Source organism: Silvanigrella paludirubra, assembly GCF_009208775.1.
GTDB lineage: Bacteria > Bdellovibrionota_B > Oligoflexia > Silvanigrellales > Silvanigrellaceae > Silvanigrella > Silvanigrella paludirubra.
The window spans coordinates 631,012-680,521 of sequence record NZ_WFLM01000003.1 but is presented as its reverse complement, the minus strand read 5'-3'; the positions used below and the strand labels follow the sequence as shown (position 1 = coordinate 680,521).

The window sequence follows — 49,510 nt, the reverse complement described above, 5'->3', positions numbered from 1 at the left end:
AAAGATTACAAAAACAGAGTGCGATTCCATTGACCTAGAATAGAGCTTCTTTACAGAAGACTCAAAATTCCTAGAAAGGAGGTGATCCAGCCGCAGGTTCCCCTACGGCTACCTTGTTACGACTTAACCCCAATCATCGCACAAGCCTTGGCAGGCTGCCCCCTTGCGGTTAGCCCACCTGCTTCTGGCTTATGCAACTTTCGTGGTTTGACGGGCGGTGTGTACAAGGCCCGGGAACGTATTCACCGCAGCCTGATGATCTGCGATTACTAGAGATTCCAACTTCATGTGGTCGAGTTGCAGACCACAATCCGAACTGAGACCATGTTTTTGCGTTTGGCTCCACCTCTCGGCTTAGCTTCGCTTTGTCTTGGCCATTGTAGTACGTGTGTAGCCCTGGATGTAAGGGCCATGAGGACTTGACGTCATCCCCACCTTCCTCCGGTTTATCACCGGCAGTACCCCTATAGTTGCCAACTTAATGATGCCAAATAAGGGAAAGGGTTGCGCTCGTTGCGGGACTTAACCCAACATCTCACGACACGAGCTGACGACAGCCATGCAGCACCTGTATCCGTGTGTATTGCTACTATTACGCATCTCTGCGCTTTTCACGGTATGTCAAACCCAGGTAAGGTTCTTCGCGTTGCTTCGAATTAAACCACATACTCCACCTCTTGTGCGGGCCCCCGTCAATTCCTTTGAGTTTTAGTCTTGCGACCGTACTCCCCAGGCGGATAACTTAGCGCGTGGGCTACGGTACTGGAGGGGTCAACTCCCCCAACACCTAGTTATCATCGTTTACGGCGTGGACTACCAGGGTATCTAATCCTGTTTGCTCCCCACGCTTTCGTTCCTCAGCGTCAGTATTCGGCCAGGTGGTCGCCTTCGCCTCCGGTGTTCCTGCTGATCTCTACGGATGTCACTCCTACACCAGCAATTCCACCACCCTCTCCGAAACTCAAGAAACACAGTCTCAAATGCACGTCCCAGGTTAAGCCTGGGGATTTCACACTTGACTTGCATTCCCGCCTACGAACCCTTTACGCCCAGTAATTCCGAACAACGCTCGCACCCTTCGTATTACCGCGGCTGCTGGCACGAAGTTTGCCGGTGCTTCTTCTTTTGGTACCATCAAATTACTGCTTTATTAAAACAATAACCCTTCTTCCCAACCGAAAGAGCTTTACAACCCGAAGGCCTTCTTCACTCACGCGGCGTTGCTGCGTCAGGGTTTCCCCCATTGCGCAATATTCCCCACTGCTGCCTCCCGTAGGAGTCTGGGCCGTGTCTCAGTCCCAGTGTGGCTGATCGTCCTCTCAGACCAGCTATCCATCTTCGCCTTGGTGGGCCGTTACCCCGCCAACTAGCTAATGGAACATGGGCTCATCTTTCGGCTGCCGGCCTTGCGGTCCCGGCATTTCCAGCATCGCTGCTGCTTACGCGGTCTTAGCTACAGTTTCCCGTAGTTATCCCCCTCCAAAAGGCAGATTCCCATGCATTACTCACCCGTGCGCCACTAAGGTATTGCTACCTCCGTTCGACTTGCATGTGTTAGGCACGCCGCCAGCGTTCGTTCTGAGCCAGGATCAAACTCTTAGCTCTAATTTACTTACAGATAAGTATTTCTACCCATCCGCTTTTTTTACTATCTTGACGGTTCTTTTTACGGAACCTGATTTCTTTCCATTCTCTCTCGCGAGAAAATCTACTTAAAACCATGGAACCGCACTCTGTTTTTGCTTTCTTCTCTTGTCAAATAACTTCTCTTTGCTGGTTTTTTCTCATTTCTGAGACTTTTCGCTAGCAGCGAGAAAGTTAACTTGCATTACATTTTTAATGTTGTCAAATATTTTTATAAATTTTTTAAATAAAATTTTAATATTATATTTAGCTTTTTTTTATAGCAATTTTATCAATATTTGCTATAATTAAAGGTAAAACTTGTTTCCTATTTTTATTTTAAGAAGAACACTTACCCAAAATTAAGCAGTTTCTAATTTGTTAGCCCTTGAATGACTTCTTTAGATGTTAAAATAGAATTACAGCCATCAACACTTTTTCCAGCTTGCCAGTAATCTTTATAGCCGGCGCCTTCCATAGAAGCTCTTTTCAATTTCCAAACTGCTTGAAGTGTATAGTATGTGCGCATCCAGTGTTTAAATTTTTTATGCTGAAGCAGGTATCGAGACATAAAGTTAGCTTTTGTTCCAATTCTTTCAATGTATTCTGTTTTTATAACAGAAACGGGTACTCCTGATATTTTTTCAGTTAGTACAATATCTTTAGAAGTCGCTTTGATAATAGCATTTTTATAGTCTTGATGGGCGTTACATTCTGATGTTGCAATAAATCGGGTTCCCATTTGAACGCCCGCATATCCTAGATTTAAAGCATTTTGAAATGTATTTTTGTCTCCAACTCCTCCGGCACAGATTATTGGAACCTTAAATTCTTCTAAATCTTTGATGATTTTTTCAACATCCAATTCTCCTGCATGCCCACCAGCTCTATTATTCACACAAATAAGTCCATGGACACCAGAAGAAATTGCTTTATCGGCCCATTTTTTATTTGTGACATCGTGATAAACTACGCCTCCTAGAGGCGATACTTTATCTACGATCCACTTTGGATTTCCTAAAGAAGTAACAAAAAAACGAACGCCTTCTTCAAGTGCAATATCGAGCCATTTTCTCATTCTATTTTCATAAATTGATGATGATTTTTCAGTTATGATATTCATGCCAATTGGTTTTTTAGTTATATTCTTAATCAATCTTAAACCATCTCGAAATTCATGTTTATGAACAAAGACTAATGATAAAGGCTGAATTATCCCAATCCCACCAGCTTCAGATACCGCTGCCACGAGTTCTGGATTACTGCATGGATACATAGCACCACAAATAATGGGATATTGAATTCCTATTTGTTTTGTAAAAACAGTTTCATAATTCATATTTATATTCTCTATTTTATTTAACTAATTTAATCTTATACGCCAAGTGGCATGAACTTTAGTAACAATTTCATTTTTTTCATCTAAAACATTTGCAGTTATTCTTAAATCTTCATTATTTTTTGTAGTCGAAGCGTATTGAAATAAAGATTCAGAAATTAAATTTCCTCTTGCTTTTTTTAGATATTCAACCTCAATTTTTACAAGAATTGCCATTGCTGTTTTTGGTAATTGAGAAATTAGACATAATCCTGTTGAAAACTCACCAACATTAGCTAACGCAATCGCATGAATACAATTTAAATGGTTTCTAACGGCTCTTTTGTCTTTTAACATAACTCTTGCCTGACCATTTTCAATACTTAGAACCAAGGGGGAGACTGAACCTGTATAAGGAATATATTTAGAGACAATTGTAGAGAAAATTTTATTACCGCCAGGTATTTTTTTTAGCTTTTCCCAACCAACTTGAATCATTTCACTTGGCGATGAAAAATCAGGAAGAAATTTTTTCATAATATCGATCCTTCAATTGGATTTAAGAGAACGAATTGATATTACATTCATTTAAAAAAATTTAACAATCGAATTTAAAAATGTTTATTCGGATTCTTCATGATCATAAAGACTTTGACGAGAGATCCCTAAAGCCGAAGCAATTTTAGATTTATTACCACCATGCTTTTTTGATGCTACATTAATCATAATTTTGCGTAGAACATCTTTTGCCTCATCAAAACTTTCGCCTGACGAAATATATTTTAATAGAGCTTCTCCAAATCTTCCTTCCAATACATCTCCATAATTTTTAGATGATGAAGAGTTTGTTGCTGATGTTTCACCTTGAGCAACTCTCATGCTTCCAATTATTTCTATGTCTGTAGGATAAATTTGGCTTCTGTGATCGGCCAATGCCTTTGAAAGAGCATTTTCTATAATTTGATGAAGGGTTCTAAAATTTGCTGGAAAAGCATGATTTGCAGCAAGATCTAATATTTTTCCGATCACTTCATGATTTGCAGAAACTTTTAAATCCTCGCTTGATTGAGATAATTGCTCAAATATATATTGAATTACCTTAGAAAGTTCTTGATTTAAATCAGAAATAGAAGGTAAATCAATTTCTCTATGTGCATAAGCCTCAAGAAAACCTGGTACGATCTTTTTTTGATAATCTGTGCAATAGGTTCCAACAAATTTTATAAGACTAATAGAAAGACTTCCTTCACCCAATACAGAAGGAACAAACTCGGAATCAAAAATACTTTTTAATTTATTTTGATTTTCATGTGATAGAGCATGAAGATTATCAAGAACTAAAACACCTCCAACTGCTCTTTCAAATAAGCTCAGCTGCAAAGTATTTCCTATCGTTTTAGAATCACCAAATAATAAGATTGAATTTGCTTCATCAGATTTTGAAGCGCAGTCGTGGTAAACAATATTTCTTGAAATACTTCCGTAGTTTTGTTTTAAAAATTGATGGGCGAATAACTGCGAGCCTATTGTTTTTCCAGTTCCAGGTGCACCACAAATAAGCAATCGTTCTTCTTTTCTTCTCATAGAATGCTCAAATGCATCTGATGTTTGTTTTTGAAGGTATATTTCTTTTGAAAAACGAGAATCAAACTCCATAATTTTTAATTTGCGTATAATTGTAGCTTGTAAAGCCCCGGCACCTAATGTTTTTGTTAATGAAAAAGAATCTTTTAATTTAGGACAAAACATATCAGCACCTGCTCGAATAACTTTGGCAGGCAAATCAAGATCATCTGAATTTGAAATCATTATCACAGGAAGACCAGGTAAGGTCGATCGAAGATCAGGAAGGAGATCTATACCCCACTTGTTAGAGCCTTTATAAAAACAATCGACAACACAAACGTCATAAATATTTTTTCGTAAAAGCTTTTCAGCAGCCTTAATGCTATCGGCAGTATCTGCTTTCCCCCCTAATCCCTCAATGGCAAGCACAATGTCATCAGCGTCTTCGGGAGTATCATCCACAACTAACCAACGTGATATTGGAAATACTTTAGATACCATTACTTAGAATCTCCGATCCAATTTAAAGCTAATCCTTCAATTCTTTCTTTTTTTGTAACTAAGCGCAAAATAAATGACTCTGGAATATTTATCTCTTCATCTGATACAATTTCAACCTTTTCTGAGTCATTTACGCTTGATATCAATAAATTTAATTCATCTTTATTTATTATAAAATCTTTTAATCCATTTTCAATGGCAGAGTGAATAAGATCATTATTTTTAAAATATACGACTCTTTTTCTCTTGTGAATTGAAATTGGTACATCAATAATTTTAGGATCTACAATTTCAGCTGGGATATCAAAACCTGTTTCAACTATATTTCCTTCAATAGTAAAAAGCATACGTCCTTTTAATTTAAAAAGTCCTCTTTTTATAATAGAAAGACCTCTTCCTGACCTACCAAAAAATTTAAAAAACACGGGTGAGTCAATATTTTTTAAATCAATACGATTTGTTAACTTAGCTAAATGAATAATTAACGCCGAAAAAAAAGAAATTTTCGAATAAACGCGGAAAGATAAAAAATTATTAGAATAAAATAATTTTAATTTTGATGGAGTTATTGAATGTTTAATAGAGTTTGATGACAAATTTACGATTATTCTTTCAAAAATTGAAATATCTAATATTGGAATTTTTAAATTTTTTGGAATATTGTTTATAATTTCACAGTTTAAAAAATGTGTTTGAATATATTCTAATATTTCATCGGAATCTAAGTCTTTATGAGTATTTATTTCTTGATAGACTTCATTAGAGGATCTTATTTCAATAGCCAAGCGCTGCAATATTCCTCTTACTGAAGAGACGTTATAATTAAGATCTTTCTCTTGGTATTTAGAACTAATGGCATCTAAAATTTTAGCAATATCGTGCTGTGCATCTAAAATGAGTGTTTGATAAAACTGTAAGTTTTTTCCTCTTACTTGAACCGCTTTTTGAGCTAATATTCTTACATTTAGCCAATTTATTTTATCTGTTTTTTCAAGAAGCTCATCTACATCTTCAGTTTGTTCTAATAATTTTCCAGCATATTGAATTGACTGAAGCATTGCTAGAATACAAATTCCCCAAAATAATATTACAGCTAATGAAACTATAATTGGCAATGAAATACTACTATACTCAAATAATCCTAATGAACTTTTGCTACATGTATTAATCGTTAACTCAACTAAATAGGGAAAAGGTGAACGATGAGGTTGAAAATATTCCGTTCTTTTTTCTAAACAGTCAGAAGGAGGGTCATCAGAAGATACCCATTCCCCAATTAGATGGCGCTCAGGATTTAGGAAATATACAGAAACCTTAGCTACCCTTTCCTGGCTTTGGTTCTTTTTAGAGTCAAATGTAAAATTCAGATACTCTTGCATCAAGGATTGGGATTGATCCTGAAGCCCTTGAGAATCTAACTCAGCAGTACCAAGTATGCTTCCAGAAATACCCCCCATTATCAGAGAGACGTCATGTCTAAGGTTGGCTATTCTTTGTGCTCTAGCAGTTAGAGTCCAAATAATTACATAGAGTATGACAAATCCGACAGCTGAAATGATAAAATATGCCAATAAAGATCCTGAGTTAAATCGAAACTTTAGGTTTATACGCATGTTATCGTTCATTCCATAATTACTCAAGAATCTAAAAAACTAGAAACATAGGTTCAATACTATCAATAACACAATAATTTCAAAAAGCCCAAGCTCTTAAAATTGAGTGGGTTCTAAAAAACCCTTTTTTAATCTATAAAAGAAGCTACCTTTTTAAAAAAGCAAATTTCCCTTGCAAATTACAATACCGAATGATATTGCCATCGTTCGAGCGATTTTTTTATTTGAAAAAATTGCTAAAAGATTGCACTTAATTCGTATTTAATTTTTTTAACTATTTCAGGAGGTTGGTATGCACGGATCACGTCATCGTCGTAAGCATCCAAAGGGTCGTCGTAAAGTTGGTCGTAAGAAAAGAAAATTGCTTAGACGCCGTCGTGCTGCAAGGACTGGTGGTAAGTAATTAACCACTTTTAAGCCTTACAAAAAAGCCTTCTTAGGAAACTAAGAAGGCTTTTTTTTGCTTATAGTTATTTATTAAGTTCCATTAGATTCTAGTTGAGATACTATAAATTCTTTTAATTTTTTAAGCGAAATTCTATTTTTTTTATTGATTAATTTTTCAATTTCTTGATTTCTTAATTCCAAATTATTTTTTAGAAAAAAGTTTTCTGCAATACTTTGTAAAGCATTTAACCGATCTAAATCGAGCCACTCTGCTTTATTTGGTAATGAGTTTTCTTCTTTAAAATTAAGAGGGCAATGATCAACAGCAAGCTGGATTTGGTTTTTTTCATCTGAAATTTTATATTGAAGCGCAAGACCTTGTGTTCTGCAAATAGTCGGACGTGCATCATAGATTGTGCATTTTCCCTCTCTCAAGAAAGAACATGGTTTGTTTACTTTTCCAGCTGTATTTTTTTGCTCCGCCATTTCTGAACTTTTAAGATCTTTTAGAAGTGTAAGCTTATTTTCTAATGACAAAAAATTGACCCACTCTATAATATGATAGGCCTCTGCTTGGAATACTGTTAAGTCAACAAAACAGCATTTAGAACAACCCAAACTACATGACATATGATTTGAATTTTTTTCATAAAATCTATCAAAAAATTCAGAGCTATTTTTATGTAAACTCACGATAGGCTGTAGAGAAAGGGAAGGCTTATTCGACATGCTTAGTATTATCCTTGAAAAGAGTCATAATTCGGTAAGCTACTTGTTTTTAGTAGTGCTTACAAAATGATAAAGTAGTGATTAGCAATAAAGGAAGTCAAGATGTTTAAAAAATTTCTAAGAAAATTATTTATTTTTCTTATATATGGGTTCATATGGCTTTTTGTGTTTTCAATTCCCGTGGCAAACGGAAAAAGTCTTTATCAGTTAGGTTATTATTATATTGTAGATACAAAACCAGTGCATTGGCTTTTAAATAAAGCATATTATGGAGCTAAAACGACTGAAAATACAGCAAAAGATACTGCTCATGAAGTGATTGACAAAGTAAGCTCTGAAGTGAAAAAATAAAAACTCTTTCCTAAGATTTGCGGGAAAGAATTTACCCGCATTATACTTCAGGAACTGAGCGATTATGACCCTTCCACAGCTTTTAATGTCATCCCTTGAAAAAGAAATTTCAAATATTTCAATACAAAAACTACAAAAAGCCTATTCAGTACTCTCAAATAATTACAGATTAAATCGAAAAGATATGGACCAAAATTTTACTTTAGAAGAGCAAAGATTGTCTTATATAGTAGCCAGAATGCCTTCAACTTATGAAACAGTATGTAAAGTTTTGACTGAAATTAATTCTGAAAATAGCGAGGAAATAGAATCTATTTTAGATATTGGTGCTGGTCCAGGTACGGCATCTTGGGCTTGTTGCGAGACTTTTGATACAATAAAAAATATTACTTTAGTAGAATACAATGCAGATATGGCTTTATTAGGAAAAAAAATTGCCCAAAATCATCCTATTTTAAAAAATGCAAATTGGATTATGCAAGATATTTTAAATTCTAAATTAGAATTAACCAAAGCAGATCTTGTGATAGCATCTTATTCTTTTAATGAAATTGAAGATAAAAACAAAGAACATATCTTAAAATTTTTGTTAGACAAAACAAATAAGTATTTAGTAATCGTAGATCCTGGAACACCAGAATCTTTTAAATCCATTCATTTTGCCAGAAAATGGTTTTTAGAAAATAATACTAAAATTGTAGCTCCCTGTTCTCATTCCCAAAAATGCCCTGCATTTGAACAACAAGATTGGTGCCACTTTTATACTAGAGTACAAAGAACTCAACTTCATAAAATATTAAAAGAGGGTGAAAAAGGATATGAAGACGAGAAGTTTTCCTATATAATTGTATCTAAGGTTGCTACTAATAGCTATGAGTCTAGAATTATTAGACATCCAGATATTCATTCAGGCCATTTGAAACTCAATTTATGCACCTCAGAAGGTTTTGAAACCATTACATATTCTAAAAAAAATGGCGCCAAATACAAAAAAGCTAGAAAATCGGACTGGGGAGATCGCTGGGAAATCAATAATTTTGAAGAATAAGTTTCGTTTTTAGGGGTACTTAAAAATCGAAGCTATTGACGAATGCAAACCTCTGTTTATTTTCCTTTTGTACAGGATCTTTCAAAAAAGAACCTTTAACTAAATCATTTTATTTCAATAACTTATAAGGACAAACAACTATGACAGCTGAAGTTCACTCGTTTCAGGCCGAAGTTCAACAACTTATGAATCTTATGGTACATTCCCTATATTCAAATAAAGAAATTTTCTTAAGAGAACTTATTTCTAACGCAAGTGATGCTGTTGATAAACTTCGTTTTGAAGAAATTACAAATCATAATTTGTTAAAATCAGATAAAGAAAATTCTATTTCCATTCGTATGGATAAAGAAAACTCTATTTTATTTATTGAAGACAATGGTATTGGCATGAGTAAAGATGATCTCATGAACAATTTAGGAACAATTGCTAGCTCTGGCACTAAAAAATTCCTTGAGAAATTATCAGAACAAGACAAAAAAGATTCTAACTTAATTGGCCAATTTGGAGTTGGTTTTTATTCTGCTTTTATGGTTGCAAAAAAAATAATTGTAGAAAGCCGCTCTGCTCATGGAGCTCCTGCCTATAAATGGACTTCTTTAGGCGATGGTTCTTATACCCTTGAAGAGAGCGCTAAAGAAACAAGAGGAACCCTAATTGAAATTCATTTAAAAGAAGAAGAAAAAGAGTTTATTGAAGATTGGCGTATACGCGGTATTGTTAAAAAATACAGTGATTATGTTACCTATCCTATTTTCCTTATTGAAACTAAAGAAGACGGACAAATTGAAGAAACTAGATTAAATAAATCTACTCCTGTTTGGGCACGTAATAAACGCGAAAATAAACCGGAAGATTATCAAGAGCTCTATAAACAAATTTCAATGGACTGGAAAGAGCCAATGCTTTGGGAGCACATAAGCGTAGAAGGTTTAGTTCCTTTTAATGCAGTAATTTTCGTTCCTACAGAAGCTCCATTTGATCTTTACACAAGAGATAATCATGGTCTTCATCTATATGTTAAAAGAGTTTCTATTACTGAAAAATGCAAAGAATTATTACCAGAATATTTAAGATTTATTTCTGGTGTAGTTGAAACAGATGAATTACCTTTAAATGTTTCTCGCGAAATATTACAACAAAATAATAAATTGCCACAAATTAAAAAACAAATTATTAAAAAAGCTTTATCTTCCCTTCAACATTTGTCTACATCTGACAATGAAAAATATTTAAAATTCTACCAAACTTTTGGTGCCGTTTTAAAAGAAGGCTTTCACTTTGATTATGAACAACACGAAAGTTTAAGTGAGCTCATCCGCTTTAAATCTTCTAAAACTGGAAAAGAAGGTTGGGTATCTTTTAAAGAATATATTGAACGTAAAGCAGAAGGCCAAAAAGAAATATATTATTTAACAGGACCAAACTTTGAATCTGTTGAACGCAGTCCACACCTTGAAGACTTAACTTCACGTGGAATTGAAGTTTTATTCCTCATTGATCCTATCGATGAGTGGTTTATTATGAGCTATGCAAAACATGGTGAATTTAATCTTAAATCAATCAATAAAGGTGATTTAGATCTTACTGGCGTTGGTAAAGAAAACGAAGAAGAGAAAAAGAATGAAGAAAAACCAGTTGAAGAACTTGTTGGCCTACTTGATCTTTTCCGTACAAAATTATCTGATGAAATTAAAGAAGTGAAAATTTCAAAACGCCTTCGTGAAAGCGCTTGCTGTTTAGTTGCTGATGAAAATGGGATGACTGCCCATATGGAACGAATCATGAAAGCAACAGGACAAGGCATGGGCGGTGTTAATAAGAGAATTCTTGAAATTAACCCATCACACTCTTTAATTAAAAATCTTGCTGATCGTAAGAATAAAGGAACAGATGACACTACATTATCTGAATGGGTTGAAGTTCTATATGAAACAGCTCTTTTATCAGAAGGTAGCCCAGTGAAAAATCCTGGTACTTTTGCAAAGCGCTTAACAAAAATCATGGAAATGGCTTCTAATAAATAAGAAAAATATTCCGAAAGGAAAAGATTACCTTATTACTTTAGTTTAATCCCCTCAATTTTTTAATATATATTAAAAATAATATGAGGGGATTTTTTTATGGAAGTGTTTGACGCTGAAGGCAAATCTATATTTGATTCAGCACCCAAAAAAAAGAAAAGATATGTTTTATATTTATTTAAATTAACAAGAGACGATGAAACAAGAATTCGAACTGTAGAAAAAGCAATTCAAAACTCATTATCTGAACATATCATGGTACGATTTGAAGACCCTAACGAAGCCTTAAAAGCATTACTAGTAAAAAATATTGAATTGATTTTTATTGATTCATCTTTATTTGATGATGATAAAATTTCAATTGATTTTGGTGTAGAATGCAAAAAAAGAAAAAAATGTCCTTTATTTTTTATTGCAAAAAATGAAGATATTTTAATTTCAGAATATAGAAAAAAACTTGCTTTTTATGAAGAACTTGACGATTATTTTAAAGATCCAATTGATTTTATGGAAATCACCCGAAAATTAAAAAGAGCTTCAAACACAATTGGAAGAAGAGCAAAAAGATTTTCTTTAGGAATTCCAATTAAATTATATAGACTTAATGATGATAAATATTATGACGTTATTTTAAATGATGTTAGTTTAGTTGGCTTTAGTATTTCTATTGTTGGAAATGAAATGTTAAAAACCAATGAACAAATTAAAATAAAAGTGCCCTTAAACGAATTTAATTTATTTCATCCGACTTATGGAGAATTTTTACCTATTTCAGGAAAAGTAAGAAGAATTTCTATTAATGGTCATATTTTTGGTTGTTCAATTGAATTTTCAACACCCATGCAACTAGAAGTCCTTATGAATTTACTTGAAAAAGTAACAAGAAAAATGCGTATGGTTAAAATTGCAGAAAAACCTAAAAAAGAAGTTGATCCCGTACCAGTATAAAACTTTTAATTTTTTAATTGTTTTGCATAATCATAGAGATATTGAATTCCACTGATTAAACTTGCTGCTAATGCAAGCATAATAAAAAATTGTCCTATATAATGGAATGGTATAAACCATAAAGTACCACAAATTGTTAAACCTATAATACCTAAATCTTGAAATGTTGTTTTTGTTTTTCCTATAAAACTAGAAGGAATTTGAATACCATCTTCAATAGCGGCCAAACGAATGGCATTTATTCCAAGATCACGAACAATAATAATAACAGCAATAAGACCATCCATTCTATGTTTTTCAACAAGAATAACCATAGCAGAAACAACTAATAGTTTATCAGCAAGAGGATCGAGAAGCTTTCCTAAAACAGTTTCAACATTAAATTTTCTAGCAATCCATCCATCAAAAAAATCGGTGATGGCAGCTACAGCAAAGACAATTGCAGCTGCAATATCTGTCATACTTGGATTTTTAATTGGATTAATAATTCCAAAATGCCCAGATTCAGAAGCAACTTCACCTAATGACATAAGGTAAACAACAACCGGAATACACATTATTCTAAGAAAAGTTAGTCTATTTGGTAGTTTCTTTAACCAGTTTGGCAAATTTTTATTGCCTGTAGAACTTTCATCTAAAGATTGCTTATTGTTTTTAAAAAAAGATAGAATCAAGAGCAACCTCACAATATAAAAATATTATAGAATAGGATTTAGATTATCACATTCATACCCAGCTCACATTGTTTTGCAACGGACTAGCGCATTTTTCAAGACCAAACGTAAAATTTATATAACATTTTCTTTTTTAAATATCCTCTAATTTAAAATTTTTGAATTATCCAATCAAACAAGATAATTAAACAAATATATTAATGAAGATTTATTAAGCAAAAGTATATTCTAATCTTTCATTGCCATGAAACTGCACGAAAGAGATATAATCTTGACATCGAATCTTCAATGTATAGTCTATTTGATTGAGATACAAAAGTTCCCGTATGTTCTCTTATTTAATTTAAGCAAAAGGGGTTCCCATATGAGCGTATTAGTAGGACGTCAAGCGCCAAACTTTAAAGCAGATGCTGTAGTAAATAATGACTTTAAAGAAGTTTCCCTTTCTGATTTTAAAGGGAAAAAATATGTTGTTTTATTTTTCTACCCTCTCGATTTTACATTTGTTTGTCCAACTGAACTTCATGCTTTTCAAGAAAAACTTGAAGACTTTTCAAAAAGAGATGTTGAGCTTATTGGATGTAGCATTGACAGCAAATTTTCGCATTATGCATGGTTAAATACTCCAAAAAATAAAGGTGGTATTGAAGGAGTAAAATATACTCTTATTTCTGACATTCACCGTACCATTGCTCGTGATTATGATGTACTTAGCGATGGTGGCGTTGCTTATCGTGGTCTATTTTTAATTGATAAAAGTGGCGTAGTACGTCACCAAATTATTAATGATCTTCCACTAGGCCGTAACGTTGATGAAGCGATTCGCCTTGTAGATGCTCTACAACATTTTGAAAAGCATGGCGAAGTTTGTCCTGCTAACTGGAATAAAGGCAAAGACGCTATGAAAGCAACTCAAGATGGTGTCAGCAATTACTTATCTAAACATTAATTATAACTAAAACTGTTATATTATTTTAAGGCTCTTTAAGGCGCTACCCTTAAAGAGCCTTTTTCTTAAAAAAAGGGTTATTATGAAAAATAAATTATTTATATTAAAGAAATTAATTGTTTTTTTACCTTCAATTTCTTGTTTTTTTTTATCCTTAAATATTAATGCACAAGAGCAATCCTTTCCTAGTTTAAGTAAACTGGAAAAAAATGGATGTGTAGTAAGTGCTTTAGTCGTAAGACTAAATGATGGAAAAGTAATAGCAGATTTAAATCCAGACAAACGCCTTTCTCCAGCTTCTGTTACAAAGCTTATATTAGGCGCAAATATTTTAGAAACTTGGGGACCAAATAAAACGTTTTCAACACAATTTTATATGAGAGGAAAATTAAATAAAGATATTTTAGAGGGAGATCTTGTTTTTTATGGTGTTGGAGATCCTTCTTTAACAAATGAAAAGTTATGGTTTTTAAGCACCGATATTGCAAGATTTGGAATAAAAAAAATAACTGGAAAAATTATTATTAATAATTCTTATTATGGAAAAGTAACAGAAGATGAAAACAGAGCATCGGGAAAAACAAAAAGCCATAATGCATATGACGCTCCTTTATCTTCTTCTGCAATTAATTTTAGTGTATTAGCAATCGTTGTCAGCCCTGCACAAAAAGAAGGTTTACCTGCTAAAATAGCAATAGAACCTTACTCAATACCTAGTGCGAAAATAACAGGATCTGTTAAAACAACAAAAGAAGACTCTTCTCCACAAATTTTTGTATCAAGAATTTCAAAAAATGGAAAAGATATTTACTCAGTATCTGGAAATATTCCTCTAAAATCAACTGCAGAAAGAATATATCGCTCTGTTTCAAATGCTGATATTTATGCGGGAGAAACTTTAAACGCATATTTACAAAGTGCAGGCATAGAAACTTCTGGTTTAATTGAATTAGAGTCTAAAGCACTAAATAAAAATGATATCCCAATTGCATCTATAAATGGGTATCCAATTGAATGGCAACTTAAAGGTCTATTTGAAGTTAGCAATAACTATACAGCAGATATGTTAACTTTAAACCTTTTAAATGAAACAAATCCAAAAAATAAAGGAGATTTAAAGGAAGCAGGCACTCTTCTTGAAAAATATATGAAAAATATTCTAAAAAATTCAGTTTGGAATACTTCAAAAAATGCGAATTCTCCTATAATTTTAGAAAGTGGAAGCGGTCTAACACCAAATAATCGACTATCTGCTAGAGATATTATTTCTGTGTTGGATCATATCTATTTTAATGGTAGAGCATTTCCAGCGTATCTTAATGCGTTGCCAATTGTTGGAGATGAAGGAACGCTTAAAAAAAGATTTACTTCTTCTTCAGAAAAACATCTTCAAGGAAGATTAAGAGGCAAAACAGGAACGTTAACAGAACCTGTTCATGTATCTGCTCTAGGTGGCTATAGCCGCCTATCAAATGGTGATTTTGTTTCATTTGCAATTATTGTAAATGGTATTAAATCTAAAGCACAAATTGATCTAAAAAACATACGAGATGCGATAGACTCGGACCTTGCAAAGGTTTTGCCATCGGAGCTTTAAAAAATGGAAAGAAAAACTAAGGGAACCTACACATTACGTAGATTGTTTCCTTCGCTTTCAGAAGAAGATTTACTTCGTTTCCAGGAAAATTCATCCGTTATTAGGCTAAAAAAGGGCCAAAATCTTTTTATATCTGGTGATACGCCGCGCTCTATATACGGCGTTGCAAATGGATGTTTAAAAATAGTTAGAGAAAGCCAAGAAGGTGAAAGTGTTATTACAAGAATTGTAAGAGCAGGACAAATTGTTGGAATTCGTGAAGTTTTTGGAGAGTTTAAATACGGAAGAACTTCTGTAGCATTAAAAGACAGCGAAGTTTTTTCAATTGAAAAAACAATTGTTCTAGACTTAATACAACGCAGTCCAGCAGTTTCATTACAATTTATGAAAATATTTTGCAACGAACTCTCTCGACTTGAAAAAAGAATCGAATCCGATCTTTACCGCCCTGCAAAAAATAGAGTAGCATCAGTCATATTTGAACTTTTTAATTTATTTGCGGATGAAGGTGCACAAAACTTTGAGCCTCCTCTAAATAGAAGAGACATTGCCGAACTGGCCGATGTAACACCAGAAACCGTAAGTAGAGCGATTGCTGATTTTAAACAAGCAGGAATTATGGAAACCCATGGTTCTTCATTTACAATTTTAGATACTATTTCACTTCAAAATGAAGCTGAAGAAAGATAATGAATTAGAATGTCATGTTACCTTTCATGCGAAAATATTGAACTAAAGGTTGGTTTTCATACTCTCATTACAAACTTTTCTCTAATTCTAAAACCATCGCAATCCATTGCAATCACGGGTTCAAATGGAACAGGAAAAACAACATTATTAAGAGTTCTTGCAGGTATTTCTAAACCGCACAATGGAAAAGTAATTGCGATGGAAGAACAAATTTATCCAAATAATGAAACCAAACATGAACATCTTTCTGTTTTTTTATCGAATATTCCATCGCTTTTATTAGATCATTGCGCCATTTGGAATTTAGAGTTTTTTGCAAATTCATTTGGATTAAAATTTTCATTAGAAGACTATAAACATGCTTTAAAAAAAGTGGGTCTTGAAAATAGAGAAAATCAAATTGCAAGAACATTATCAACAGGACAAAAAAGACGTTTGAGTTTAGCTGGATTAATATTAATAAAACCAAATATAATTTTAGCTGATGAACCTACAAATGGACTCGATGAATTGGGTAGTAATCTTTGCATAAGTATTTTCGAAGATTTAAAACAAAATAATTCATCATCAATTATAGTAGCTACTCATGATAAAAATATAATTGACTGGTGCCAAGAAAAAATTTCTTTAGAAAATTTCATTCCAAGTGAGAAAAAATTAAAATCTAAAATTAAGGTTTTACTCTAAAATGCTGTCTGAAACAAAAAAGAACAAAATAACATTTTCAAATTGGATTTTTAGTTTTATTTTAATAAATAAAATAAGCATGAGATCAATTTGGGCTAGAAAAGCTTCTTGGTTTGGAACTCTTATTTTTGCATGTTGTTTATTAATTTTATTTCCATTTGGTTTAGGCACAGAAGCTTTAAATCGAGCCGATATTCAAATAGGATCCTTTTGGATAATTAACGAATTTATTGCCATACTTGCTATCAGTCGTATGTTTGCCCCAGAACAAGAATCCTATGCAATGGACTTTTTATTATCGTCAAAAACATCGAAGTCTGCTCTGCTAGCAGGAAAAATATCATTTACAGCACTACAAATTTTATCATTGCAAATTCCAGTTACATTTTTATGGATAATATTATATAATATACCTAGTAATATCCTAGTGGATCTTTTAAATATTATGATACCTGTAAGCTTGATTTTTAACATTGGTACTGCAAGTTTAGGGGCGTTGGTATCATGCTTAACAGCAAGAAGCTTAGCAAAAGAAATATTGTTGCCTATGCTTTTTTTCCCTCTTCAAAGCGGAATTTTACTGGCTGCAGTTTCATTAACAATTCAGGTAGGAAACAACTCGTTACTTGGAGCTTTTAGCTCAGATGCTTGGTGGACCATTTTAATTGCTTATCCACTTTTATTTACAGCTCTTGGCTTTCTTCTAAGTGACATCCTTCTTCAGGAATAAGACATATATGAAAATAGATGAATCGATTCATTATGAAATACCAAATACAATAAATAAACCAATAAAGAGATGGAATACTTTTTTATTCCTTTTTTCTTTAATACAAATAATTGGATGGTATTTAGCCCTTTTTTATGTTGGAACAGATATAGATCAAGGTAATGTTTATCGAATCATTTTTGTACATGTTCCTGTTGCTTGGTGTGCTTTCTTTTGGGTATTTTTAAGTGCTATTTTTGCAATTCTTACTTTAATTAATACAAAAAAATCTGAAATATTTGACCGAAGTAGTCATGCTGCGATTGAACTTGGTACTATATTTTCATTATTAACTTTAATTACAGGAAGTGTTTGGGGAAGACCAACTTGGGGTGTTTGGTGGGACTGGGACCCAAGATTAACTTCAAGCTTAGTTATGTTTTTAGTTTGTTGTGGTTATTTGGTATTACGCCATTTTACGCCCGATCTAAAAACAAGAAGAAATGTGTCGGCTGTTATTTCTATTATTGGATCTGTGAATGTTCCAATTGTATATTATAGCGTAAATTTATGGAGATCCGTTCATCAACCTCAAACATTTGCTGAAAAAACTCAAAATTCATCTTTAGATATTACATTGGTTTTACTATTTAATTATTTAGCAATGTTTTTATTAAGCATCGCAATTTATAAAATAAGAAGACAATCTATTTCTGCTAAAGAAACATTAGAATCTGCTAGAGGTGAACAATGAATTCAGAATATGGAAATACAGGTTGGCAAATTTTTGTATATTCAACTTATATATTTGTTGCAATCAGTCTTTTTTTATATATTTTTATGTCAATTTATTCACGAAAAAAAAGTTTAAAAGCAATGCATGAAGAAGGCTTTTTTAATGACAAAAAGTCAGATTTAAATCCAAAAGAGGATATAAAGGAATGAAACTAAATGGTGGACAAATTGCAGGATTATTAATTGTTGTAGGCTCATTAAGTTTAATCATATATCAAGCAACAAGGAGTGAATCTTCTGTTACTTTTTATACACCTGCAGAAGTTTATGCTAATCCAATTAAATTTGATGGAAAGTTATTTAGAGTTTCTGGTTTAGTTTTAACTGGTTCAAAACAGTGGGACCCCAAAGCAAGTGATCTTAAATTTAAAATAACAGATTTAGAGGGCCACGATTTTCAAATTCATTATAAAGGAATTCCTCCTGATCTTTTTAAAGAAGGACAAGGGGTCGTTGTTGAAGGTCGACTTATTGGTAATCCTGACGCAACTCAAAAAGAAAAATTAATATCTGCAAATTTGCTTATGGTTAAACATAGTGAAGTATATGACACTAAAAAAGATCACAAACAAATGAAGGAAGCTAAACTACTAGATAGCATTTTAAAAGATCAAAATATTGAAAAAAACCAAATAAAGTCATCCAAAACAGAGAATACAAATGCAAAAAAAGAATTTTAATAAAAAAAATTTAATTATATCGGGTTCTATTTTAATATTTTTTATGTCTTTAATGATTTATGCTTTAAAACAAGACCCTAATTTTACACCAAGCCAATTAGTTGGTGAAAAAGCACCAATTATATCGGCTCCTATTTCACAAGGCGGATCTTTTAATTCTGAAAACTCTTTCAATAAAGGAAGATGGGTCGTATTAAATTTTTGGTCTTCTTATTGCGTTGTTTGCAGAAGTGAAGCACCAGAAATTGAAAATTTTTACCAAACAATATCTTTAAATAGTGCAACCAACCCAGAACTTGTCAGTATAAATATTCAAGATGATAAAGAAGCTATTTCACAATGGCAAAGTAACTACGGTCAAACATTCCCTGTAGTGCAAGATACAAAAGGACTAATTTCTATCCAATATGGAGTTACAGGAACACCTGAAACATTTTTTATAGATAAAAATTCTATTGTTAGATATCGTATTGCAGGAGCTGTAAACAAAAATATTATATTAAAGTTTATTGATTGGCTTGAAAAAAATCCAAATTCTAGCCAAGACGATGCCACAAAAGCTCTTATGAATATGAGAAACAATTCCTAATGTCTTTAGATGATCCAATTTTTACAAAAATAAATGAATCTTTTACATGTTTAAATTGCCATTTTTCCGTTCCGCAAGCTCAAAGTACCTGTCGGGATCACTGCCCTAAATGCTTATTCAGCATACATGTAGATAATAACCCAGGCGATAGAGCATCTGAATGCAAAGGTACTTTAAAACCTGTAGCTTGGTCTATGCACAAAAAGAAAGGCTATATGATTCATTATATCTGCATGAAATGCTCAGAAGAAAAACGAAATAAATTTTTAGAAAATGACTCATTTATTGCAGATGATTTTAATATTCTTTTAAAACTAAGTGGGGTAACAAAGATAAAATCGTGAGAACAATTAATATAAAAGAAATAAAAAATTTTGTTATTATTTCTGATGTTCATTTAAGAGAACCTGAAAATCATATTACTAAATTATTCATTGAAACCCTTGATAAATTTATTTTAGAGAAAAAAAATAAAACATCTGAAATAGAAGCTATTTTTTTACTTGGAGATATTTTTGATTTTATAACAGTATCTAAGAGCTTCTTTATAAAACTATGGAAAAATGTTTTTAATAAATTTCATGAAATAAAATCTCTTGGAATTTCAATTTATTTTATTGAAGGAAACCACGATTTTGGTTTTGAACATTTTCATTCTAAAAAACTAGATAAATATTTTACAGATTATGGTGACTGCATTATTGAATTTCAGCATCAAAATTTTGGTAATGTCATTTTACGCCATGGCGATAACGTTGTTTGTTCTCCAACTTATCATAAACCACGTGCCTTTTTTAAGTCTTATCTTTTTCAAAAAATAGCTAATTTATTCTTTAGTGGCTGGTTAATGCACTTTATATGCACAAAATATGCAAAAAGAAGTAGAAATAAAGGAGAGTATAATGCTCTTCAATCCTCGTTTTTAAGATTTTGTATTACAGGTTACTTAAATGAATACTTGGAAATTAATAAAAAACAAATTGATACTCTATTTATTGGACACATACATGTCTTCATAGACTCAAATGTCAACGGAACAAAGTTTATTGTAGGTCCAGACTGGTTTTCTGCCCCCAATTATTTACACTGTAAAGCCGATGGAACATATAATAGATATTTCATTACAAATAAGACCCCCAACCACTTTGATTTCTAACAAACTAATATAAAAGACAAATACAAATCAAAATATAAAAATCCAACATATTTTATTTATTTCTAATAGATAATTGTCTGTTTTAGTTTAATCATTTTTTAATCATTTCTTAAGCAAAATAATTCTAATTTTAAAAAGTACAAAACATTTAAGAATCAGAAGGGGGAAATTAAAAGGATATTTAATTTTTATAATTTAAACTTTTAAAGGAGAATATATGTATTTTAGTAAAAGAATATTGTTATTATTTTGCCTTGTAAATTTATTATCGTCAAACTCTTTTGCAAACAATGAACCTCTTTATATTAAAGAGTTTTTTAATATTGATGGCTCTACTGAAACAACAATTAATGTAAATAAAAATCTATTTAAAAAATCAGCTTATATAAATAATCTTTATGAATCTTTAGACACATTTGATCAAAAAAAAGTAAAACTTATGAAAATCACGCATACGCCTAAAATGATTACAAAAATGAAACTTGGCGTAAAACAGATGATCGCAAATGGAGGAGAAAAAGATTATAGCAATGGAATTATAAGTTTTAAAGACTCAATTGGATCTTATGATTTAGGCATGGCAAATGTCCCCGTTCTAGATCAAAACCCGTTCGGAACATGTGTTACCTTTGCAACAACAGGTGCTCTAAATGCTAGGTTCAAACAAGGCGATTATATTGATCAACAATGTTCTTTAGCGTTAGATGCAACTCTTGGAGAAAATTATTGGAATGGGGCATGGGCTCCAAGCCAAATTATAGATCCTTTAAAGCAATATGGAATTGTAAAGAAAAATAATTGCTTTGGAGTGCGTTATCCGAATCCAAGCCAAACAGTTGATTTAAATGCTTATAAGGCAAATAGTGACAAAACTTTTTTAAACTTAATCAATACAAAATATATGCGTTCCGATTTAAATGAAGTTAAAAATGCGATTCGTTCAGGTCACAGAGTATTAATGGCATTTTCTTATGTTCCTGCTTTAAAAGTTAAAGTAATAAAAAATAATGGAATTCAAACAAAAGAATCTGAAAGTTTATGGACCTGTCCAAATAGCAATGATGCGACATGTGGTGGAAGATACGGCGGCCATGAAGTCATAATTACGGGATTTGATGATAATCAACAGTTGCTAAAGATAAGAAACTCTTGGGGATCTTACGCTGGCGATGAAGGCGATTATTATATGACTTATAACTATTTTAATATAAAAGCCGTAGATCAAACAATTGTATATGATGATCAAACACCAACGCCAACGCCAACGCCAACGCCAACGCCAACGCCAACGCCAACGCCAACGCCAACGCCAACGCCAACGCCAACGCCAACGCCAACGCCAACGCCAACGCCAACGCCAAGCAATGTTTCTGGAACTTGGCTATCTGATTGTTATAAAGCAAAAAGTGGTTATATTTATGGACAGAACTATCAGGTAAAAATAGTTATCACTCCGACCAAAATGCAAACATTTTCAATTGACTCTTGTATAACGAATGATAGTAGATATGAAATATTTGCATTTGACAGGGGAATTAGCAATATAGTATCAAATGACGCGAGCGATAATTCATTCAAATTTTCTTATACAGAATGTGAAGACCCATCAAAAAAATGTTCACAAATATTTCGTAAAATAGATAACAACACTTTATTATTTAAAATTGATAATAATAACTATTATGAAACTAACTTTGCTTCTAGGATATATAATAATATCTTATATAATTTCATAAACTCAAATTCTTATGGAATATTACTTCATAGACAATAATTATCATTCTTTTTTATAATAAATATGAACAACAGCTAATAAGTTTCTCTTATTAATTGTTGTTCTATTTTTTATTTAAATTTAGATATATAATTAAGAAATAATATTTGAAAGGTTATTTATTTTATGAAAAATATTTTTTCAGTTTTGAAAATGACTATAGTAATATTTATTATATTTAATTCTTTTTTAAAGAAAGTTCATGCTGAAGAAATATTTAATTTATATACGGAAGATTATCCTCCTTATAATATGCCATTAGATGAAAAAACAGGTGACAATGAAAATGAAATTACGGGAAGTGCAACAGAAACCTTAAAAGAAATATTTAAACGCGCAAAAATAAAATATAATATGGAATTACTTCCATGGGCAAGAGCATATAATTTCGCATTAAAAAGAAAAAATGCTGTTGTTTTTGCAGCATCAAGAACACCTGAAAGGGAAAATTTATTTAAATGGGTTGGTCCTATAGGTGAAAATAGTTGGGTATTTTTCTCATTAATAGATCCTAAAACAAAAAAACCTAAAATAAAAATAAACTCAATGGAAGATGCAAAAAAATATATTATTGGATGCTATAAAGATGATGCTACATCTATTTATTTACGTAGTTTAAATTTTAAAGTAGAAGATACAAATAACGACATTAATAATGAAAGAAAATTACAAGCAGGAAGAATTGATCTTTGGGCTTCTGGAAAACAGCTAGGCAGTTGGCAATTTAAAAAATTTAAAATTAATAATATAGCTCCTGTTTTTACAATTAAAAACTCGGTTTTATATGCTGCTTTTAATATTGAAACGAGCGACGAAATAATTAATAAATTAAACCAAATAAATAAAGACATTCATGATGATGGAACTTATTTAAAGATACAAAAAAATTATTAAATTTAGGATGCATTTTTGCTAGAGATCTTATTTACTATTTCAAGAATTCTTAAACCTTTATTTAAAACTGATATTTCAGAATCTTTTAAATTTTGAAATTGACATGATATTGTTTTTCCTAAATTTGTAGCTCTTTTTATTTCAGCTCTTAATTTTAATTTATCATCTTTATCAATTCCAAACATGCGGACAGGCATCTCAAAAGTAACAAAACATCCTACCTTATAGCCTCTTTTTATATTATCAACTTCTAAGTTTAGACTAACTCCGCCTGCAGAAATATTATTAATAGTACCCATAATAGGTGTAGAGTCATCATCAGAATGAATTTGGACTATAGCCTTGCTGATGAATCTTGGACTTCCTCTATTGTCTGCAGAAGAATCGGACATAAACGCTCCAAAATATGAACTTACACGTCTCACTTATGAATCGGTCGGAAAGGTATCATTTTAAAGTCAAATTTACTTTGCTTAAATCTATTAAAGTCATTTTCATTTTCAGCTCCTTTAGCTGCAAATTCTTCTTATAATGTCAATTTCCACGATTTAAATAATCTTTTTATCTATTTAAACTTATTAATAATATTGTTTATTTTTAGAAAGGCTGCAGAAAGAAAAAACGGAATTTAAAAATTATATCAATGAAAAAAGAGGTTTATAGATGGAACTTTCGAGTATTATAGGTCCAATACTTGGTATAATTGCCGTAGTAGGAACAGCCGCTTTAAAAGGTTTGCAAGTGGGAATGTTATGGGGCGGTTCTGCAGCCATGATCGTGGGAGTTGGGGCTATGGCTGCCGTTATGACAGCTTATCCTATGAAAGACGTTATTTTTTCGTTTAAATCGCTAGGACTGTTTTTAAATGGACCTAAAATGGACCCAGAAGGGGCAATTTCAACAATAGAAAGATTAGCACAATTAGCCAGAAAAGATGGTGTCCTTGCCTTAGAAAAAGAAATTGACAAATTAGATGATCATTTAATGAAAAAAGGCATTGAAATGGTGTCCATGAACACAGATGCCATTGTCATAGAAAATACCCTATTTTCAGAAATTGATATGATGTATGAAGAAGAAGAAATCGCTGCTAAATTTTGGGAAGATATGGGTGCCTTTGCTCCTACCATTGGAATTCTTGGGGCCGTTTTAGGACTCATGGTGGTAATGCTTAACCTAGATAACCCGCCAGAAATTGGACCAGGGATTAAAACAGCATTTATTGCAACGCTTTATGGAGTTGCTCTTGCCAACCTATTTGCACTGCCGGCAGGAAAAAAAATAAAAAGAATGTGCCATCACAAAAAAGTATTTAGAGAAATGATTGCAGTAGGAATTGTAGGAATTGCTCAAGGAACAGCTCCAAAAGTACTTGTTGAACGTCTCCATGGAATGACTCACTAATGCCAAAAAAGAAAAAGTGCCCCGAATTTGAAAACCATGAACGTTGGCTTGTCGCATTTGCGGACATGATGACATTATTGTTTGCTTTGTTTGTGGTACTTTATGCTATTGCCGTTGTTAATACTTCTAAAGTAAAACAAGTAACAGAATCTATGCAGGTTGCCTTTGGTATAAAAGAAGAAGTCCCCAAGGAAGATGGGACTATTCCCAGAGGACCAAACTCAATGGAAAGTATTTTTAAATACGTAAAAGGAAATACAAGTAGAGAACAGCTTTTACAAAGAATTATTAGAGAAAGAGCTGCTATTATTGCAGCTCAAGCAAAAGCAATTGAACAAAAATTATCAGAAAGACTTTATGGGGCAAAACAATTTCCAGATAGTGCTCAAAAACCAGCAGATAGAGTTATTTATGTGGCAAGAGATCCAGATGGAATAAGAATAACATTATTATCACGAGTTCTTTTTAATCCTGGCTCCTATGAACTTAAACCAGAAACAAAAACACTTTTAAAAGGGGTGGCAGATGTCCTAAAAGGGATTGGCAGATTAATTCGTGTTGAAGGACATACAGACAATATTGCATTTGAAAGAAATGGATTAACAAACTGGGAACTTAGTTGCTTAAGAGCTACAGCTGTAACCAAATTTTTTATTGAAACAGGAAATTTTAAAAAGGGAGCCATTTATCCAGCTGGTTTTGGTGATACTAGACCAATTGCAGAGAATGACACTCCAGAAGATAGAGCCTTAAATAGAAGGGTTGATCTTAAAATTTTATATGACAATCCTGATGATTATATTCCTCCCGATGAACAACTCAGTAATGGTGAAAAAACGGACAAAGAATAGAGTTTGAACAAATACAAAAGTAAGATATATAATTATCATTCGAGGACGATGTATTTCACAAAATACAATTCATCAATTTTAACCCATTCCTTGTCTTAAACTAACAAGCTGACCTAAGCCTTTTTGGAGAATCCAATGAAAGACTATCTAGTAAATCTTAATAGAACAAATTTAATAAATAATAACAGCAATTTAATAAAAGGTTCCCGCTTTAAGATGGTAGTCGTTTTAGCCACTTCAAGTTTTTTATTTCAAAGTTGTTTAACATCTTCTAGACAAGATCAATTGCAAACATCAATTACGCAGTTGCAAGGTCAAGTTTTTCAAATGCAAGAACAACTGAACAAACGAGATCAACAAATATCCAATACCACTCAGACAGCCCTGTCTTCTAAAAGTGATGTTGAAAGTTTACAAACACAATTGCAATTAACACAAGGTGTTGTTGATGAGTTAAAAACAAAAATCAAACGAATAGAAGAAAATGCGGGAAGCGGCACAAGCTCTGATTCTAACGTTATTTCTCTTAATAGTTCTTCTGATAGCTTAACACATATTCAAAGACAAATTGCCCGAATTGAACTTTCTGCAAACTCGAGAGTAGGAATAAACCGTAAAGGAAAACTTCCTGCTAAAATGCAAACTCAAGCAGAAATTAATAAAAGTTTAAAAGCTTCTTTTGAACAAGGTAACATGAAACAAACTATTGATCAAAGCTCATTAATTATTAATGCCGCAGAAGCAACAGATTCTATGATTCAAACTGCACTTGAATATAGAGCTGAGGCAAAATTCAAAACTCAAGATTATAAAGGCGCTGCAATTGATTTTTCTAATTATGTAGACTTTTTTTCTAGTGGTACAAAATATGCTAGAGCTCTTCTGCTTGCAGGAGATAGTTATGTTTATCTAAAAAACAATGCGATTGCAAAATCTTACTATCAAGAATGTGCGAAATCTTTTCCTAATATTCCAGAAGGAAAAGCCGCAGCTGGAAGACTCGCTAATCTTTCGAATTTAAATCAATCTTCCCAAGGCCAATAACATTATTATGCAATTAACAATTTTATCAATTGAAAGCTCTTGTGATGAAACTGCTGTTTCTATCATAAAAGCTTTAAAAGATGATCAAGGTAACATCACAAAAATTAATATTCTTGCTCATGAAGTTGAATCACAAAATGAAAGTCACGCTCCTTTTGGAGGAGTTGTACCTGAAGTTGCTGCAAGAGACCACTTAGCAAAAATTTATGATATTACAAATACAGCTTTAACTAAAGCTAAAATAAAAAACTCTGAATTAAATGCAATAGCAGTGACTATGGGACCTGGCTTAATTGGGGCCTTAATGGTGGGCGTTCTTTTTGCTCGTGGACTTGCGCTTTCACTTCAAATACCACTTATTTCTGTAAATCATGTCGATGCTCATTTAGCACCCGCTTTACTTCTTAAAAAATTTACACCTAAAAATGATATTAATATATGGCATGAAACTCAAAAAATTTCATTTCCCGCATTAGCTCTTACAGTAAGTGGCGGTCATTGCCATTTAAGTCTGCTTAAATCTATTCAAGAGAAAACAATTTTAGGAAAGAGTTTAGACGATGCTTGTGGAGAAGCATTTGATAAAGTAGCAAAACTTCTTGGATTAAATTATCCTGGAGGTCCTTTTATTGAAGTTTTAGCAAAAGAAGCTGAATTAAAAGGAAATACAAACGAATTTTCTTTCCCAAGTAAACCATCTAATAAAGAAAATAGATATAATTTTTCTTATAGTGGTATAAAAACTGCTGTTATGGAAGTCATTCGTAAAGAAACAGGAATTAAAAAAGGAAAAATTACAGGAAAAGATCTTTCTATTGAAAAAAAACAATCCATTGCATATGCATTTCAACAAGCAGCTATTAATCAACTCTATGATAGAGTTGAAAATGCTTTAAAAGACAATCCAGAAATTCAAACAATATTGATAGCTGGAGGCGTAGCACAAAATTTAAAATTCAGAGAAATTTTTTCTAGTATTAATAAACAAGTTATTTTTGCTCCACCTTCACTTTGTTCAGACAATGCCACTATGATTGGATTACAAGCATTATTAAATTCAAACCAAAATGGATTTAATGATCATCCCTATGCTAAATATTTTTAAATTTTAGTTGTTTTTCATAATTTAATAACAATATAAAAATAAATTATGAATTAAAATATTTATTTTATTTTCCAAGTATGATATTTTTTTACAAACTTTAAAATAAGGTAAATTTAAATGTCATCAAAATTTATTATAATAATTTTATCCATATTTTCTTTTAATAATTTAGCATCTGCTATGGAAGATCTTACCATTGAAAAATTAAAAAAAACATACAAAAGACCAACTCAAAATGAAATACCTTATCCAAAAGATAATTTATACAATAAAAAGAGAGAAGATCTTGGGAAAATGCTATTTTTTGATCCACGATTATCATACTCAAACGTAACAAGCTGCGCAACATGTCATAATCCTTCATTTTCATGGCAAGATTCTTTACCAAAAGGAGTTGGCTTTAATCACCAACAACTAGGCCGTAAAACGCCTACTATTTTAAATTTAGCTTGGTCAGAAAATTTATTTTGGGATGGTAGAGCACCCTCACTAGAAGCACAGTCATTAGGACCAATTCAGTCTGCTAAAGAAATGAATTTATCATTAGATAAAATGGTTTCAAAAATAAATCGAATTGATGGTTATAAAGATGCTTTTCAAAAAGCTTTTCCAAATGAAAAATCACCCATTAATGAAACAAATGTCGCTAAATCTTTAGCAACATTTGAAAGAGGTATTGTTTCAGGAATAGCTCCGTTTGATAAATGGATATCAGGCGATGAATCCGCAATTTCAGAGTCAGCAAAAAAAGGGTTCATGGTTTTTAATTCAAAAGGAAACTGTGATTCTTGTCATTCCGGATGGAACTTTACAGACAATTCATTTCATGACATAGGCCATCCAGACTCTGATAAAGGTAGGATTAATGTAATTCCAATTGCTTCTATGGAACATGCTTTTAAAACTCCGACATTAAGAAACATTGATCGAAGAGCCCCTTATATGCATGATGGCTCATTGGAAAATTTAGAATCTGTAATTGATTTTTACAATAAAGGAGGAATTGCAAAAAGACCTTCAGTAGATAGAAATATAAAAGAACTTAAGTTAACTGAACAAGAAAAAAAGGATCTTATTTCTTTTATGAAGACTTTAACAAGCGATGATTCACATTTGTCGTTTGATATTCCGACGCTACCAACAAACTAGAAAAGAAGGATTGTCATTTATGTTGAAAAAAATATTAACATCTTCTTGCATTGTAACATTGGTTTTATTCACTTCTTCAATTTATAGCAAAGAATTTATTGTCAAAGAAAAAGATAAAAATTTTTCTACACAAAGTTTAAAAGTTAAATTAGGCGATAAAATAAAATTTATAAATGAAGATACAAATGTTGTTCATAATGTATTTTCAAAAAGTGAAGGGAATAATATCGATCTTAAGGTTCAGGAACCTGGAAAATTTTCAGAAATATATATTGATCCTAAAACTCATAAAAAAGGTGTAATGGAATTGCAATGTGCTTTTCATCCTAATATGAAATTAAAAGTTGAAATTGAATAATTATAAAAAAAAAGTCAAAAGAAGTGATTTTTTCTTTTGACATAAATATTAAATTATTTTTACAATAATTTAATTCGTTTATTTTCCACAAACGTAATATGGTAGGGAACGGCCTTCACGATAAACATCTGCTGTATAATTTGTTTTATCTAATACTACAATTAAGTCTGAACTCTCTACTTTAAATGTAGCTACTTTAGCTGTCTGACTATGAAGTTCCATTGTAGTATTTTGAGCAACAGCCCCAGGATATACTCCAATTTTACTAAAAATACCACCTCTAACATTATACTCTGGTGCTAAAGCTTGAGTAAATATTGTAATACTATAATCTACGCCAACCATATGATTTGTTGGAACACAACGAATTGAAGTTGCGGAAACGCCACCAGGAACACCTGGATTAGGTGTTAAAGTTTGAGCATTTGCAAAAGAAGATACAGCGAATAAAGACAAAGCAATTAAATTAAATTTCATTTAATTTTCCTTTCAATTTGATATATTTTTTAAAGCATTAATAGGATTCAAATATATTAAATCAAAAAAATTGTCAATTCATTTTACTTTAATTTTTAAAAAAATAATTTATAATTATTTCATAAATTTTGAAATCATAAACTTAAATTAATCTTTATTAAATCTTTTAAAATGCAATTAAAACAAAATTTTAACCAAAAATTGAGGCCACCAAGAATAATAAAATAAATTAATGTTAATCATTTTATTAAAAAAAAAAGAATAGTATGAATTTTTAAATAATCATAAAAAATAAAGTTAAAAATAAATTATATTTTTATTAGAATAATTTGTTACTAATAAAAAATAAATTCAACCACAATTTGTTGAATATATTTTTAAATTTTTAAGATTTATAAAACTTTGAATAAAGTAGTTTTTAATTTATATAATTAATAAATTTATTAGAAAAAACCTAATGGATTTTGATCATAACTAACTAGAATATTTTTCGTTTGCTGATAATGCTCGAGCATCATTTTATGATTTTCTCGCCCTATCCCTGATTGTTTATAACCACCAAATGCGGCATGAGCAGGATACAAATGATAGCAATTTGTCCATATACGTCCTGCTTGAATTTCTTTGCCAAATTTAAATGCACTTCCTAGGTCTCTAGTCCAAATACCAGCTCCCAAACCATAATTTGTACTATTTGCAATTTCGATAGCCTCTTCATCATCTTTAAAAGTTGCAACGGATAGAACAGGTCCAAATATTTCTTCTTGAAATATTCTCATTTCATTAGTTCCTTTAAAAACGGTTGGCTCAACATAAAAGCCATCAGATAAAGAATCTTTAAATTCTTTTCTTCTACCACCAGTTAGCATTTGAGCGCCTTCATTTTTCCCAATTTCAATATATGAAATAATTTTTTCCATTTGTTCTAATGAAACTTGAGCTCCCATCATTGTAGAAGGATCTAATGGATTCCCCTGTTTAATTCGTTTAACTCTATCAAGTGCTTTTTCAATAAATATGTCATAAATAGATTCATGTATTAAAGCTCGAGAAGGGCATGTACATACTTCTCCTTGGTTAAAAGCAAACATTACAAAACCTTCAATTGCTTTATTTAGAAACTCATCATCTTTTAATAAAACATCTTTAAAGAAAATATTTGGTGATTTTCCTCCCAATTCTAAAGTTACAGGAATTAAATTTTGCGAAGCGTATTGCAAAATTAATCTTCCTGTTGAGGTTTCACCAGTAAAAGCCACTTTTGAAATTCGATTTGATGATGCTAATGGTTTTCCAGCTTCTAAACCAAATCCATTTACAACATTTAAAACACCTGGAGGCAGAAGATCTTGAATTATTTCTAACCATACTAAAATAGAAGCCGGGGTTTGCTCTGCAGGTTTTAATACAATGCAATTACCTGCAGCCAAAGCAGGGGCAATTTTCCATGCCGCCATGAGCAATGGAAAATTCCAAGGAATAATTTGCGCAACGACACCTAAAGGTTCATGAAAATGATAAGCAACTGTATCTTTATCAAGCTGCCCTATAGAACCTTCTTGAGCTCTTATACAACTCGCAAAATATCTGAAATGGTCTATAGCTAAAGGAACATCAGCTCCTCTTGTTTCTCGAATTGGTTTTCCATTATCTATTGTTTCTGCAAGAGCAAGTATGTTTTGATTAACTTCCATTCGATCAGCTATTTTTAATAATATATTAGCTCTTTCTGTATTTGAGGTTTTTGCCCATGAGGTTTTTGCTGAATGAGCGGCATCGATTGCCATTTCTATATCAGCATTGCATGATCTTGCTATTTCTGTAAATGTCTTACCAAAAATAGGACAAATATTAGGAAAATATTCACCACTAATTGGAGATACCCAATGTCCATTTATAAAATTGTTGTAACGACTTTTAAAAGGATTTTTAATATCAAATTTTTCTATTTCTTTGCTGATCATAAAAATTCTCCTATTATTTATAAAAAAAGTAGCCATTGTAAAACAGAAAAGATAATATGATGTTAAAAATTTTATTTGTAAATAAGAATTTTTTTTATTTTATAAGTTTTAAAATTAATGAATATTATTTTTTAAAATTTATTTTAAATCTAAATATATAAATATATTATTTACTTTATTGTTTAAATTATTTATTCTATATTATAATTCCATTGTAAAGGGATATATTTATGGGTATAAAAAAAATTATATCTAATACAAATTTACCAAATACTATAGAGTCTCTCAAAAAAGATCTTTTTCATTTAGGTGTAGAACCAGAAATGGTACTTCTTGTTCATACATCTCTTAGTAAAATAGGCTGGATAAACGGCGGCGCTGTAACTTTAATATTAGCGCTTCAAGAGGTTTTAACAAAAGAGGGGACTTTAATAATGCCATCCCACTCCGCAGATTTAAGCGACCCTAAAGATTGGACTCAACCAGCCGTACCCGAAGATTGGTGGGAAATAATTAAAGAAACAATGCCACCATTTGATCAAACTCATACTCCAACTTATGAAATTGGAGTAGTTCCTGAAGTATTTCGAAATTTTCGTTCTGTTGTTAGAAGTTATCATCCAACTTGTTCTTTTTCTGCTTGGGGTAAGAAAGCGGAAAAGATTATTGAAAAACATTCTTTGGATCATGGCTTTGGAGATAAATCACCATTGAACAAAATTTTTTCACTAAATGGACATATCTTACTCATTGGAGTTACACATGAAAGTAACACATCCCTCCATTTAGCAGAAGAAAAATGTAGGCACTACCCTCAAGAAAAAAAAGGCTCCCCTATATATAATGAAAAAGGGGAACGAGAATGGAAAAATTATAAACAAGCATGTTATTCAACAGAGTTTTTTAACACAATTGGCAATGAGTTTGAAAAAAAACATATATTTAAAAGAGGCAAAATAGGAAATGCAGACTCAAAATTAATAAACCAAAGAGAATTGGTACACTTTGCTCATCAATGGTATGACGAAAAAATAAATAATAGCTAATTATTTTCTAATTTTTAATTAATTCTATATTTTTTTTCTTATAACTTCTTTTTTGTTTTTCACGAAGCTTATCAAACATTACTTTTTTTTCATCTATATCAATAAAATCAGGATTTGATTTATTCTCAAGAAGAGCAAAAGTATAAAGATCTAAAAACTCATTACTGAGGTTAGGAATCATGCTTAAAATTTTTATTATTTTAGCAAACTTAAGACCGTTATTGTCTTTACAGTAACCCTCAATAAATAATCTTCGATCTTCTCTATCAACACTTGCAAAACTAGAAAGTAAAATTTGTTCATTTGTTGATAAATTACTAGCTCTCATTTGGGGAGGTTCATTTATTAAATAGCCTACAAAATCAGAAACTTTTTTTCCTCCATTCAAATCTGCAAATTTTTTAATATAGGATATAGCATTCGCTATTCTTTCCTCTTCGCCATCTTCTACTCTTTTATATTGCTGTTGAGAACACCCTAACTTGGATCCCATTTGTGCTTGTGTGAATCTGTTTGTAGCTCTAAAATTAATTAGAAAATGAGATAATTGTTTTCTTATTTCTTCACGTTCGTGCTCTTGTAACTCTTTATCTGAATCTTGATCATTTAATTCATCACAAATAGAATCATTAGAAGTGTTGGTATATTTTTTTTTTGCCAAGTTCTTACTCCTTCTAGGTATAAGTTAACAAAGTTAACTTTTAAGAAATAAACTAAAATCTTATAAAAGCAATCTTTTTTGCTGTAAATAAATTTATTTTTTAAAATAACATAGCTTAAATTGTTCAAATTTTTTGCAATAGATTACCAATATATTTCATTGAAATAAGGAAACATTAATGTTTTTGGACGATTTTTTTTTCTATTTCAAAAAAGAAATTTTCTAAAAATAATATTATTGACATTAAAAAAGAAAAATACTATAGACGTTATGTCTTTTTCATATTTTTAAAGGACTTCTATTTGAAAAAAATTAAGTTTGAGTAACATCCGGTTGTTTTTTAACCTAATGAATTCACATAACTCTAATTAAAAGAACTAATATATTATGCTAAGTATATTTTCAAAACAAAAAATATTAATTTATACTAACGTTTTTTTGCTTACTAATTCTGCAAATGGTCTAAATAATAGCCATAACCTAATTTCTAGCGATTTAAAATTAAGTGCTAAAGAAAATACATTTGAAAGTTCAAATAATCACTCAAATGAAAAATTACATGCTCAGTTATTCATCATAAAAAATGAAGTTATTATACCTTATTTAATAAATAATCATTTGATTTCTAAAAATCAATTGATTTATAAATTTAAATTAAAAAAAAATCTATTTCACGATAATGACAAATTAATTTCTAAAAATATAAAAAATAGCCTTGAGACTTTCATCAAAAATAACTTTGAAGATTTTCATAGTATCTCTGGAGCAGAAGAGTTTTTTGAGGGAAAAAGTAAAAATATCAAGGGAATCATTTTAGATACAAAAGATAATTTATCATTTACAATTGTACTAAACAAAAAAGATCCAAAGTTTCTTGAGAAGCTAACAGCTGTTCAAATTCCTATTCATAAACCTAACAAAGAGTTCTATGCCAATTTAGAAAAACCTAAAGATATTGTTCAATCTGAAATTTATCAAAGCCAATTTTAAAAATGAAATGAATTTATGAATCTTTTTTTAAAAAAAACAAATGCAGTTAACTTAAGTTTTATAATTATTTTTACTGGCGTATTAATTCTAATTCTAAGTTTATATAATTCAAAAAAAACAAATATTAATTTTGTAATAAAAAACATTCAAAATATTTCTACCCAAATAGAACAATCAATTAAAAACAATAACTATAATATAAATGAAATAATAGATACTAATCTTATTCCAGAAAGTGTATCTAAATTTGAAATTAACAATCAAGAAAATAATTTAATAAAAATTGATAAAAATATTTACATCGATAAATTATCTAAAGATAATTTTTTTTCAATTAAAAAAAGCTCTCCAATATTAATCAATGAAAAAGAAGTGGCTATAATAAATTATGAAATTCCAATTAATTTCATAAATGTAATTAATTTATCTATATTTACTTTATTACTTTTTTTATTTTTAATTATATTATACCTTAACAAAAATAAAGAATTAAAAAACAATAAAGAATACATCTTCTCAAAAGAATTTAATAATTATTTAAATAAATTTTTTTCACACGACCTTAGAAAACCATTTAATTTATTAAAATTATATATAAACAATATAGAGAAAAAACAGTCAAATGAAATAAACGACATAATTCTATCTGAAATAAATAAAAGCATTATAAATATTGAATCATTTTCAACATCCATACTGGAATATACAGAAAATAAAAATAATAATTTTAAAAAAATAAGTATATTTGATCTTATAGAAAAAATCAAAATAGATTTATGTCTAAATTCAAATTTTATAAACAATATAAATAATGATAATTATTTATATTGCAGTGAAATTAATTTGATAAAATCATTTCATTTAATAGATAAATATATCACAAAAAACATAAAATCAAAGAATAATTATTTCATATTAATGGAATATACAAAAATAAAAAAACAAAACTTTTTAAAAATTGTTTTCACATTCAATGGAATTTTAATTGATAAAAATGACGCTAATAAAATACTTGCTCCATTCTACTTAAATAAAAATAATGTAAATAATAATCTAGATATGGTAATTGTCAAAAAATTTATAGAATCACACGAAGGTTTTATAACCTGCAATTTAAAAGATAAAAATGTTGAGATATTAATACTAATTCCAACTGTTTCTAAATAAGGATTTTTTATATGATCAATATTGCAATTATAGATGATGAGGAATTTTACCAAAACATTTGGAAATCTAATCTTGATGAAAAATGTAATTTATTCTTTTTTAATGATCCAGATGAGTTTATAGATTCACATATTAATAATCTTAATTTTTTTGATTATATCATTGCTGATATAATTTATGGAAGTAGAAATATTTTAAATATTAATTTCTCAAAAATACTTAGAAAAAATAAATTTAATAAAGAAATAATATTATATTCAAATTATAAGCAAAATTTTTTAGACTTAGAAAATACGCACTACTATGATTTATCATTAGAAAAAGATAAGGGCTATTCTTTGGAAGAAATTAAAAATAAGTTATTAACAAACAGAATTCCTTGGAAAAAGCGTTTTAAAAACTTAGGTATTGATCCAGTTATTATATAAAATATAAAAATTATAGTAACATATTTTAACTCAGAACAACCAAGTACTTCATCGTAATAATGTGTTTAAAAATCTGCTCCATAAAGTGCTATGTTTTTTTCATTTGGCCTACTACAACTTTGAATTAAAAAACCACTTCCCAAAATAACAAGCATAGTTATAAAAGCAATTAAAAAAGATCTTACCATTATTTGATCCTCCTTAAATACTTTTCGTAATTTGATTAATTTAATAAAAAAGTATTTTTTGACGGTTTTTATTTTTAAAAATAATGAAATAATAATAAGTAATATCGGGGATATACTTTTATTTGACTTATTAAATTTTGTTATTATTTAATTATTTTTATTTGTTAGAAACAAGCAAAGATTCACTGCATTTCAATTTTGGAACTAAAATATATAAAGAACCTGATTGTTTTGTTACGCCAGCAATTTCTCCCGCTTCATCACCTTCACCCCAAAATACATCAACTCTTCCAGGCCCTTTAATAGCCCCACCAGTATCTTGAACAAAAGCGAGTTGAGAAAATGAATTGCTTTTAGACGAGCTATTTATTGCTTCATTTGGTAAAATAGGCATTGGAAAATCTAATAAAGTTAAAGTACCAGCTGGTAATACTCTCTGATCCGCTGCGATACTTCTTCCGCCTACTAGCTTAACATTTATATTCCCAAATGGACCTTCATTTTCTAAATTAAAAAATACAAAAGATTTATTAAAATTTAAAACTCTTTGCACTTCTTTAGGATTTTGATTTAGCCAAGCACGGATTGTCTGCATTGAAACGTCACTTTTTTTAAGAATACCCTCATTTAAAAGAAGAGAGCCTATTGGCTTATATTCTCTTCCATTTTGAGAAGCATAGTGAATATATTTTTTGCTGCCATCAGGATAACTTAATAAAGCAGAACCTTGAATTTCAATAAAAAATAGGTCTGTTTTATTTTTTACCCAAGCAATTTCTAAATCTTTATTTTGAAGTTTATTTCCTTCTGATATTTCTTGTCTTGTCCAGTATGGAACAAGCTTATTTTTATGAACTCTGCCTCTAATTACTTTTCCTTTATAATCTGGATTAAATTCTTCAAGATTTACTGTAATTAAATCGGAGGGGGTTTTATAAACAGGTACTTTATATTTAGAAGTTTTTATTTCACTTGCTTCTGCATAAGGAATGTAATAACCAGTAAATAATACTGGTTTTTCATTTTTTATTTCAATTTTATAAATATCAAAGTGTTTTTCTAGCATAGTTTCAGAAATGAAATTTTTATCAGATATATCATTTAGGAACGAATTGGTAGTGCATATAAAATCCTTTGTAGTAAACGAAATCTCATTGTATTTAAATATTGAGTCTTCTTTTTTTCTTTTAAGCCATTTTAAATTTGACTCAATTGCTAATTTTAAATTATCAATTTTTGAGCTATCTTCTTTTAGTTGTACTGAGTTCCATTTTACTTTCTCAAAAGTATAATTAGCATTCTCTTTTTTATCTATTTTTTCTGTTGTTTTACAAGAAAATAAGAAAAGTACTGATGTAAATGCACAACAAATAATATAATAATTTTTTTTCATTGAAATACTCTATGATAATTTAAATACTCTTAAAGTAATGAAGTAAGCAGAAAAATCAGTTGTTAAGTAACAAAACACCAAAGATAACATTCTCTTACCAAATAAGCTGTGACATTATACTAGCAAAAACTATTTTTGCAATGTTTATTTATTTTTTTTTATTAAATTTATGTAAATATCTAAAAATTATCTGTTTATTTAAAATAAAGTATGACAAAATGGTTACATTAGGAGGTTTTAATGACATTATTATATGTTGGTATTTTTGGTTTATTAGGAGTATTTAGCCGCTATTTTATTGGAATAATATTTAAAAAAATTTTTAATACTTCTTTTCCATATGACACTTTTATTATTAATATATTAGGGGCTTTTTTAATTGGAATCGTATTTGTGTTGGGCTCTGAAAAAAACCAGATCTCCCCTGAATTAAGAGCTGGAATTATGATTGGTTTTTTAGGAGGGTTTACAACATTTTCATCTTACTGTTTGGACGCAATAAAAATGTTTGAAAATTTAAAATACATTCAAGGATTTTTGTATATTTCTTTAAGCCCCATTATAGGAACTTTTGCAGCTATTTTAGGAATATTAATTGCTCGCAAAATTTGAATTTTTATATATATTAAATATGCCCTAAAGTCTATTTCTTAAGAGTATCACGAGGAGCATATGAATCATTATAAAACTCTAAGAAAGCTAATAACTTTCTTTCTTCCTGCTTTATTTTCAGAAAATATTTATTCAAATTCTAATTGTCCAAGTAATTTAAGCGCTTTAAATTGTATGACATTTATGCACAAAGATACTCCTTTAAATTATAAAAAACTTTCAGAAGAACGAATTTTAAATGAAGGAAGATTATTAAAGTTTGAACTTTTTTCTCAAAATTATCCTCTACAAATTGAAACAAACAAAAATGAATGGGTTCATACTGTTTCTATTTATTTACCTGATAATTATAGGGAGTCAACAACTCCAATCTTATATATTGATTCAGGAGATAATAACAATATTAAAAAAAATACAATAGATTTTTTTTCCATAGCAAAACAAACCCATTCAATGGTAATTTCGGTTGATCTAGTTCCAAATCAGCCTATTTCATTTCCAACAAACCCAAATCTATCTGAAGATTATTTAGTAGCTCATACTTGGAAACTTTATATTGATGATCCTATAAAAAATAAAATTAATTTACTTCATTTGCCAATGGCCATGTCTGCAATAAAAACTATGGATTTAGTTCAACATGAATTTTTAGGCACTAATTATAATGTAAATTCTTTTATCATGAGCGGTGCTTCTAAAAGAGGTTGGGCCGCTTGGTTAGCAACTATTGCCGATTCTAGGGTGAAAGCAATTATTCCAATAGTAATTGATATTTATAATACTAAAGAGTTATTTAATAAATTATATAAAATATATGCGCATAATTGGCCTATTGCATTATACCCATATTATAAAGAAAACATGCATAAATATTTAGAAAATAAAAACTTTCTTGAATTATTAGATATTGAAGATCCTATTGCATATAAAAAATCAGACAAAAGATTGAGATTAAATATTCCAAAATTTATTATAAGTTCTAGCGGCGACGATTTTTTCCCTCCAGATAGTATTTATGAAAATTATAATCATATTCCTGGTAAGACTTATTTAAAATATGTACCAAACTCAAGCCATTTTATATCTAAACCCATTATTGAAAATTCAATTATTTCTTTTAGTAATAATTTGAATTCAAATTTTAAATCAAAAATAATCTCTTATAAAATTTTAGAAAAAGACATGGGAAACTTAATAGAATTTAGAGTTACTTTAACTAAAGATGTTAAAAAAATTTCTTTATGGCAAGCAAAAAATGAAACCGAAAGAGATTTTAGATTTGCATGTGGGATAAAATATACAGAAACTGAATATCTTATTCCCAAAAATCACCGATTAGAAATTGTTATTAAAAAGCCAGAAAAAGGTTGGGAAGCTTCTTTTATTGAAATTACAGATAATAATTCTTTTGTTCAAACAACTCCAAATATTGTTTTGCCTAGAAGAGTATATCCAACTTCTATAAGTAAAGAAAAAAAAGATGGATGTCGTGTTTTGCCATTATAGAATATAAAAAAATTATAATTTATATGTTTATTGAATATTTATTTTTTAAATAGATTTCATAAAAAAACCCTACATATAGTAGGGTTTTTGGTGGAGGTGCCGGGGATCGAACCCGGGTCCGGATAGGCATCACAATTGGCGCCACATGCTTCTTCTTTCATTAAATCTTACTTGATAGCCGGGGAAAGACACCCTACTACACAAGCCAGTTCGATTAATAGGTAAGTCAAACTACGAACAGAAGTCGGAGCGTACCCGCACGTAAATTAACGGCGATTTTGAATGCACGTGCTGCCGCACCCAAGTCACCGGCTCTGTGTTTTTTAGGCAGCGAGAGCTAGATTAGTGTTTTTGCCACTTCTGGCTGCCACAACGTTTTAAAGAGGCGCTGTAACCAACCCCTGCATGCTCCTTTCACTCAACTCTCTCCGTCGAAACCAGTTCACCCCCAAAGAAATTCCTTAAAACATGCTAATTCAAGGAAATATAGCAGTATTCTATTTTGAAGAGAGGATCAAGTTGTATCAGTTTTTATTATTATAAAATTTAATAATTACCCCTTTAAAGCAGCAAAAATAAGTTTCATCATTGAATAAACGCTTTGAGAATATTCGTACTCAATTAAACACTCAGCAATTTCTAATGTATTTTTATTAGTATAAAACCAAGCTGGAGTAGGCCAAATTGTAAAGGGAGCATGTATTACTGATTTTTCTGGAAAATCAAATAATAAGCCATTGTGAACCGTTCCAATACCTGACTGAATATCTTTCAAAGTAGCGCCCGGAAAAGCACCCCAAGTTGTAGAAGCAAATGCATAAGAAAGAGCAGACCAACAATTAACTCCAATTGTGCCATAACGTAACGTTTCTAGGGCATACTCAATATCATTATGATGAATTTTTTTTGTTAAAGGATCTACTAACAAAGAACAACTCAATGTTCCCCAGATTTTATCATTACAAAAATCTACTGCTTTATGAATAAACTCTGTCACATTATTTGCATTAATTGAAGTTTCAGTAATTATACCACAAAATGCCTCATTTTCAAAAGCATAATTATTTGAATTTATATCAGGAATTAAAGTCCAAGGAATACAACCAGCTTTATTATCTCCAATAATTTCTGCTTGGTTATATTGTTTTAAAAATCCTGAATATCTTTCCCAAGCACCAGGATAATATGCTTTTCTAGAGGGAGTTGATTTTAATTCTATTCTCAAATAATTTAAAAATAATTCTCTCTGTTGCCACCCCTTACAAGTAACAATTACTTTCATTGCATTACAGTTAAAACTTGCATTATTAGCAACTACACTAGCTATTTGTCTAGCATGATATATAAGCTCTTCATCCGTCCATATTCCAGGAACAATAATTACAGGTGTAACACATCCCAGTTCAGAAGTAATATTTTTATTACAAATCATAGTATCATTTAATTTTTTTTCATTAATTTCTTCGACCGTTCCTTTACCCCAAACAATCTTATCATGAGTTATATGTGAACCAGTTATATGTATATCATCAACTAAATTATGGTTACATAAATATTCACCAATTTCTCCTGTTCCTTTAGTAAAATATAAAAAACCGTCATGAATTAAGTCGACAAATATTTTGTTAAATATCTCAAGTAAATAATCATTTACAGGATTAAGTTTTACAATACACACTTTTCCTTCATTATATAATTTAGTCAAAGCGTCTAAAGGTGAAATACTTGAAACATTACCTGCACCAAGAATTAAACTCACTGCAGGTATTGTATTATTTTCACTATAAACAACTCCTTGAGTAGGAAATTTGTCTTTTTGTATCCAAACTTCAGATTCAAATCCTCTCCAAATCAAGGATTCTTTAATATTTTCTGGCATTACTTTTGCAACAAATTGTTTATTATCTCTTTGAAATATTTTTTTTGGAGTTGGTTTTCCATTTTCTTTTAAAGCTTGTATTAAATATCTTAATTGTCTCATTAAAATTGCAGGACCAGCTAAGAATTCTTGGCCAACTATATCACTATTTGCAGAACCTTCTTTTGCTCTAGCAGAAACTTCAGCCCATTGTTTTGATTCTAAAATTAAGCTATCCATTGCTGATTCTAAATAACTAATTTTTTGTTGAATATTCAATTTAAGCCATTTTTGCTTATTTTGCGAAAGAATTTTAAGAGCGTTTTCTAATTTTATATTGTTCAACATAGTAAGATATCCTTATACAAATAAAAAATGGACTTGACTATTTACATATCACAATATATTTCGTTATAGTTACCAGGTTGGCCAAAACTCTAATTAGGTTATTTTCAAACTAGGGTAAATGGCTGCTTTTTATTTTTTAACTCTCTTTTTTTTTACTTGGAGAATATAACATGGCATTTAAAACACTCCCACTTTTTGCCGTTTCTGCAATTTTACTTTCTGGATGCACAAGCACTTGCGGATCTAAAGCAGAAACTCCAGCTGCTGACGCTGCTGCTCCTGCGGCTCCAGCTGCTGATGCTGCTGCACCAACTGCGGCTCCTGCTGATGCTGCTGCACCAACTGCGGCTCCTGCTGACGCTGCTGCACCAACTGCAGCTCCTGCTGATGCTACTGCACAAGCTCCTGCGGCTCCAGCTGACGCTGCTGCACAAGCTCCTGCGGCTCCTGAAGCACCAGCTGCAAAGTAATTTTACATTACAAAAAAAAGCAGGCAAAAATATTTGCCTGCTTTTTTTTGTTTATTTATTATTTTATCTATCTTTAAAATTTTCATAACATAAATAATCTCTGTTTTCACCCCATTTAAATATTAAACTTCGGTTAATTTGATTTAATTTATCAGGCGTCGATACAATTAAATCAATTTCACAAGTACCGGCTGATAATGGGTTATTTAAATCTATTAAAATAAATTTTTTATTTTTATTTAAACTTAAATTAATATTATCACATTCAAATGAATTTTTCTTTTTTTTAAAAGAAATTAGGAATTCTAAATTAGAAACTCTATCAGGTGAATGTATTAAAAATGGGATTCCTGGTTTTTTAATAGAGATACAATTTATATATTCTCCGTTATACTTCCAATTATTTTTTGTTGAAAGAACAGTGCCAATAATTTTTGTATCTCCAAAAATTTTAATTGTAGTTTTTTGAAAATAATTTGGAGTGGTTGATGAAGAATATTCTCCATTAAATAAAATATCTCTAGGTATTTCATATCCATTTTCATTTCTATTCAACAAATTATCGTTATTTCTAATACATGAAGTAAAAAAAACTGTTAAAATTAAATTTATAAAAAGCATATAAAAAAATTTATTTTTCATTTTGTTTCCAAAATAAATTTATATAGTTACTTTATTATCAATCCACTCTCTAATATTAGTTAATTCATTGTGAAAGTGATCTGAAATTCTAAGATCCATAAAATTTTTAAAGAGTTCATCTATAATATTTGTTAATAATGTAGATGATGAAATTCTTTGAGTAATATGAGCTTGGGAATCGGCCTCAGAAATAGATGGCAATCTTACATTTCTTAGGGATAAATCTTCACCTAAAATAGAAAAACTCCATTGTCTTTCTGCATCTTGTAAAATAAATTTTGCCTCATGAACAAGTTTTCCAGTTCCTAAAGCACTTCCTGCTTCAAATGCATACGCAGGTGTACCGCCCTTTAAACTATTTTCACGTACCGATCCACTTGTACTACTTAAGACAATTTTGTCATCAATATAAAGATGAAATGTTCCATAACTTCCAATTTTAAGTTTATGATTTTGAGTTTCACTTTTAAACCATAGCCAAGTTAGAAATTCTCTACCTAAAAATGCTCTATTTGTTTGGAGAAATCTTATCTCATCATGTAAATTATCATTTAACATGGATTTATAGCTCCTTTGCTAAAACGCTTTTTGCGTTTTGATTGAAGATACACTAATACTGTCAAAGATGTTGGGCAATATGAAGTGAAAGGATTTTTATGAATTCATTAGAAGAAATTTTTAAAACTGCAAAACAATGTGCACAAGTAGCTTCTCAAATGAGCCTTGAATTTAAACATGGAATAGACCCACAAAGTTTAAAAAATGACAAATCATGGGTCACATCTGCAGATAAAAAAATTGAAGAAAAATTAAGAGAAATTATAAATAAAAATCACCCTACACACTATATTTTGGGAGAAGAAGAAGGCGGAGAAATTGGTAATGATCCTGAATCCTTTACTTGGATTTTAGATCCTATCGACGGAACATTTAGTTTTGTACATAATGTTCCTTTTTATTCTTCTCTTATTGCCGTTTTAAAAGGTAACACTCCTATTATTGGCATTGCTTGTCTTCCTGCTTTAGGAATTACAATGAGCGCAATGAAGGGCAAAGGAGCTTTTATTAATGACGAAAAATATTATAAAACTCCTTTAGTTGGTAGCTCTCATATTGAATTAATTGCAACTGCGGATGTTTATCGATTTTATCTAGAAAAAAAAGATAATTTAATTCAAAAACTTTATGGGAAAGATTTTAAATCTAGGACATATTCTGATGCCCTTGGGTATTATATGCTTTTAAGAGGCTCTGTAAGAGTTTTTATTGATCCAAAGGTAGAAATTTGGGATGTTGCTCCTTTCCATGTAATTATGCCCGAAGCAGGGTTCACAATACATTCGTGGAATGGTGAAAGAGCTCTTAAAAAAGGAACAAGTATTTCTTATGCTATTGATGAGCAAAACTTGCCTATTAATTGTGCAGATGTAGTTGAACTCACTTCGCAATTTGCTTAGTATATAAATTAATGAAGAAATTATTAATTTAATATATTTGATATTTAAAATCTCATAAGGAGATCTTGTTATGAAAAAAAGGCACCGTTTTTATTTCACAACAATGATCTTCTTTATTTTCTTACCAATTCAAAGCTGTATTACTTTTACTAATAAAGAAACAGTTATTGAAAGGAGTGAAAAAGATCAACCAGAATGGATTCAAGATAATTGGCAACAAAATTTAGAAAAGGATTCAGTTTATCTTATTTTTAAAAAAACAGATATTTACAATCTAAATCTGGGTCTTAAACAAGCCCAATCCGCAGCGATCCTTCAAACCTCACATCTTATCATGAACAAAATTCAAAAAACTTTGCTAACAAAACTCCCAGCCTCTTCCAATAATTCAAATAAAAAGAGAGACTCTATTCTTTATGAGCTTTCTCAGGTCGTTACAAGCAATAGACTTGCGGTTGTTTCACAACCCGCTTTACCTAAAGATGTCTATTGGGAATATCGCCAAAGGGATACTGACAATGGTCCTGAAAGATTCTATATAGTATGGGTTTTGCTTTCAGTTCCAAAAATAGACTATGAGTCTGCATTAAGGACGACAGCACGAAGTCTAACGAAGTCCGAACATTCGGATATAGTAGATTTGGGCCAAAACATTTTACAGCAAATGAATCCTCACTAATTTACGGGGATTTGAATAACGATAAGGTGAGATATGGATAAAGCTTCTAAGTGGCTCGTCATAACAGAAAAACCATCGGTTGCAGGAGATCTCGCAAAAGCGCTGGGTGGATTCGAAAAAAAAGGCGACTACTATGAGTCACCAAAATATTTTATCACCTGGGCTGTAGGTCATCTTTTAGAATTACTGGAACCCGAAGAATTAGACCCCAAATACAAGCGTTGGTTACTTCAAGATCTTCCTATTCTTCCTTCTGAATTTCAATACAAACCCAAAAAAGGGCAAACAGAACGACTCAATCATATTAAAAGCCTTGCTAAAAAATCGGAAGTTGTGGGCTTTATTAATGCCTGCGATGCAGGGCGAGAAGGCGAACTTATTTTTAGAGAAATATTTGATTTTTGCGGCCAAGATAAACCATTTAAAAGACTTTGGTTACAAAGTATGACACCCGAGTCAATCCGTAAAGGTTTTAATTTAGTTAAACCTGGTAAAGATTATGACAATCTTGGAGATGCCGCTCGCTGCCGTGCTGAAAGCGATTGGCTCATTGGCATGAACGCAACTCGTGCTGTCACAAAAAGATTAAAATCAAGAAATACGAAAGGCGTGTGGTCTGTTGGTAGAGTACAAACGCCAACTCTTGCCCTAATTGCAAAACGTGAATTAGAACACTTAAAACATAGACCTGAGCCTTACTTTACTATTGAGGGGCGTTTTTCTACCTCTAGTCACGAATATTCTGGAGTTTGGTTTGATCCTAATTTTAAAAAACCAATCTCTACTGATGAAGAGGATCTTCAACACTATTCTGAAAAAGAAGATCGCATTTTTTCAAAAGAACGTTTGGATCAAATTTTAAATGATTTTAATTTAAATAAAGGAAAAGCAACTGCTTCTGAAACAAGAAAAGAATCTAAAGAAATTGCTCCTCAATTATTTGATTTAACTTTATTGCAACGAGAAGCAAACCGTAAATTAGGTATGTCTGCATCAAGAACATTACAAGCAGCTCAAAGACTTTATGAAAAACACAAACTGTTAACTTATCCAAGAACGGATTCTCGTTACCTTCCTGAAGATTATGTTAACAACGTAACAGATGTTATTAAAGAGTTTTCCGCAATTCCAACAGAGTTTACAAAAGCTTGTCAAAAAATATTAAAAACAGGTTTACTAAATAAAGAACGTATATTTAATGACAAACATGTTTCCGATCACTTTGCCATTATCCCAACAGGTCACTTTCCTTCTGAAAAATTAGATGGTGATGACGCACGCATTTATAATCTTGTCTTAAAAAGATTTCTTGCTGCTTTCATGCCCCATGCTGTTTGGGCAAAAGTGGAGCGCATCACAAAAGTGGGTTCTCAAACATTTAGAACCCGTGTCCAAGATCTTCAAGAACCAGGTTGGCGCGAAGTTTATGGACTTGATACCGAGGAAGAAAGCAAACTTCCAAAACTAAATGAAAAAAATCCTGAGGCTGTGACACCTGTGCAAACAGAAGATATCACTCCTCAAACAAATGCGACAAAACCACCAGCACGTCTTACGGAAGCAAAATTGCTTTCTTTAATGGAACATTGCGGACGCTCCATTGCAGACGAAGAAATTGCCGAAGTTCTTAAAGACAAGGGAATTGGTACACCAGCCACACGTGCTGATATTATAGAAAATTTAATTGCCAAAGAATACGTAAGCCGTTTTGGGAAATCTTTAAGAGCTACCTCAAAAGGTATTCGTTTGGTCGATGTCTTGAGCCGTATTCCTATTGATACTCTTTCCAAAGTCGAGCTCACAGGTGAAATAGAATTCGATCTTCGCAAAATGGAAAAAGGACAAAAAAAACGTTCTGAGTTTATGCAAGATATGTTTGATTTTACTTCATCTATTGTAGATAAAGCACGCACATTTGAATACGACGCCATATTTAAAAACGATCCTCCTTTAGGCAGTTGTCCTGTTTGTAAAAAAGGAAAGGTATTTGAAGGCTTTTGGGGATATAAATGCAACTTAGCTGGTAATAGCAAAGAAAAAGTCGGTGATGAATGCACATTCATTATCTGGAAAGAAAAAAATCAAAGATACATTGATCGCAGCCTTGTTGAAGAAGTTCTTTCAAAAAACATCGCAGGGCCCTTTGAATTTAGCAATTCCAATGGCACCTCACATTTTGAAGAATATTTAACCATTTCTCCAGTCAAAGGGATTATCTTTTGTGAACAAAATGGAGATCCAAAAGAATCTGCTACAGGATATGATGTTGTTGTTCTACATGAAGAACCTTTACCAGAAACCTTCCTAAAGTTACCCGGTTTAGTAAAAGTAACAGAAAATGCCTATTTGTGTGAGTTTGGTGTCCAAATGCCAGCTGCCGAAACAGCAGCAAGTGAAGCGGCAGAAACAAAGCCTAAAAGAGGTCGTAAAAAAGCCGCGGCAGAAGGCTCAACCGAAGAAAAAGCAAAAAAGAAACCTGCAAAACCTAAAAAGACAAAACGCCTCATTTCACGCATGCCACGTGTTTTATGTGGCCGCGAAATGAGCCTAGAAGACTACAAGTCTTTTATCATTACAGGTTCCACTCCACCTATTGCCGACTTTAAATCTAAAAAAGGGCGCCCTTTTGCCGCTGCTCTTCATTTAAAAGACAATGGAAACTTTGAATTTAAATTTGTTTCCAGAAAAGCTCTTTTAGGCGAAGAAACAGTTAAAACACCCAAAAACACAGAAAAAAAATCGGCTAATAAAGCAAAAGTCGTTAAAAAAACAAAGAAAAAAGACTCCTCCTCAGAAGGTGAATCTTCCTCCGTATAAAAAAAGTGAGCTTCCTTAGACCAACATCAAACGAAGCTCACTTGACTTTTATAAAATATCATACTATTTGCTTCATTCACGATTGTGGCAGGGTAGCTCAGCTGGTTAGAGCGGAGGTCTCATAATCCTCAGGTCGGTGGTTCAAGTCCACTCCTTGTCACCATTTCTTCTTTCTGTACAAATCTCTTTTAAAATTTCATAAAAATATTTTGCTAAAGTGAATATTCCACCTATTTGCCAGATAAAATAGTTTAATATCCATTACAAATAAAGATATAGCTTGAAGTAAAACATAAATTATTAATATTTTTTAATAAAAAAATTTTTTCTTGTTAATTTAATAAATTTTAAATTTATTAAAAAATAATTGAGAAAGCAAATATAATAGATTGCCATAACATATTATTTTTTATAATTTAAATATTTTATTTATCACTGAATATCTATTCCAAATAATTTAATTTAATTGTATTGACAAAATTCTAATGTAGATCTTTTCTATATGAATCCATAGCGCATATCAATTAGGAGATTTTAAATTTTGAAATATTTAATTTTTACTTCAATTTGTTTTCTTTCTTTTCAAACATTTGCAAATGAAGTCTCCAGAATTCCACTAGATCAATTTATAATACCTGAAAAAAGAGAATTTAAACTCAGTGAAACAATTCAACCTTGCGATAATTTTTATGAATACGTTTGCTCTGAAGAAATAAAAAAATTTCAATTACCAGAAGAATACCCTAATTATTCATTCTACACAGATGAGAGCAACTTAAAATATAAAAAATTAATAAATGAATTTATAAAAAATAATATTTTGTCTACAAATCTCAATTCAAATGATGATGAAAGAAGTAAAAATTTTAAAAGTATGATTAAAAATTTTTATGAATCTTATCTAAATTCAAATGCAAGAAGAAGCGAGTCGGAAGAAATCATAAGGAATTTCACATTTCAAACCGCAAACATGAGCAAGGAACAACTTCTTGAAAATTTAGGAAAGTCTTACTTAAATGGAGATGATTTTTTATTGAAAGTGGGAACATACCCTCATCCTGCATTTAAAGAATTACTTATAAAATCAATAAATTTTTCTCTTTTTGATATTTCATACCCTAATTCTCATATAACAAATCTATTTGAGGTTCCAAATTTTGTAAATGATTTAGAAAATTTTTATATAGAGTATATTAAAACTCTAGGCTTTCAAAATTATGAATTAATTGCAAAAAATATTATTCATTTTGATCGTAACCCCCATTTGAAGTTGACACTTTTCACAACCGAAAGGGTAGTCAATGGATAAATTAAAAGCAGTAAAGAAAAGATTTGGATATCATGAAAAAAGAGAAATACTAGAGGAACACTTTAACTCTGGCTTGAGTTTATCCGCATTATCGCGTAAACATCAGATTCATCCAGTGACTTTATATAGCTGGAAAAGGAGTCTCTGCATGAGTAATAAAGATGAAAATCAATCTACTAGTCCAACAAATATAGAAGAAATACTTGCAGAAAATGAGAACCTTAAAAAACGTAATAAACATTTAGAAAAAGCTGTTTCAAACTTAACAATAGATAATTCAATTCT

General features: G+C 30.8%; 50 protein-coding genes, 1 tRNA gene, 1 other RNA gene and 1 other annotated feature (1 of these 53 cut by a window edge). Of the genes, 36 read left to right on the top strand and 16 right to left on the bottom strand.

Features of this window, described 5'->3' with window-relative positions; all coding sequences use genetic code 11:
• Nucleotides 1-1,605: a sequence feature (most likely nonfunctional fraction of RNA operon), on the bottom strand (it extends 2,886 nt beyond the left edge of the window).
• Between the two features lie 391 nt (nt 1,606-1,996).
• The 5 genes from GCL60_RS10585 to GCL60_RS10565 all read right to left on the bottom strand — a co-directional run bounded on the left by GCL60_RS10585 (nt 1,997) and on the right by GCL60_RS10565 (nt 7,737).
• Nucleotides 1,997-2,962, bottom strand: coding sequence for an NAD(P)H-dependent flavin oxidoreductase (locus GCL60_RS10585; RefSeq protein ID WP_153420628.1), 966 nt, complete (start codon nt 2,960-2,962; stop codon nt 1,997-1,999).
• 24 nt (nt 2,963-2,986) lie between these two features.
• Entirely contained in the window at nt 2,987-3,478 is a 492-nt protein-coding gene (locus GCL60_RS10580; RefSeq protein ID WP_153420627.1) for a DUF4442 domain-containing protein, read from the bottom strand.
• Nucleotides 3,479-3,562: 84 nt separating this feature from the next.
• Entirely contained in the window at nt 3,563-5,008 is a 1,446-nt protein-coding gene (locus GCL60_RS10575; RefSeq protein ID WP_153420626.1) for a response regulator, read from the bottom strand.
• Entirely contained in the window at nt 5,008-6,621 is a 1,614-nt protein-coding gene (locus GCL60_RS10570; RefSeq protein ID WP_153420625.1) for a hypothetical protein, read from the bottom strand. The genes GCL60_RS10575 and GCL60_RS10570 overlap by 1 nt, the downstream gene beginning before the upstream one ends.
• A 477-nt stretch (nt 6,622-7,098) precedes the next feature.
• Nucleotides 7,099-7,737 carry a YkgJ family cysteine cluster protein gene (locus tag GCL60_RS10565; protein ID WP_153420624.1) on the bottom strand — a complete coding sequence of 213 codons (639 nt, stop codon included), beginning with the start codon at nt 7,735-7,737 and terminating at the stop codon, nt 7,099-7,101.
• 102 nt (nt 7,738-7,839) lie between these two features.
• Here GCL60_RS10565 and GCL60_RS10560 point away from each other — a divergent pair, with 102 nt between their 5' ends.
• From GCL60_RS10560 to GCL60_RS10545, 4 genes are all read left to right on the top strand, one after another.
• Nucleotides 7,840-8,088 (top strand): hypothetical protein, encoded by a 249-nt coding sequence (locus tag GCL60_RS10560; RefSeq protein WP_153420623.1) that lies wholly within the window; start codon nt 7,840-7,842, stop codon nt 8,086-8,088.
• Nucleotides 8,089-8,152: 64 nt separating this feature from the next.
• Nucleotides 8,153-9,136: a small ribosomal subunit Rsm22 family protein gene (locus GCL60_RS10555; RefSeq protein WP_153420622.1), complete on the top strand. Its 984-nt coding sequence runs from the start codon at nt 8,153-8,155 to the stop codon at nt 9,134-9,136.
• A 140-nt stretch (nt 9,137-9,276) separates the two neighbouring features.
• Nucleotides 9,277-11,163, top strand: coding sequence for a molecular chaperone HtpG (gene htpG / locus GCL60_RS10550; RefSeq protein ID WP_153420621.1), 1,887 nt, complete (start codon nt 9,277-9,279; stop codon nt 11,161-11,163).
• A 96-nt stretch (nt 11,164-11,259) separates the two neighbouring features.
• Nucleotides 11,260-12,108: a PilZ domain-containing protein gene (locus GCL60_RS10545; RefSeq protein ID WP_153420620.1), complete on the top strand. Its 849-nt coding sequence runs from the start codon at nt 11,260-11,262 to the stop codon at nt 12,106-12,108.
• Between the two features lie 5 nt (nt 12,109-12,113).
• Here GCL60_RS10545 and pgsA read toward each other — a convergent pair whose 3' ends face one another.
• A complete protein-coding gene (gene pgsA / locus GCL60_RS10540; protein WP_153420619.1) occupies nt 12,114-12,782 on the bottom strand; it encodes a CDP-diacylglycerol--glycerol-3-phosphate 3-phosphatidyltransferase in 669 nt (222 codons plus the stop codon).
• Nucleotides 12,783-13,146: 364 nt separating this feature from the next.
• Between pgsA and GCL60_RS10535 the strand changes: the two genes are divergently transcribed.
• The 13 genes from GCL60_RS10535 (at nt 13,147) to GCL60_RS10475 (ending at nt 23,302) form a co-directional block, all read left to right on the top strand.
• Complete coding sequence (locus tag GCL60_RS10535; RefSeq protein WP_153420618.1) at nt 13,147-13,731, top strand: peroxiredoxin; 585 nt, start codon at nt 13,147-13,149, stop codon at nt 13,729-13,731.
• An 82-nt stretch (nt 13,732-13,813) separates the two neighbouring features.
• Entirely contained in the window at nt 13,814-15,328 is a 1,515-nt protein-coding gene (gene dacB / locus GCL60_RS10530; protein ID WP_153420617.1) for a D-alanyl-D-alanine carboxypeptidase/D-alanyl-D-alanine endopeptidase, read from the top strand.
• Between the two features lie 3 nt (nt 15,329-15,331).
• On the top strand, nt 15,332-16,018 hold the full coding sequence (locus GCL60_RS10525; RefSeq protein WP_153420616.1) for a Crp/Fnr family transcriptional regulator: 687 nt from the start codon (nt 15,332-15,334) through the stop codon (nt 16,016-16,018).
• A 9-nt stretch (nt 16,019-16,027) separates the two neighbouring features.
• Nucleotides 16,028-16,705 (top strand): ABC transporter ATP-binding protein, encoded by a 678-nt coding sequence (locus GCL60_RS10520; RefSeq protein ID WP_153420615.1) that lies wholly within the window; start codon nt 16,028-16,030, stop codon nt 16,703-16,705.
• Between the two features lies 1 nt (nt 16,706).
• A complete protein-coding gene (locus GCL60_RS10515; RefSeq protein ID WP_153420614.1) occupies nt 16,707-17,435 on the top strand; it encodes a heme exporter protein CcmB in 729 nt (242 codons plus the stop codon).
• Between the two features lie 7 nt (nt 17,436-17,442).
• Complete coding sequence (gene ccsA / locus GCL60_RS10510) at nt 17,443-18,168, top strand: cytochrome c biogenesis protein CcsA (protein WP_153420613.1); 726 nt, start codon at nt 17,443-17,445, stop codon at nt 18,166-18,168.
• Complete coding sequence (locus tag GCL60_RS10505) at nt 18,165-18,359, top strand: hypothetical protein (protein ID WP_153420612.1); 195 nt, start codon at nt 18,165-18,167, stop codon at nt 18,357-18,359. The genes ccsA and GCL60_RS10505 overlap by 4 nt, the downstream gene beginning before the upstream one ends.
• Nucleotides 18,356-18,889 carry a cytochrome c maturation protein CcmE gene (locus tag GCL60_RS10500; RefSeq protein WP_153420611.1) on the top strand — a complete coding sequence of 178 codons (534 nt, stop codon included), beginning with the start codon at nt 18,356-18,358 and terminating at the stop codon, nt 18,887-18,889. Before GCL60_RS10505 ends, GCL60_RS10500 begins: the two co-directional genes overlap by 4 nt.
• Nucleotides 18,870-19,478 (top strand): TlpA family protein disulfide reductase, encoded by a 609-nt coding sequence (locus GCL60_RS10495; RefSeq protein ID WP_153420610.1) that lies wholly within the window; start codon nt 18,870-18,872, stop codon nt 19,476-19,478. Before GCL60_RS10500 ends, GCL60_RS10495 begins: the two co-directional genes overlap by 20 nt.
• Nucleotides 19,478-19,822 (top strand): RNHCP domain-containing protein, encoded by a 345-nt coding sequence (locus GCL60_RS10490; protein WP_153420609.1) that lies wholly within the window; start codon nt 19,478-19,480, stop codon nt 19,820-19,822. Before GCL60_RS10495 ends, GCL60_RS10490 begins: the two co-directional genes overlap by 1 nt.
• Nucleotides 19,819-20,634, top strand: a complete 816-nt coding sequence (locus GCL60_RS10485) for a UDP-2,3-diacylglucosamine diphosphatase (RefSeq protein WP_161998165.1) — start codon at nt 19,819-19,821, stop codon at nt 20,632-20,634. The genes GCL60_RS10490 and GCL60_RS10485 overlap by 4 nt, the downstream gene beginning before the upstream one ends.
• A gap of 217 nt (nt 20,635-20,851) precedes the next feature.
• A complete protein-coding gene (locus GCL60_RS17370) occupies nt 20,852-22,408 on the top strand; it encodes a C1 family peptidase (RefSeq protein ID WP_153420607.1) in 1,557 nt (518 codons plus the stop codon).
• A 126-nt stretch (nt 22,409-22,534) separates the two neighbouring features.
• Entirely contained in the window at nt 22,535-23,302 is a 768-nt protein-coding gene (locus GCL60_RS10475; protein ID WP_153420606.1) for a substrate-binding periplasmic protein, read from the top strand.
• A 2-nt stretch (nt 23,303-23,304) separates the two neighbouring features.
• Here GCL60_RS10475 and GCL60_RS10470 read toward each other — a convergent pair whose 3' ends face one another.
• Complete coding sequence (locus GCL60_RS10470) at nt 23,305-23,694, bottom strand: PilZ domain-containing protein (protein WP_153420605.1); 390 nt, start codon at nt 23,692-23,694, stop codon at nt 23,305-23,307.
• A gap of 271 nt (nt 23,695-23,965) precedes the next feature.
• Here GCL60_RS10470 and GCL60_RS10465 point away from each other — a divergent pair, with 271 nt between their 5' ends.
• From GCL60_RS10465 to GCL60_RS10440, 6 genes are all read left to right on the top strand, one after another.
• Complete coding sequence (locus GCL60_RS10465) at nt 23,966-24,706, top strand: motility protein A (RefSeq protein ID WP_153420604.1); 741 nt, start codon at nt 23,966-23,968, stop codon at nt 24,704-24,706.
• Entirely contained in the window at nt 24,706-25,557 is an 852-nt protein-coding gene (locus tag GCL60_RS10460) for an OmpA/MotB family protein (RefSeq protein WP_153420603.1), read from the top strand. The genes GCL60_RS10465 and GCL60_RS10460 overlap by 1 nt, the downstream gene beginning before the upstream one ends.
• Before the next feature lie 135 nt (nt 25,558-25,692).
• The gene (locus tag GCL60_RS10455; RefSeq protein WP_153420602.1) at nt 25,693-26,601 is read left to right on the top strand and encodes a tetratricopeptide repeat protein; all 909 of its coding nucleotides are present in this window, start codon (nt 25,693-25,695) and stop codon (nt 26,599-26,601) included.
• 7 nt (nt 26,602-26,608) lie between these two features.
• Nucleotides 26,609-27,706 (top strand): tRNA (adenosine(37)-N6)-threonylcarbamoyltransferase complex transferase subunit TsaD, encoded by a 1,098-nt coding sequence (tsaD, locus tag GCL60_RS10450; RefSeq protein ID WP_153420601.1) that lies wholly within the window; start codon nt 26,609-26,611, stop codon nt 27,704-27,706.
• 117 nt (nt 27,707-27,823) lie between these two features.
• Complete coding sequence (locus GCL60_RS10445; RefSeq protein WP_153420600.1) at nt 27,824-28,855, top strand: cytochrome-c peroxidase; 1,032 nt, start codon at nt 27,824-27,826, stop codon at nt 28,853-28,855.
• A gap of 19 nt (nt 28,856-28,874) precedes the next feature.
• Nucleotides 28,875-29,213, top strand: a complete 339-nt coding sequence (locus GCL60_RS10440; protein ID WP_153420599.1) for a plastocyanin/azurin family copper-binding protein — start codon at nt 28,875-28,877, stop codon at nt 29,211-29,213.
• A 78-nt stretch (nt 29,214-29,291) separates the two neighbouring features.
• Here the strand turns inward: GCL60_RS10440 and GCL60_RS10435 are convergent, their stop codons facing one another.
• The gene (locus tag GCL60_RS10435) at nt 29,292-29,690 is read right to left on the bottom strand and encodes a hypothetical protein (RefSeq protein ID WP_153420598.1); all 399 of its coding nucleotides are present in this window, start codon (nt 29,688-29,690) and stop codon (nt 29,292-29,294) included.
• Nucleotides 29,691-30,133: 443 nt separating this feature from the next.
• Complete coding sequence (gene exaC, locus GCL60_RS10430; protein ID WP_153420597.1) at nt 30,134-31,654, bottom strand: acetaldehyde dehydrogenase ExaC; 1,521 nt, start codon at nt 31,652-31,654, stop codon at nt 30,134-30,136.
• Between the two features lie 230 nt (nt 31,655-31,884).
• Here exaC and GCL60_RS10425 point away from each other — a divergent pair, with 230 nt between their 5' ends.
• The gene (locus GCL60_RS10425; RefSeq protein WP_153420596.1) at nt 31,885-32,700 is read left to right on the top strand and encodes an AAC(3) family N-acetyltransferase; all 816 of its coding nucleotides are present in this window, start codon (nt 31,885-31,887) and stop codon (nt 32,698-32,700) included.
• A 7-nt stretch (nt 32,701-32,707) separates the two neighbouring features.
• Here the strand turns inward: GCL60_RS10425 and GCL60_RS10420 are convergent, their stop codons facing one another.
• Nucleotides 32,708-33,361 carry a hypothetical protein gene (locus tag GCL60_RS10420; protein ID WP_153420595.1) on the bottom strand — a complete coding sequence of 218 codons (654 nt, stop codon included), beginning with the start codon at nt 33,359-33,361 and terminating at the stop codon, nt 32,708-32,710.
• Between the two features lie 387 nt (nt 33,362-33,748).
• Between GCL60_RS10420 and GCL60_RS10415 the strand changes: the two genes are divergently transcribed.
• The 3 genes from GCL60_RS10415 to GCL60_RS10405 are packed head-to-tail and all read left to right on the top strand — an operon-like array spanning nt 33,749 to nt 35,946.
• Nucleotides 33,749-34,351 carry a periplasmic substrate-binding domain-containing protein gene (locus GCL60_RS10415; RefSeq protein WP_153420594.1) on the top strand — a complete coding sequence of 201 codons (603 nt, stop codon included), beginning with the start codon at nt 33,749-33,751 and terminating at the stop codon, nt 34,349-34,351.
• Nucleotides 34,352-34,366: 15 nt separating this feature from the next.
• The gene (locus GCL60_RS10410; protein ID WP_153420593.1) at nt 34,367-35,518 is read left to right on the top strand and encodes a hypothetical protein; all 1,152 of its coding nucleotides are present in this window, start codon (nt 34,367-34,369) and stop codon (nt 35,516-35,518) included.
• An 11-nt stretch (nt 35,519-35,529) separates the two neighbouring features.
• Nucleotides 35,530-35,946, top strand: a complete 417-nt coding sequence (locus tag GCL60_RS10405; RefSeq protein ID WP_153420592.1) for a hypothetical protein — start codon at nt 35,530-35,532, stop codon at nt 35,944-35,946.
• A 65-nt stretch (nt 35,947-36,011) separates the two neighbouring features.
• Here the strand turns inward: GCL60_RS10405 and GCL60_RS17475 are convergent, their stop codons facing one another.
• The gene (locus tag GCL60_RS17475) at nt 36,012-36,134 is read right to left on the bottom strand and encodes a hypothetical protein (RefSeq protein WP_272914818.1); all 123 of its coding nucleotides are present in this window, start codon (nt 36,132-36,134) and stop codon (nt 36,012-36,014) included.
• Between the two features lie 157 nt (nt 36,135-36,291).
• A complete protein-coding gene (mltA, locus tag GCL60_RS10400) occupies nt 36,292-37,527 on the bottom strand; it encodes a murein transglycosylase A (protein WP_153420591.1) in 1,236 nt (411 codons plus the stop codon).
• A 240-nt stretch (nt 37,528-37,767) separates the two neighbouring features.
• On the opposite strand from mltA, the gene crcB reads away from it, so the two are divergent.
• Entirely contained in the window at nt 37,768-38,139 is a 372-nt protein-coding gene (crcB, locus tag GCL60_RS10395) for a fluoride efflux transporter CrcB (protein ID WP_153420590.1), read from the top strand.
• A gap of 60 nt (nt 38,140-38,199) precedes the next feature.
• Nucleotides 38,200-39,645: a PhoPQ-activated protein PqaA family protein gene (locus tag GCL60_RS10390; protein WP_153420589.1), complete on the top strand. Its 1,446-nt coding sequence runs from the start codon at nt 38,200-38,202 to the stop codon at nt 39,643-39,645.
• An 88-nt stretch (nt 39,646-39,733) separates the two neighbouring features.
• Here the strand turns inward: GCL60_RS10390 and ssrA are convergent.
• Both ssrA and GCL60_RS10380 read right to left on the bottom strand, forming a co-directional pair.
• Nucleotides 39,734-40,095: a transfer-messenger RNA gene (ssrA, locus tag GCL60_RS10385) on the bottom strand.
• 103 nt (nt 40,096-40,198) lie between these two features.
• Nucleotides 40,199-41,851, bottom strand: coding sequence for an NAD-dependent aldehyde dehydrogenase (locus GCL60_RS10380; protein ID WP_153420588.1), 1,653 nt, complete (start codon nt 41,849-41,851; stop codon nt 40,199-40,201).
• Between the two features lie 170 nt (nt 41,852-42,021).
• Here GCL60_RS10380 and GCL60_RS10375 point away from each other — a divergent pair, with 170 nt between their 5' ends.
• Entirely contained in the window at nt 42,022-42,321 is a 300-nt protein-coding gene (locus tag GCL60_RS10375; protein ID WP_153420587.1) for a hypothetical protein, read from the top strand.
• 63 nt (nt 42,322-42,384) lie between these two features.
• Here GCL60_RS10375 and GCL60_RS10370 read toward each other — a convergent pair whose 3' ends face one another.
• Complete coding sequence (locus GCL60_RS10370; RefSeq protein ID WP_153420586.1) at nt 42,385-42,963, bottom strand: hypothetical protein; 579 nt, start codon at nt 42,961-42,963, stop codon at nt 42,385-42,387.
• A gap of 18 nt (nt 42,964-42,981) precedes the next feature.
• Entirely contained in the window at nt 42,982-43,521 is a 540-nt protein-coding gene (locus GCL60_RS10365; protein WP_153420585.1) for a hypothetical protein, read from the bottom strand.
• 98 nt (nt 43,522-43,619) lie between these two features.
• Here GCL60_RS10365 and GCL60_RS10360 point away from each other — a divergent pair, with 98 nt between their 5' ends.
• The 6 genes from GCL60_RS10360 to GCL60_RS17550 all read left to right on the top strand — a co-directional run.
• Nucleotides 43,620-44,420, top strand: coding sequence for an inositol monophosphatase family protein (locus GCL60_RS10360; RefSeq protein ID WP_153420584.1), 801 nt, complete (start codon nt 43,620-43,622; stop codon nt 44,418-44,420).
• 70 nt (nt 44,421-44,490) lie between these two features.
• Nucleotides 44,491-45,099, top strand: coding sequence for a hypothetical protein (locus tag GCL60_RS10355; RefSeq protein ID WP_153420583.1), 609 nt, complete (start codon nt 44,491-44,493; stop codon nt 45,097-45,099).
• A gap of 33 nt (nt 45,100-45,132) precedes the next feature.
• A complete protein-coding gene (locus GCL60_RS10350) occupies nt 45,133-47,916 on the top strand; it encodes a DNA topoisomerase 3 (protein WP_153420582.1) in 2,784 nt (927 codons plus the stop codon).
• Nucleotides 47,917-48,002: 86 nt separating this feature from the next.
• Nucleotides 48,003-48,079, top strand: a tRNA-Met gene (locus tag GCL60_RS10345).
• Nucleotides 48,080-48,457: 378 nt separating this feature from the next.
• The gene (locus tag GCL60_RS10340) at nt 48,458-49,225 is read left to right on the top strand and encodes a hypothetical protein (RefSeq protein WP_161998164.1); all 768 of its coding nucleotides are present in this window, start codon (nt 48,458-48,460) and stop codon (nt 49,223-49,225) included.
• On the top strand, nt 49,218-49,510 hold a 293-nt coding region (locus GCL60_RS17550), incomplete at its 3' end, for a transposase (RefSeq protein WP_153420638.1). The genes GCL60_RS10340 and GCL60_RS17550, both read left to right, overlap by 8 nt.

Coding starts and splice junctions, on each gene's coding strand:
- GCL60_RS10585 (WP_153420628.1), bottom strand. CDS start 2,962: ATGAATTATGAAACTGTTTTTACAAAACAAATAGGAATTCAATATCCC.
- GCL60_RS10580 (WP_153420627.1), bottom strand. CDS start 3,478: ATGAAAAAATTTCTTCCTGATTTTTCATCGCCAAGTGAAATGATTCAA.
- GCL60_RS10575 (WP_153420626.1), bottom strand. CDS start 5,008: ATGGTATCTAAAGTATTTCCAATATCACGTTGGTTAGTTGTGGATGAT.
- GCL60_RS10570 (WP_153420625.1), bottom strand. CDS start 6,621: ATGCGTATAAACCTAAAGTTTCGATTTAACTCAGGATCTTTATTGGCA.
- GCL60_RS10565 (WP_153420624.1), bottom strand. CDS start 7,737: ATGTCGAATAAGCCTTCCCTTTCTCTACAGCCTATCGTGAGTTTACAT.
- GCL60_RS10560 (WP_153420623.1), top strand. CDS start 7,840: ATGTTTAAAAAATTTCTAAGAAAATTATTTATTTTTCTTATATATGGG.
- GCL60_RS10555 (WP_153420622.1), top strand. CDS start 8,153: ATGACCCTTCCACAGCTTTTAATGTCATCCCTTGAAAAAGAAATTTCA.
- htpG (WP_153420621.1), top strand. CDS start 9,277: ATGACAGCTGAAGTTCACTCGTTTCAGGCCGAAGTTCAACAACTTATG.
- GCL60_RS10545 (WP_153420620.1), top strand. CDS start 11,260: ATGGAAGTGTTTGACGCTGAAGGCAAATCTATATTTGATTCAGCACCC.
- GCL60_RS10535 (WP_153420618.1), top strand. CDS start 13,147: ATGAGCGTATTAGTAGGACGTCAAGCGCCAAACTTTAAAGCAGATGCT.
- dacB (WP_153420617.1), top strand. CDS start 13,814: ATGAAAAATAAATTATTTATATTAAAGAAATTAATTGTTTTTTTACCT.
- GCL60_RS10525 (WP_153420616.1), top strand. CDS start 15,332: ATGGAAAGAAAAACTAAGGGAACCTACACATTACGTAGATTGTTTCCT.
- GCL60_RS10520 (WP_153420615.1), top strand. CDS start 16,028: ATGTCATGTTACCTTTCATGCGAAAATATTGAACTAAAGGTTGGTTTT.
- GCL60_RS10515 (WP_153420614.1), top strand. CDS start 16,707: ATGCTGTCTGAAACAAAAAAGAACAAAATAACATTTTCAAATTGGATT.
- ccsA (WP_153420613.1), top strand. CDS start 17,443: ATGAAAATAGATGAATCGATTCATTATGAAATACCAAATACAATAAAT.
- GCL60_RS10505 (WP_153420612.1), top strand. CDS start 18,165: ATGAATTCAGAATATGGAAATACAGGTTGGCAAATTTTTGTATATTCA.
- GCL60_RS10500 (WP_153420611.1), top strand. CDS start 18,356: ATGAAACTAAATGGTGGACAAATTGCAGGATTATTAATTGTTGTAGGC.
- GCL60_RS10495 (WP_153420610.1), top strand. CDS start 18,870: ATGCAAAAAAAGAATTTTAATAAAAAAAATTTAATTATATCGGGTTCT.
- GCL60_RS10490 (WP_153420609.1), top strand. CDS start 19,478: ATGTCTTTAGATGATCCAATTTTTACAAAAATAAATGAATCTTTTACA.
- GCL60_RS17370 (WP_153420607.1), top strand. CDS start 20,852: ATGTATTTTAGTAAAAGAATATTGTTATTATTTTGCCTTGTAAATTTA.
- GCL60_RS10475 (WP_153420606.1), top strand. CDS start 22,535: ATGAAAAATATTTTTTCAGTTTTGAAAATGACTATAGTAATATTTATT.
- GCL60_RS10470 (WP_153420605.1), bottom strand. CDS start 23,694: ATGTCCGATTCTTCTGCAGACAATAGAGGAAGTCCAAGATTCATCAGC.
- GCL60_RS10465 (WP_153420604.1), top strand. CDS start 23,966: ATGGAACTTTCGAGTATTATAGGTCCAATACTTGGTATAATTGCCGTA.
- GCL60_RS10460 (WP_153420603.1), top strand. CDS start 24,706: ATGCCAAAAAAGAAAAAGTGCCCCGAATTTGAAAACCATGAACGTTGG.
- GCL60_RS10455 (WP_153420602.1), top strand. CDS start 25,693: ATGAAAGACTATCTAGTAAATCTTAATAGAACAAATTTAATAAATAAT.
- tsaD (WP_153420601.1), top strand. CDS start 26,609: ATGCAATTAACAATTTTATCAATTGAAAGCTCTTGTGATGAAACTGCT.
- GCL60_RS10445 (WP_153420600.1), top strand. CDS start 27,824: ATGTCATCAAAATTTATTATAATAATTTTATCCATATTTTCTTTTAAT.
- GCL60_RS10440 (WP_153420599.1), top strand. CDS start 28,875: ATGTTGAAAAAAATATTAACATCTTCTTGCATTGTAACATTGGTTTTA.
- GCL60_RS10435 (WP_153420598.1), bottom strand. CDS start 29,690: ATGAAATTTAATTTAATTGCTTTGTCTTTATTCGCTGTATCTTCTTTT.
- exaC (WP_153420597.1), bottom strand. CDS start 31,654: ATGATCAGCAAAGAAATAGAAAAATTTGATATTAAAAATCCTTTTAAA.
- GCL60_RS10425 (WP_153420596.1), top strand. CDS start 31,885: ATGGGTATAAAAAAAATTATATCTAATACAAATTTACCAAATACTATA.
- GCL60_RS10415 (WP_153420594.1), top strand. CDS start 33,749: ATGCTAAGTATATTTTCAAAACAAAAAATATTAATTTATACTAACGTT.
- GCL60_RS10410 (WP_153420593.1), top strand. CDS start 34,367: ATGAATCTTTTTTTAAAAAAAACAAATGCAGTTAACTTAAGTTTTATA.
- GCL60_RS10405 (WP_153420592.1), top strand. CDS start 35,530: ATGATCAATATTGCAATTATAGATGATGAGGAATTTTACCAAAACATT.
- GCL60_RS17475 (WP_272914818.1), bottom strand. CDS start 36,134: ATGGTAAGATCTTTTTTAATTGCTTTTATAACTATGCTTGTTATTTTG.
- mltA (WP_153420591.1), bottom strand. CDS start 37,527: ATGAAAAAAAATTATTATATTATTTGTTGTGCATTTACATCAGTACTT.
- crcB (WP_153420590.1), top strand. CDS start 37,768: ATGACATTATTATATGTTGGTATTTTTGGTTTATTAGGAGTATTTAGC.
- GCL60_RS10390 (WP_153420589.1), top strand. CDS start 38,200: ATGAATCATTATAAAACTCTAAGAAAGCTAATAACTTTCTTTCTTCCT.
- GCL60_RS10380 (WP_153420588.1), bottom strand. CDS start 41,851: ATGTTGAACAATATAAAATTAGAAAACGCTCTTAAAATTCTTTCGCAA.
- GCL60_RS10375 (WP_153420587.1), top strand. CDS start 42,022: ATGGCATTTAAAACACTCCCACTTTTTGCCGTTTCTGCAATTTTACTT.
- GCL60_RS10370 (WP_153420586.1), bottom strand. CDS start 42,963: ATGAAAAATAAATTTTTTTATATGCTTTTTATAAATTTAATTTTAACA.
- GCL60_RS10365 (WP_153420585.1), bottom strand. CDS start 43,521: ATGTTAAATGATAATTTACATGATGAGATAAGATTTCTCCAAACAAAT.
- GCL60_RS10360 (WP_153420584.1), top strand. CDS start 43,620: ATGAATTCATTAGAAGAAATTTTTAAAACTGCAAAACAATGTGCACAA.
- GCL60_RS10355 (WP_153420583.1), top strand. CDS start 44,491: ATGAAAAAAAGGCACCGTTTTTATTTCACAACAATGATCTTCTTTATT.
- GCL60_RS10350 (WP_153420582.1), top strand. CDS start 45,133: ATGGATAAAGCTTCTAAGTGGCTCGTCATAACAGAAAAACCATCGGTT.